Origin of the sequence: Arthrobacter sp. S2(2024) (assembly GCF_036662515.1) — a bacterium.
Taxonomy (GTDB): Bacteria; Actinomycetota; Actinomycetes; order Actinomycetales; family Micrococcaceae; genus Arthrobacter.
Genome location: NZ_JAYKZI010000005.1, coordinates 1 through 54716, shown reverse-complemented (window position 1 = coordinate 54716; position 54716 = coordinate 1). Strand labels below are relative to the sequence as shown.

At 64.0% G+C, this 54716-nt stretch carries 59 protein-coding genes (1 of these 59 running past the window's edge); 29 read left to right on the top strand and 30 right to left on the bottom strand.

The features are described from left to right. On the top strand, positions 1-113 hold the final stretch of the coding sequence (locus VLA65_RS12470; protein ID WP_332602677.1) for a sensor histidine kinase. Its footprint begins 1519 nt before the window's first position; the window shows 113 of its 1632 coding nt (coding positions 1520-1632); its start codon lies off the left edge, out of view; the stop codon is at positions 111-113. Between the two features lie 260 nt (positions 114-373). On the opposite strand, the gene VLA65_RS12465 is transcribed toward VLA65_RS12470, so the two are convergent. From VLA65_RS12465 to VLA65_RS12455, 3 genes are all read right to left on the bottom strand, one after another. Further along, a complete protein-coding gene (locus VLA65_RS12465) occupies positions 374-547 on the bottom strand; it encodes a hypothetical protein (RefSeq protein WP_172465637.1) in 174 nt (57 codons plus the stop codon). Positions 548-629: 82 nt separating this feature from the next. Beyond that, positions 630-1430, bottom strand: a complete 801-nt coding sequence (locus tag VLA65_RS12460) for a response regulator transcription factor (RefSeq protein ID WP_332602676.1) — start codon at positions 1428-1430, stop codon at positions 630-632. Between the two features lie 172 nt (positions 1431-1602). Beyond that, positions 1603-2253, bottom strand: a complete 651-nt coding sequence (locus tag VLA65_RS12455) for a TetR/AcrR family transcriptional regulator (RefSeq protein ID WP_307054608.1) — start codon at positions 2251-2253, stop codon at positions 1603-1605. A gap of 234 nt (positions 2254-2487) precedes the next feature. Here VLA65_RS12455 and VLA65_RS12450 point away from each other — a divergent pair, with 234 nt between their 5' ends. Continuing rightward, positions 2488-3348, top strand: coding sequence for a DMT family transporter (locus VLA65_RS12450; RefSeq protein WP_284990052.1), 861 nt, complete (start codon positions 2488-2490; stop codon positions 3346-3348). Between the two features lie 28 nt (positions 3349-3376). On the opposite strand, the gene VLA65_RS12445 is transcribed toward VLA65_RS12450, so the two are convergent. After that, positions 3377-3931: a GNAT family N-acetyltransferase gene (locus VLA65_RS12445; RefSeq protein WP_284990053.1), complete on the bottom strand. Its 555-nt coding sequence runs from the start codon at positions 3929-3931 to the stop codon at positions 3377-3379. A gap of 129 nt (positions 3932-4060) precedes the next feature. On the opposite strand from VLA65_RS12445, the gene VLA65_RS12440 reads away from it, so the two are divergent. From VLA65_RS12440 to VLA65_RS12430, 3 genes are read left to right on the top strand one after another with little or no spacing between them, the layout of a single operon-like run. Beyond that, entirely contained in the window at positions 4061-4543 is a 483-nt protein-coding gene (locus VLA65_RS12440; protein ID WP_059389548.1) for a hotdog fold thioesterase, read from the top strand. Between the two features lie 7 nt (positions 4544-4550). Further along, complete coding sequence (paaK, locus tag VLA65_RS12435) at positions 4551-5903, top strand: phenylacetate--CoA ligase PaaK (protein WP_306959145.1); 1353 nt, start codon at positions 4551-4553, stop codon at positions 5901-5903. 53 nt (positions 5904-5956) lie between these two features. After that, positions 5957-6559, top strand: a complete 603-nt coding sequence (locus VLA65_RS12430) for a TetR/AcrR family transcriptional regulator (protein ID WP_078107744.1) — start codon at positions 5957-5959, stop codon at positions 6557-6559. A 179-nt stretch (positions 6560-6738) separates the two neighbouring features. On the opposite strand, the gene VLA65_RS12425 is transcribed toward VLA65_RS12430, so the two are convergent. Next, positions 6739-7146, bottom strand: a complete 408-nt coding sequence (locus VLA65_RS12425; RefSeq protein WP_332602675.1) for a VOC family protein — start codon at positions 7144-7146, stop codon at positions 6739-6741. Positions 7147-7356: 210 nt separating this feature from the next. Between VLA65_RS12425 and VLA65_RS12420 the strand changes: the two genes are divergently transcribed. After that, positions 7357-7677 carry a GYD domain-containing protein gene (locus tag VLA65_RS12420; RefSeq protein ID WP_284753769.1) on the top strand — a complete coding sequence of 107 codons (321 nt, stop codon included), beginning with the start codon at positions 7357-7359 and terminating at the stop codon, positions 7675-7677. A gap of 147 nt (positions 7678-7824) precedes the next feature. On the opposite strand, the gene paaZ is transcribed toward VLA65_RS12420, so the two are convergent. Both paaZ and VLA65_RS12410 read right to left on the bottom strand, forming a co-directional pair. After that, entirely contained in the window at positions 7825-9927 is a 2103-nt protein-coding gene (paaZ, locus tag VLA65_RS12415; RefSeq protein WP_332602674.1) for a phenylacetic acid degradation bifunctional protein PaaZ, read from the bottom strand. 146 nt (positions 9928-10073) lie between these two features. Further along, entirely contained in the window at positions 10074-10799 is a 726-nt protein-coding gene (locus VLA65_RS12410) for a tyrosine-protein phosphatase (RefSeq protein WP_332602673.1), read from the bottom strand. A gap of 254 nt (positions 10800-11053) precedes the next feature. Here VLA65_RS12410 and VLA65_RS12405 point away from each other — a divergent pair, with 254 nt between their 5' ends. The 7 genes from VLA65_RS12405 to VLA65_RS12375 all read left to right on the top strand — a co-directional run bounded on the left by VLA65_RS12405 (position 11054) and on the right by VLA65_RS12375 (position 18403). Further along, positions 11054-12067 (top strand): LacI family DNA-binding transcriptional regulator, encoded by a 1014-nt coding sequence (locus VLA65_RS12405; RefSeq protein ID WP_059389543.1) that lies wholly within the window; start codon positions 11054-11056, stop codon positions 12065-12067. Positions 12068-12226: 159 nt separating this feature from the next. Continuing rightward, positions 12227-13462, top strand: a complete 1236-nt coding sequence (locus tag VLA65_RS12400; RefSeq protein WP_306959157.1) for a sugar ABC transporter substrate-binding protein — start codon at positions 12227-12229, stop codon at positions 13460-13462. A 10-nt stretch (positions 13463-13472) separates the two neighbouring features. After that, positions 13473-14507, top strand: a complete 1035-nt coding sequence (locus VLA65_RS12395) for a carbohydrate ABC transporter permease (protein WP_332602672.1) — start codon at positions 13473-13475, stop codon at positions 14505-14507. Positions 14508-14682: 175 nt separating this feature from the next. Continuing rightward, complete coding sequence (locus tag VLA65_RS12390) at positions 14683-15435, top strand: carbohydrate ABC transporter permease (protein ID WP_253257452.1); 753 nt, start codon at positions 14683-14685, stop codon at positions 15433-15435. 31 nt (positions 15436-15466) lie between these two features. Continuing rightward, on the top strand, positions 15467-16234 hold the full coding sequence (locus VLA65_RS12385; RefSeq protein ID WP_332602671.1) for a ThuA domain-containing protein: 768 nt from the start codon (positions 15467-15469) through the stop codon (positions 16232-16234). Continuing rightward, positions 16231-17364: a Gfo/Idh/MocA family protein gene (locus tag VLA65_RS12380; RefSeq protein WP_332602670.1), complete on the top strand. Its 1134-nt coding sequence runs from the start codon at positions 16231-16233 to the stop codon at positions 17362-17364. Before VLA65_RS12385 ends, VLA65_RS12380 begins: the two co-directional genes overlap by 4 nt. 193 nt (positions 17365-17557) lie before the next feature. Beyond that, the gene (locus VLA65_RS12375) at positions 17558-18403 is read left to right on the top strand and encodes an SGNH/GDSL hydrolase family protein (RefSeq protein WP_332602669.1); all 846 of its coding nucleotides are present in this window, start codon (positions 17558-17560) and stop codon (positions 18401-18403) included. A 48-nt stretch (positions 18404-18451) separates the two neighbouring features. Here the strand turns inward: VLA65_RS12375 and VLA65_RS12370 are convergent, their stop codons facing one another. Continuing rightward, on the bottom strand, positions 18452-19045 hold the full coding sequence (locus VLA65_RS12370) for a GNAT family N-acetyltransferase (RefSeq protein ID WP_332602668.1): 594 nt from the start codon (positions 19043-19045) through the stop codon (positions 18452-18454). Positions 19046-19191: 146 nt separating this feature from the next. On the opposite strand from VLA65_RS12370, the gene VLA65_RS12365 reads away from it, so the two are divergent. Beyond that, entirely contained in the window at positions 19192-20136 is a 945-nt protein-coding gene (locus tag VLA65_RS12365; protein WP_332602667.1) for an endonuclease domain-containing protein, read from the top strand. Positions 20137-20282: 146 nt separating this feature from the next. On the opposite strand, the gene VLA65_RS12360 is transcribed toward VLA65_RS12365, so the two are convergent. From VLA65_RS12360 to VLA65_RS12340, 5 genes are all read right to left on the bottom strand, one after another. Continuing rightward, positions 20283-21146 (bottom strand): 3-hydroxyacyl-CoA dehydrogenase family protein, encoded by an 864-nt coding sequence (locus tag VLA65_RS12360; RefSeq protein ID WP_332602666.1) that lies wholly within the window; start codon positions 21144-21146, stop codon positions 20283-20285. Between the two features lie 2 nt (positions 21147-21148). Continuing rightward, the gene (locus tag VLA65_RS12355; protein ID WP_332602665.1) at positions 21149-21949 is read right to left on the bottom strand and encodes an enoyl-CoA hydratase/isomerase family protein; all 801 of its coding nucleotides are present in this window, start codon (positions 21947-21949) and stop codon (positions 21149-21151) included. Further along, a complete protein-coding gene (locus VLA65_RS12350; protein WP_332602664.1) occupies positions 21949-23172 on the bottom strand; it encodes a thiolase family protein in 1224 nt (407 codons plus the stop codon). Before VLA65_RS12350 ends, VLA65_RS12355 begins: the two co-directional genes overlap by 1 nt. Positions 23173-23302: 130 nt before the next feature. Beyond that, positions 23303-23962, bottom strand: coding sequence for a pentapeptide repeat-containing protein (locus tag VLA65_RS12345; RefSeq protein WP_332602663.1), 660 nt, complete (start codon positions 23960-23962; stop codon positions 23303-23305). Then, complete coding sequence (locus tag VLA65_RS12340) at positions 23962-24420, bottom strand: SRPBCC family protein (protein WP_059389532.1); 459 nt, start codon at positions 24418-24420, stop codon at positions 23962-23964. The genes VLA65_RS12345 and VLA65_RS12340 overlap by 1 nt, the downstream gene beginning before the upstream one ends. Before the next feature lie 73 nt (positions 24421-24493). Here VLA65_RS12340 and VLA65_RS12335 point away from each other — a divergent pair, with 73 nt between their 5' ends. After that, positions 24494-25219 carry a dienelactone hydrolase family protein gene (locus VLA65_RS12335; protein WP_332602662.1) on the top strand — a complete coding sequence of 242 codons (726 nt, stop codon included), beginning with the start codon at positions 24494-24496 and terminating at the stop codon, positions 25217-25219. A gap of 67 nt (positions 25220-25286) precedes the next feature. Here VLA65_RS12335 and VLA65_RS12330 read toward each other — a convergent pair whose 3' ends face one another. Then, complete coding sequence (locus tag VLA65_RS12330; RefSeq protein WP_284990072.1) at positions 25287-26765, bottom strand: amino acid permease; 1479 nt, start codon at positions 26763-26765, stop codon at positions 25287-25289. A 201-nt stretch (positions 26766-26966) separates the two neighbouring features. Here VLA65_RS12330 and VLA65_RS12325 point away from each other — a divergent pair, with 201 nt between their 5' ends. From VLA65_RS12325 to VLA65_RS12305, 5 genes are all read left to right on the top strand, one after another. Next, positions 26967-27695 (top strand): CPBP family intramembrane glutamic endopeptidase, encoded by a 729-nt coding sequence (locus VLA65_RS12325; RefSeq protein ID WP_332602661.1) that lies wholly within the window; start codon positions 26967-26969, stop codon positions 27693-27695. 67 nt (positions 27696-27762) lie between these two features. Continuing rightward, complete coding sequence (locus tag VLA65_RS12320) at positions 27763-28200, top strand: VOC family protein (protein ID WP_059389530.1); 438 nt, start codon at positions 27763-27765, stop codon at positions 28198-28200. A 21-nt stretch (positions 28201-28221) separates the two neighbouring features. Continuing rightward, positions 28222-29175 carry a 1,4-dihydroxy-2-naphthoyl-CoA synthase gene (locus VLA65_RS12315; protein ID WP_059389529.1) on the top strand — a complete coding sequence of 318 codons (954 nt, stop codon included), beginning with the start codon at positions 28222-28224 and terminating at the stop codon, positions 29173-29175. Between the two features lie 9 nt (positions 29176-29184). Further along, on the top strand, positions 29185-30318 hold the full coding sequence (locus VLA65_RS12310; RefSeq protein ID WP_332602660.1) for an AMP-binding protein: 1134 nt from the start codon (positions 29185-29187) through the stop codon (positions 30316-30318). A 61-nt stretch (positions 30319-30379) separates the two neighbouring features. After that, complete coding sequence (locus VLA65_RS12305) at positions 30380-31261, top strand: 1,4-dihydroxy-2-naphthoate polyprenyltransferase (protein WP_306959188.1); 882 nt, start codon at positions 30380-30382, stop codon at positions 31259-31261. Between the two features lie 428 nt (positions 31262-31689). Here the strand turns inward: VLA65_RS12305 and VLA65_RS12300 are convergent, their stop codons facing one another. Further along, positions 31690-31998, bottom strand: coding sequence for a DUF4229 domain-containing protein (locus VLA65_RS12300; protein ID WP_059389528.1), 309 nt, complete (start codon positions 31996-31998; stop codon positions 31690-31692). Positions 31999-32079: 81 nt separating this feature from the next. On the opposite strand from VLA65_RS12300, the gene VLA65_RS12295 reads away from it, so the two are divergent. Next, a complete protein-coding gene (locus VLA65_RS12295) occupies positions 32080-32457 on the top strand; it encodes a PLD nuclease N-terminal domain-containing protein (protein WP_059389527.1) in 378 nt (125 codons plus the stop codon). 152 nt (positions 32458-32609) lie between these two features. Here the strand turns inward: VLA65_RS12295 and ccsB are convergent, their stop codons facing one another. From ccsB to VLA65_RS12270, 5 genes are read right to left on the bottom strand one after another with little or no spacing between them, the layout of a single operon-like run. After that, positions 32610-33674 (bottom strand): c-type cytochrome biogenesis protein CcsB, encoded by a 1065-nt coding sequence (gene ccsB, locus VLA65_RS12290; RefSeq protein WP_332602659.1) that lies wholly within the window; start codon positions 33672-33674, stop codon positions 32610-32612. Further along, complete coding sequence (gene resB, locus VLA65_RS12285; RefSeq protein WP_442880296.1) at positions 33674-35425, bottom strand: cytochrome c biogenesis protein ResB; 1752 nt, start codon at positions 35423-35425, stop codon at positions 33674-33676. The genes ccsB and resB overlap by 1 nt, the downstream gene beginning before the upstream one ends. Further along, positions 35425-36180: a cytochrome c biogenesis CcdA family protein gene (locus VLA65_RS12280; protein WP_332602658.1), complete on the bottom strand. Its 756-nt coding sequence runs from the start codon at positions 36178-36180 to the stop codon at positions 35425-35427. The genes resB and VLA65_RS12280 overlap by 1 nt, the downstream gene beginning before the upstream one ends. Before the next feature lie 14 nt (positions 36181-36194). Beyond that, positions 36195-36845, bottom strand: a complete 651-nt coding sequence (locus VLA65_RS12275; protein WP_113990710.1) for a TlpA family protein disulfide reductase — start codon at positions 36843-36845, stop codon at positions 36195-36197. A gap of 2 nt (positions 36846-36847) precedes the next feature. Further along, positions 36848-37510 (bottom strand): histidine phosphatase family protein, encoded by a 663-nt coding sequence (locus tag VLA65_RS12270; protein WP_332602657.1) that lies wholly within the window; start codon positions 37508-37510, stop codon positions 36848-36850. A 203-nt stretch (positions 37511-37713) separates the two neighbouring features. On the opposite strand from VLA65_RS12270, the gene VLA65_RS12265 reads away from it, so the two are divergent. From VLA65_RS12265 to VLA65_RS12255, 3 genes are all read left to right on the top strand, one after another. Beyond that, positions 37714-38262: a YceI family protein gene (locus VLA65_RS12265; RefSeq protein ID WP_284990081.1), complete on the top strand. Its 549-nt coding sequence runs from the start codon at positions 37714-37716 to the stop codon at positions 38260-38262. 403 nt (positions 38263-38665) lie between these two features. Continuing rightward, the gene (locus VLA65_RS12260; protein ID WP_059389520.1) at positions 38666-39136 is read left to right on the top strand and encodes a hypothetical protein; all 471 of its coding nucleotides are present in this window, start codon (positions 38666-38668) and stop codon (positions 39134-39136) included. Between the two features lie 243 nt (positions 39137-39379). Then, complete coding sequence (locus tag VLA65_RS12255) at positions 39380-40189, top strand: hypothetical protein (protein ID WP_332602656.1); 810 nt, start codon at positions 39380-39382, stop codon at positions 40187-40189. Positions 40190-40235: 46 nt separating this feature from the next. Here VLA65_RS12255 and VLA65_RS12250 read toward each other — a convergent pair whose 3' ends face one another. After that, positions 40236-40943, bottom strand: a complete 708-nt coding sequence (locus VLA65_RS12250) for a redox-sensing transcriptional repressor Rex (protein ID WP_059389518.1) — start codon at positions 40941-40943, stop codon at positions 40236-40238. A 51-nt stretch (positions 40944-40994) separates the two neighbouring features. Further along, a complete protein-coding gene (locus tag VLA65_RS12245; protein ID WP_059389517.1) occupies positions 40995-41249 on the bottom strand; it encodes a glutaredoxin family protein in 255 nt (84 codons plus the stop codon). 77 nt (positions 41250-41326) lie between these two features. Between VLA65_RS12245 and VLA65_RS12240 the strand changes: the two genes are divergently transcribed. Beyond that, a complete protein-coding gene (locus tag VLA65_RS12240; protein WP_284990086.1) occupies positions 41327-42145 on the top strand; it encodes an HAD family hydrolase in 819 nt (272 codons plus the stop codon). Between the two features lie 301 nt (positions 42146-42446). Here the strand turns inward: VLA65_RS12240 and VLA65_RS12235 are convergent, their stop codons facing one another. The 3 genes from VLA65_RS12235 to VLA65_RS12225 all read right to left on the bottom strand — a co-directional run bounded on the left by VLA65_RS12235 (position 42447) and on the right by VLA65_RS12225 (position 44232). Then, positions 42447-42545 carry a 30S ribosomal protein bS22 gene (locus VLA65_RS12235; RefSeq protein WP_003792170.1) on the bottom strand — a complete coding sequence of 33 codons (99 nt, stop codon included), beginning with the start codon at positions 42543-42545 and terminating at the stop codon, positions 42447-42449. Positions 42546-42718: 173 nt separating this feature from the next. Further along, entirely contained in the window at positions 42719-42931 is a 213-nt protein-coding gene (locus VLA65_RS12230) for a helix-turn-helix domain-containing protein (protein ID WP_059389516.1), read from the bottom strand. Between the two features lie 158 nt (positions 42932-43089). After that, positions 43090-44232: a 3-deoxy-7-phosphoheptulonate synthase gene (locus VLA65_RS12225; RefSeq protein ID WP_332602655.1), complete on the bottom strand. Its 1143-nt coding sequence runs from the start codon at positions 44230-44232 to the stop codon at positions 43090-43092. A 325-nt stretch (positions 44233-44557) separates the two neighbouring features. Between VLA65_RS12225 and VLA65_RS12220 the strand changes: the two genes are divergently transcribed. Beyond that, positions 44558-45571: a LacI family DNA-binding transcriptional regulator gene (locus VLA65_RS12220; protein ID WP_284990089.1), complete on the top strand. Its 1014-nt coding sequence runs from the start codon at positions 44558-44560 to the stop codon at positions 45569-45571. On the opposite strand, the gene VLA65_RS12215 is transcribed toward VLA65_RS12220, so the two are convergent. Continuing rightward, positions 45561-46265, bottom strand: coding sequence for a FadR/GntR family transcriptional regulator (locus tag VLA65_RS12215; RefSeq protein ID WP_332602654.1), 705 nt, complete (start codon positions 46263-46265; stop codon positions 45561-45563). The genes VLA65_RS12220 and VLA65_RS12215 overlap by 11 nt on opposite strands. A gap of 79 nt (positions 46266-46344) precedes the next feature. Here VLA65_RS12215 and VLA65_RS12210 point away from each other — a divergent pair, with 79 nt between their 5' ends. Further along, positions 46345-47649, top strand: coding sequence for an alpha-hydroxy acid oxidase (locus tag VLA65_RS12210; RefSeq protein ID WP_332602653.1), 1305 nt, complete (start codon positions 46345-46347; stop codon positions 47647-47649). 41 nt (positions 47650-47690) lie between these two features. Here the strand turns inward: VLA65_RS12210 and gdhA are convergent, their stop codons facing one another. The 3 genes from gdhA to VLA65_RS12195 all read right to left on the bottom strand — a co-directional run bounded on the left by gdhA (position 47691) and on the right by VLA65_RS12195 (position 51293). Beyond that, positions 47691-49028 carry an NADP-specific glutamate dehydrogenase gene (gene gdhA, locus VLA65_RS12205; protein ID WP_332602652.1) on the bottom strand — a complete coding sequence of 446 codons (1338 nt, stop codon included), beginning with the start codon at positions 49026-49028 and terminating at the stop codon, positions 47691-47693. 372 nt (positions 49029-49400) lie between these two features. Then, on the bottom strand, positions 49401-49985 hold the full coding sequence (locus VLA65_RS12200; protein WP_332602651.1) for an ArsR/SmtB family transcription factor: 585 nt from the start codon (positions 49983-49985) through the stop codon (positions 49401-49403). Positions 49986-50081: 96 nt separating this feature from the next. Next, positions 50082-51293: an acetoin utilization protein AcuC gene (locus VLA65_RS12195; RefSeq protein ID WP_306959214.1), complete on the bottom strand. Its 1212-nt coding sequence runs from the start codon at positions 51291-51293 to the stop codon at positions 50082-50084. A 111-nt stretch (positions 51294-51404) separates the two neighbouring features. Between VLA65_RS12195 and VLA65_RS12190 the strand changes: the two genes are divergently transcribed. Beyond that, the gene (locus VLA65_RS12190; protein ID WP_284990362.1) at positions 51405-52838 is read left to right on the top strand and encodes a TrkH family potassium uptake protein; all 1434 of its coding nucleotides are present in this window, start codon (positions 51405-51407) and stop codon (positions 52836-52838) included. 40 nt (positions 52839-52878) lie between these two features. After that, positions 52879-53517, top strand: a complete 639-nt coding sequence (locus tag VLA65_RS12185; protein WP_171983496.1) for a potassium channel family protein — start codon at positions 52879-52881, stop codon at positions 53515-53517. A gap of 15 nt (positions 53518-53532) precedes the next feature. On the opposite strand, the gene proC is transcribed toward VLA65_RS12185, so the two are convergent. Continuing rightward, positions 53533-54363, bottom strand: coding sequence for a pyrroline-5-carboxylate reductase (gene proC / locus VLA65_RS12180; protein WP_332602650.1), 831 nt, complete (start codon positions 54361-54363; stop codon positions 53533-53535). Positions 54364-54716: the final 353 nt, after the last annotated feature.

The following is a 54716-nucleotide window of genomic DNA, read 5'->3' as shown; positions in this document are numbered from 1 at the left end:
TGGCGATTGCCCACGACATTGTGGAACGCCATTCCGGCCGGCTCGACGTCGAGTCCGCCCTGGGCGTAGGAACCACGGTTTCAGTCCGGCTCCCGCTGGATACGGAGAGCTGAGGGGCGGCGTCTCTGGCCCGGGCCGGCGCCTTCCTGACCTTCTTTGAATTGGGAAAGCGCTTACGACACGGCAAGTCGCGTAACTCCGGGCCTCAAACGCGGCAAACAGGGTCAGGAACGGCAGCTCCCGGCGTCGGACAAATAAAACACCGCCCCTGGGCGGTGGCCCGGGGCGGTGCGTGGAGCTTCTTCTTGCCCGTCTACCCAAGTAGCTAGCAGTAGATGCCGTTATGAGGCGCCAAAACGGCATCTAGTGCGAGTCAGTTGGGCCACCAACCGATCTGAGCGTAGTTCACAACAGTGCCGGTGGTAACCGTCGTTACTGTTGTGCCGGTGGTGTCGTGCGTGGTCTTCGGTGCGGCATTGGCAGGGGTGACAAATCCGCCAATAGCCAGCAGGCCCGTCATGAGCAGTGTTGCGGCGAATTTTTTCATGCGATGCTCCTTTGAGCCGTGAAAATCCGAAGTTGACTTTCCCAGCGTAAAGAGCGTTGTTAAAGGTTCGCTTAAGATTGGGTCAGTTTTCCGATGTCTTTGCCGCTAGGCGGTAACCGACGCCACGCACGGTTTCCACCCACCGCGGCGACTGCGCCGAGTCGCCGAGCTTCCGCCGCAGATTGGCGATGTGCACCTGGATCGCGCGCTCTTCGGATTCGCTGACAAAACCTCCCGTTTCGTACTCCCTGGCATGGAGCCAGCGGGCAAGCCCCGTGGTGCTTCGCACAACGCGCCCGGCCTCCATGAGGGCCTGAAGAAGGTCGAACTCGGTGCGGGTCAATTGCACCTCTTCGGTTCCCACCCGGGTGGTCCGCGTGGCTACGTCCAGGAAAAGGCCATTGTGTTCCAGTCCCGACGGCTCAGCCGCCGGCAGCGCAGGTGTGGGTCCGGTTGGCGAGTTCGACGGCGGGGCCGGCGGCAGCTCCGCCGTCGGGCTCCCTCCGGAGCTGCTCAAAAGCTTGCTGCCGCGCGGCCGCCGGAGGAGCGTCTCAACCCGGGCCAGGAGTTCGCGCGGCCGGAAGGGCTTGGTGACGAAGTCGTCGGCGCCGATGGCCAGCCCTTGCAGGGTGTCCACTTCACGTGCCCGGGCGGTGAGCATGATGATGTAGGCGTCACTGAACTCGCGGACGCGGCGGGTTACCTCTATCCCGTCAATGTCGGGCAGGCCAAGGTCCAAAGTGATCACGTCAGGGTTGTGAAGGCGGACCGCATCCACGCCATCGACGCCGTTTCCGGCCGCGTAAACCTCCAGGCCCGATGCCTCGAGGACGGCATGGACTACCTCACGGATGTCATCGTCATCCTCGATTACTACAGCCACGCCCGATGCGCCCACGTCAAGATCCCCATCTCTCTTATGCTCAGCCCACCTTAACACCAGCGGTACCTGCTATTCTCGCGCATGTCGGCGTAAGTCCGCTTCACGAGCGCGTGCGCGGCCCGTGCGGAGATCGCTGCGGGGCTGTTTCCGGCACTCTTCCTGGTCGCACTGCTCACCCGATCTGGAGCTCGCGCCTCACGAACGCGATAAGCAGGTTCCGCGATGTTTCCACCGGAAGGGACGAACCCCGCGCATAGCACTGGACGGCGAGGCCATCCACCATGGCTGCCGTCTCGATGGCGAAACCTTGGGGATCGTCACAGACGAAGGATCCCTCGCTGACGCCGCGCTCGGTGATCTCGCGCAAGGCGCTGCGCCAGCCGTCGTAGTGTTCGCCCATCCAGCGTCCGTAGGCTTCGTCCCTGGCCGCAGCGGACCAGAAATCGAACCAGATCAGCCAGTGCCTGCGGGAATTCGCGTCGGAGCCGAACATCCCCTCGAGGAAATACAGCAGTTCCCTAGTGGGGTCGCCGGATCCTCTGGCGCTCTCCTGCAGCGGAACGTAGAAGTCTGCGGTTTCCGCCTTGACTACTTCCATCAGGACTTCGTCGAGACTCTTGAAATGGTAGGTGATGGTCCCGGGTGACACTCCGCAGGCTTTTGAAATGTCGCGGATCAGGACATTGAACAGTCCTTTGTCCGCGATCAGGTCCCGCGCGGCGTCAACAACCAGCTGGCGCCGCACTTCAGTAGGGTGCCGCTGCCGTTCGCCGGCAGTCTTGGCGCGGGGCCGCTCTTCGTGGTCCTTGGCGGTCGCCGTCATGTCGCTCGTCCTCGTTTCCCCTGCTCAGGCCGATGTCCGACTGATGCGCTTCTCAAAGGTCTCTTCAAAGAATAGTGGCTCTCTATTTCTTCCGCGAACGATCTAATTCATGTACTGTACGAATAAATCGTCCGGGAGAGCAATAGTTCCCTGAATAACCGCCCTGTAGCAAAGGGCCATTTCACCGGGAAGGCCCCAATTTTGACCGGATGGTACCGAAGACCAGATGTGCTGATGGTGCTGTCCTCCGCGCCCACATACGTGGCTACCCGAGAGGCCCTGAAAGTGATGGACCCCCAGGACCTGACGCCGCTGCGCTACTTGGGTGCCGCCGTCGTGCTTGGCTTGGTGCTGCTGATCCGGCGGCAGCGGCTTACGCTGCGGGGTGGTGACATTCCGAGGATGCTTGTCGCGGGATTACTGGGGTATGCGGGCTTCGGCCTGCTCCTGAACCTCGGGCAGACAACCGTTCCGGCCGGAACAGCGAGTCTCCTGCTGAATATCTCGCCCGTCTTCGCGTTCGTCCTCGGTCATCTGATGTTGCGGGAGAGAACGTCGGGCCTGGGCTACTGGGGGATGCTGCTTGCCGTAGCAGGCGTCGTAGCCATTACGCTGGGCGATTCCGCGGCCGTCGGCTTCAACGGCGATGCCTTGTACATCGTGGCAGCCGCACTTCTCCTGTCGGCATTCCTCATTGTCCAGCAGCCCCTGCTGGCACGCGTCCCTCCGCTCGAAGTGGTCTTCTGGGGATCCCTCATCGGCGGAGTGGCAACCCTGCCGACCGCCCGGTTCGCAGCGACGCCGTCCGAGTTCACGTGGAACGCTTGGCTGGCATTGGCCGTGCTCGTGGTGATCTGCACCGTGGTGGGCTACGGTTTCTGGAACGTTTCGCTCTCGCGGACCAGCGTGGCAGAGGGCGGTTCTCTCCTGTACGTCGTGCCGGTGCTGTCCCTGCTGCTCGGGTGGATTTTGCTCGGCGAAGTCCCGGGTGTCGCCTCGCTCCTCGGTGGCGCGGCCGCATTGGCCGGCGTCATCCTTCTCTCCCGGGCAACCGCATCCATCGCACCCGAGAAAGAACTGGAGCCCGCACCATGACCGTCCCCCAAGCAGCTCGCAGCGGGCGCTATTTCCGCGCGCGCCACTCCGAGTCAAGCATCGCGTAGATGACTTCGGTGGACCATTGGCCCTTGTAATGCCAGTTGTCCACGAGCTCGGCTTCGCGGCGCATCCCAAGCCGTTCGCACAATCCCGACGACGAGGTGTTCAGGGCATCCAGCTTGGCCTCGATCCGGTGGAACATGAGGGTTTCAAAACCCAGGCGGAGCACGGCTTCGGCCGCTTCTGCGGCGTAGCCCTGGCCTCGGCTTTCCGGTGCCAAGATCCAGCCGATTTCGGCCTGCCCCGTGCCCGGCAGCCACTTGAGCACCACTTCGCCAAGCAAGCCCGCCGCGTCCGCGCGCTCTATGGCGAGGCACACCCAGTCGCCCTCTTGTTCGAAAGAGAAGTTGGCGTAGCGGCCCAACGCTTCCATGGACTGCGTGAGGGTCAATTCCTGCCGGAGCAGGAAGCGCGCCGTCTCGGGTAGCGACTGGTAGGCGTGGAATCGCTCCAGGTCAGTGGCCTCGAACCTGCGAAGCACGAGCCTCGGGGTCCGGATGGGCAGTTCGATGAGCGGCATGACTCGAGGCTACTACGTCGGGGTTTTGGGGGTCTGGATCCCTCCCGCCGAGCGATCTCCTCTTGACAGTTCAAGCAAACTGGGATTACCTAATGAACATTCGGTAAATAAAGCTGGAGGCAATGACGCATGGTTGAGACCACCCTTTCTGGCGCAGCGCAGCACCAGATTCTCAAGAACGACTACGCCTCCGAGTGGATGGGCCTGGAGGTACTCAAGGTCGACGACGGCCACGCCACCGTCCGCATGAAGCTCCGGCAGGAAATGCTCAACGGCTTCGGAATGGCCCACGGCGGAATGATCTTCGCCTTCGCCGATTCAGCTTTTGCACTGGCATGCAACCCGGCCAACCCCTCGCCGTCGGAAGCCGACACCATAACTGTCGCCGCCGGCGTCGACATCAACTTCCTCAAGCCGGCCTATCAAGGCCAGGTGATCACCGCCGTCGCGAACCGTCGCGCCAACAACGGCCGCAGCGGCCTGTACGACATCCAAATCTTCGCGGCCGACGCAAGCGAACCTTCCGCCGTCGGGTCGCCCGAAGAACCGGGCAGCTACGGCGAGCTCATCGCCGAGTTCCGTGGCCGCAGCCGCACCATCTCCAAGAAGTAGGAAGACAATGACACAGAACACCGTCGCCGCTCCCGACGCACCGCTTAACACTGCACAGCTAGATCGCGAAGAAACCATTTCCCGCGACGAGCTCGAGGCCTTGCAGCTGAGCCGCCTCCAGCACACCGTGGCCTACGCCTACGATCGCGTGCCACTGTACAAGCGCAAGTTCGACGACGCCGGCGTCCACCCTTCCGATCTCCGCGAACTGTCCGATCTAGGCAAGTTCCCGTACACGACCAAGGAAGACCTCCGCCAGGAATACCCCTTCGGCATGTTCGCCGTACCGCAAGACGAAGTAGCCCGCATCCACGCGAGCTCCGGAACCACTGGCCGGCCAACCGTCGTCGGGTACACCAAGAACGACCTCGCCAACTGGGCCACGCTGGTGGCCCGCTCGCTCCGCGCTTCCGGCGTCCGGCCGGGCATGAAGGTCCACAACGCCTACGGCTACGGCCTGTTCACCGGCGGTTTGGGCGCCCACGCCGGTGCCGAAGCGCTCGGCTGCACCGTCATCCCGATGTCCGGCGGCCAGACCGAACGCCAGATCCAGCTGATCCAGGACTTCAAGCCGGACGCGATCCTGGCGACCCCGACTTACCTGCTCACAATCGCCGACGCGATGGCGCACATGGGTGTGGATCCGGCGTCGACCTCGCTCAAGTACGCCGTGCTCGGAGCCGAACCGTGGACCGAGGAAATGCGGCATGAGCTCGAAACCACCATGAACATCAAGGCCTGCGACATCTACGGGCTCTCGGAAGTCATGGGCCCGGGCGTCGCCGGCGAGGCCGTGGAGACCCAGGACGGCTGCCACATCTGGGAAGACCACTTCCGCCCCGAAATCATCGATCCGTTCGATCCCTCCCGCGGGGAAAGTGCCGTGCTGGCCGACGGCGAGCCGGGCGAACTCGTCTTCACTTCGCTCACCAAGGAAGCGCTGCCGATCATCCGGTACCGCACCAAGGACCTCACCCGTCTGCTGCCCGGCACCGCCCGCCCCGCGCACCGCCGCATGGGCCGCATCACCGGACGCAGCGACGACATGATCATCCTGCGCGGCGTGAACCTCTTCCCTTCACAGATCGAGGAGATCGCCCTACGCATCCCCGAGCTCAGCCCGCACTTCCAGCTCGAGCTCACCCGCCCCGAAGGCAAGCGCATGGATTCGCTGACGGTCAAGATTGAGCGCCGCGAGAACGTTTCGGTCGAGGCGGGCACGACGGCGGCACACGCCCTGCGCGAACAGATCAAGATCCACGTGGGTTCTTCGTGCGTGGTGGACGTCGTGGAGCCGGGTTCGCTTGAGCGCTCCAACGGCAAGCTGCGCCGCGTCTACGACATGCGACCCAAGAGGTAACGTGGCCGGGCGCGTGCGCGAATCAACCGACCGTTCATGAGAAAATGGCCAGCATGCCTAGTGAAACAGTAACCAAGCGGGGACGCCCCGGATACGACCAGCAATCAGTGCTGCTCATCGCCGTCGACGTCTTCAACCGCCACGGTTACGACGCCACATCCATGGGCATTCTGGCCGAAAACCTGGGCATCTCAAAATCAGCCATTTACCACCACGTGCCGTCCAAGGGCGACCTCCTGAAGCTCGCCCTCGAGCACGCACTGGGTGGGCTCGAGGCCATCCTGGAACAGCCCGAGGCTGTTACCGGGGCGGCCGATGCACGCCTTGAGTTCGTCCTGCGGCAGACCATCGCCGTGCTGGTGGACCGGCTGCCGTTCGTCACGCTGCTCCTGCGTCTCCGCGGCAACACCGACATTGAGCGCGATGCCCTGGAACGGCGTCGTGCCTTCGACCACAAGGTGGCCGCGTTGATCTCGGCCGCCCGCGAAGAAGGCACGCTGCGCCAGGACATCGACCCCCGCACCGTGACCCGGCTCCTGTTCGGGACCATCAACTCGATCGTGGAGTGGTACAAACCGGGCGGCTCGCTCTCCCCGCAGCGCCTGGCCGACGACGTCATCACCATGGCGTTCGACGGCCTCCACGCCTCGGCGTAGGTCGCCCCTGGCTTCCCCCTGCCCCCTCAGACGCTCGCTCACATATACGGCACTTTCAACCGACGCTCGCTCACATATACGGCCCTTTCAACCGACGCCCGCTCACATATATCCCCAATTGGCAGAACGCTCGCTCACTAAAAAGTGAGCGGGCGTTCTGCGTGGTGCTGTGATGCTTTTCAGAGCTGGTATTCGGCCTGGATACCCAAACTTTCATGGACGCAAAGGACGTTGTTTTCCGTGTCCATGAACCAGGCGCAACGGTCGGCGTCGGTGGTACAAATGTGGTGTTCTGTCTTGAGATCCGGGAGATCGTAATCCCGGAATTCGACGCCGTTCGCCTCCATTTCGTCGACTGTCCGCTCGATGTCGCTGACTTCAAAGGAAAGGGCAGTGTGCGACGAGTGCATGCCGTCCTTGATGGGCATCAACTGCAGCATGGGACCGCCGTCGATGCCGAACAAATCATTTCCATCCCACGTCTTGCCGCGATGAGGGAGGCCGAGTTTCTCCGCGTAGAAGCTGCGGGCTCGGTCCACGTCGTCGACGGGCAAGACGGTTGTGGCTGTCCTGAGTGCTAGGTTCATTTCGCCACCTCCTACGCAAAAAATCTTACGCCGAGCGGGATCGGAAAGACCTTCTGGCCGCGCGTCCGCCTAGACCGTTGTCAGGGCGACAGCCTCGGCCTACTATGTGCACAGCCCCCTCGCAGGGGAACAACTCCGGGACCTTCCCTCAACGGGTGATGGGAGCACCTTAGGAGGCCCGAGTCCTGGACATCACGGGACGGGAAGACAATGACCAAATATCTATTCGAAGCAAACTACGTAGGCGACGGAATCAAGGGGCTGTTGCGCGAGGGTGGCACCAAGCGCCGCGATGCTGTGGTCGATGCACTCAAATCCGTAGACGGATCGCTTGAGAGTTTCTACTACGCTTTCGGGGAGACCGACGTCGTCGGAGTCTTCGAGATCCCGGACGCGGCTAGCGCCGCCGCCCTCTCACTCATGATCAATGCGACAGGCGCTGTGCGCCTGCATTTGAAGCCGCTCATGACGGTGGAGGATCTCGACGAAGCTGCCAAGAAGACCCCGACATACCGCGCCCCCGGGCAATAAAACGAACATCGGTCCGGAACGCTCCCCAGTGAGGGGAGCGTTCCGTATGCAGTACACACGTGAGCGAGCGTCCGGCCAAACACCCACACAAGTGAGCGAGCGTCCGGCCAAACCCCCACATAGGTGAGCGAGCGTCGGTAGGGGAGGCTACTTCTCCACGAGGGTCAGGACGTCGTAGGTGGCTACGATTTCGTCGTTCTGGTTGGTCAGGACGGCGTCCCAGGCTACTTCGCCGTATTCGTCGGTCTCGCGCGGAGTGATCTTCTTGGCCGTAAGCGTGACCCGGATCGAATCCCCGGCGGCAACGGGAGTGATGAAGCGCAGGTTCTCCAGGCCGTAGTTGGCCAGGACGGGGCCCGGTGCCGGCTCCACGAACAGGCCGGCGGCCCAGCTGAGCAGCAGGTACCCGTGCGCCACGATTCCCGGGAAGAACGGATTGGCTTCGGCTGCTTCCTGGTTGGTGTGGGCGTAGAAGGTGTCGCCGGTGGAGTTGGCGAAGGCCGTGATGTCGTCCAGGGTGACCTGCCGCAGTTCGGACCGCACGGCGTCGCCGATCCGCAGGGTTGCCAGCGACTTCCGGAACGGGTGCGTACCTTCGGTCTCCACTGTGAAGTTGCGGTCCGCGCCCGTGTGCCAGACGCCGGTCACGGCAGTGAGCATGTTCGGCGAGCCCTGGATCGCGGTGCGCTGCATGTGGTGCATGACGGAACGGATACCACCGAGTTCCTCGCCACCACCGGCGCGGCCCGGCCCACCGTGAACCAGGTGCGGCACAGGCGAACCATGCCCGGTTGACGAGCGGGCGTCCTCGCGGTTGAGCATCAGGACACGGCCGTGGTGTGCCGCGATTCCCGTCACCAATTCCCGGGCGACAGCAGGATCGTTGGTGCACACGGAGGCCACCAGGGAGCCGCCACCGCGGGCGGCGAGGCGGACGGCGTCGTCGAGGTCCGAATAGCCGATCACGGACGACACCGGACCGAAAGCCTCGAGCGAGTGGACGGCTTCCGAGTCCACGTCGGCCCAGCTCAGGACAACGGGCGACATGAACGCGCCGCCCTCCACGACGCCGATGGTGCCATCCAGCGAGGTGACCGACGGCGAATCCAGCGTCCCGTACGCGAGCTCGCCACCGGCGTCGAGCATTGACTGCACTGCCGCGCGGACGTCGGCGAGCTGCTCGAGCGACGCGAGGGCGCCCATCGTGACGCCCTCTGCCCTGGGGTCGCCGACGACGACGCGCTCGTCCACGCGCGCGCCGATGGCGGAGACGACGTCGGACACCAGCGCCTGGGGCACGATGGTGCGGCGGATCGAGGTGCACTTCTGACCGGCCTTGACCGTCATTTCGGTGACGACCGACTTGATGAAGGCGTCGAACTCGGGGGTGCCGGGCACGGCGTCGGGTCCGAGGATGGCCGCGTTGAGGGAGTCGGTTTCGGAGGTGAAGCGGACGCCGCCCTGGACCACGTTGGCGTGGGACTTGAGCGAGTTGGCGGTGGAGGCGGAACCGGTGAAGGCGAGAATGTCGCGGTAGTCGAGGTGGTCCAGCAGGGTGCGGGCGGATCCCGAGATGAGCTGCAGCGAGCCTTCCGGCAGAATGCCCGACTCGACGATCGCCTTGACCACGACGGCGGCAACGTAACCGGTGGGGGTGGCTGGCTTGACGATGGTGGGGACGCCAGCGATGAATGCAGGCGCGAACTTCTCGAGCATGCCCCACACGGGGAAGTTGAAGGCGTTGATCTGCGCCGCGACGCCCGGGATGCGGGTGTAGATGTGCTCACCGGCGAAGGAACCGTCCCTGGACAGGACTTCCATGGGTCCGTCCACTACAACCTGCGAGTTCGGCAGTTCGCGGCGGCCCTTGGAACCAAAGGTGAAGAGCACGCCGATGCCGCCGTCGATGTCCACCATCGAGTCGATCTTGGTGGCGCCGGTCTTGAAGGACGAGGTGTAGAACTCTTCGCGGCGGCCGTTCAGGTACTGGGCGAGTTCCTTGACCTTGAGGGCGCGCTGGTGGAAGGTGAGCTTGCCGAGCTCGCGCTGGCCCACCGTGCGCCCGTAGTTCACGACGCCGGCAAGGTCCAGTCCGTCGGTGTTGACCGTTGCGAGGATCTCGCCTGTGCTGGCGTCGCGGACGGGGACGCCAGCTGAGGCTTCTGCGCTGGGGGTCCACCACTCGCCCTGGACGAAACTGGGCACGGTTTCAACGGTTGTGGCTTCCGGAGCGACTGCGGTACTGGTCATCGTCGACGGGTCCTTCCAAGGCACGGGCACGAAATGGACTGAACGGCCGCAAATTACTGACCGGCCGTTCGGTAATACAACCCAGAATACATGAGAGGCCCGATCTGCACACTAGATGCCCGCCGGGACGCTGCTTCTACCGCGTTCTACCGCGCCGGAGCGTTGAGTTTCGCTCGGATGGCGGAAATTTCTGCCTTAGAGACGCCGTTCGCTCTCAGGAAGGTAGCTGCGTCCAAGGAATGCGCGAATTCCAACAGGCTCACGCTGCGCGATGCCAGCAAGGCCTCGAGTGCGTCTTCCTCGAGAAAGGGATCGTGGGCGTGCGGGGCGCGGTGGTGGCGGTGGCGCTCGTTGATTCCGCGCATTCCCTGCTGGTAACCGCGCACGATTTCCTCGTCGCCGGCTCCGGACAGGTTCTGCAGCATCACGGCGATGATTCCGCTACGGTCACGCCCGGCAGCGCAATGCACTACAACACCGCCGGGTGCCGCGGCGATGGCCTTGAAAACCGCGGCGAGCCTGTCCGGGAAGAGCCGCACATAGTCGGCGTAGTGGGCAGGGTCTTTCAGGTACGGGCCAAAGCGCTCGGTGAACTCCTTGTCCTCCGGATCTTCGGTGGGGCAATGGACGATCTCGAAGCGAGCAGTCGCATCCGCCGAAACCTCGGGATCAACCTCCCTGGGCTGCTGCTCGCGAAGGGTCCGCAGATCGATCACGGTGCGGATGCCGGCGTCGTACATTTGCTGCCACCCGAGATCGGTGAGCCATTCCCGCCGACCCATCCGGTACAAGCCTCCGGCGATGTGCCAGGCGTTCACCGCACCGTCCCAATGGACGCCCCGCTGCTTGGCGGCGGTTGAGATCCCATCCATACCGGACAGCTAACCACACGCCGGATAGGTGAGCGAGGGTTTGCTCGGAAGGCGGGATATGTGAGCGAGGGTTTGCTCGGAAGGCGGGATATGTGAGCGGGGGTCGGGAGGAAGGGCGGGATATGTGAGCGGGGGTCGGGTCTTGCGGGTCTTACGTGATCCATGTCATACTCTTTCTCGATACGCATCGACGATGCGTATCGACGAACTACGCATCACCAAGACCCACTGAACCCGGCAAGGAGGCCTGGAACGTGCCCACCAGCAAGGATGTCGCCCAGGCTGCCGGCGTAGCCCAAAGCACCGTCTCGTACGTGCTCAGCGGCAAGCGGCCCATTTCCGAGAAGACCCGGAAAAAGGTCGAGGCCGCCATCGAGCAGTTGACTTACCAGCCCAACGCCGGCGCCCGCGCCTTGGCAAGCCGCAAGACCCGGGTCATCGGCCTGGTCATTCCGTTCATCCCGGAGCTGGAAATGGGATCGATCATGGAGTTCGTCTCGGTCATTGCCAGCACGGCCCGGCAATTCGACCACGACATTCTCCTGGTCACCGACGACGAAGGCGCCGCCGGACTGAGCCGCGTGGTCGGGCAGCAGATTTGCGACGGCCTGATCCTCATGCAGGTTGAGGACGAGGACGAGCGTCTCCCGGTGGCCCGCAGCCTGAACGTCCCGGTGGTGCTGATCGGCATCCCCCGCGATCCGTCCGGGCTGGTCTGCATCGACGCCGACTTCGAAATGGCCGGTGAACACTGCGTCCGGGATCTTGCGGCCGCAGGCCACTCCGTGATTTCCGTTATTGATTGGCAGCCCGCAGTGATGGACCGCCACGTGAACTACGTCGACCGGTTCTTGCACGGCACGGACGTCGCGGCCAAAGCACTGGGCGTGACCGTGCTCCACCTTCCCGGCGGGACCGACCGCGCCACCATCTCCGAATCGGTGGACAAGGCCCTCGCCGGCACCACCGGCAAGCCCGCATTCATCGCTCCCGACCGCACCATCCAAGACATTCTGCGCCGCGACTTGAGCAGCCGCGGTTTGACCCTGGGGCTGGACGTTTCTGTTATCGGAAGCGCCTCCCCCACCCTCGCCGAGCTCCAACCCATACCGCTTTCCACCATCGATCTGCGCCCGGCTGAAGTATCCCGCCGGGCAGTCAAAATCATGTGCCAACTCCTCGAAACCGACTCCCACGGACCACACGAATCCCTGGAGTTGGTACCCACGGTCATCACGCACCGTTCAAGCACCCTCCGTCCGCAGTGAATCGCCACCCCTGATCCACCGCGTCAACGCTTTTCATCGCAGGTCGTTACTCCGTTACTCCGTTCGTTTCAGCATCGTCGATACGCATCGATGATTCGATAATCCACTTCCCATCAACAAACGCACCATTCCCTTCCTCCACCAACAAAGGAACAGACAATGAAGTCAGCTATCAGGACACGCCGCCCGCTCGCCCTGGCCGTGGCCGCTCTCGTCGGCCTCCCGCTCGCCATCTCGGGCTGCGGCACCACTACCTCCGCCTCCTCCACGGATGCCGTGAAGGAAATCTCCGTGATGGACTACTACAACAACGAGCCGGACAAGTCCTTCATCGGCGACGCCCTGACCGCCTGCGGCACCAAGGCAGGCGTCACGATCAAACGAGAGACCGTGCCGGGCAAGTCCTTGATCTCCAAGGTGCTCCAGCAGTCCTCTTCGAAGACGCTTCCGGATGTACTCATGCTCGACAATCCGGACCTGCAACAGATTGCCGCTACCGGAGCGCTGGCTCCACTGTCCGATTTCAACATCAGCACCGCCGATTTCGCGCCCGGTGTCCTGAGCGCCGGCACCTACAAGGACAAGGTGTACGGGCTCGCCCCCACCGTGAACACGATCGCGCTCTTCTACAACAAGGACATTCTGGCCAAGGCCGGAGTCACCCCGCCCACCACGTGGGACGAGCTAAAGACGGCGGCCACCAAGCTCACCTCAGGCGAGCAGTATGGCCTGGCCTTCAACGCCAACCCGACCTACGAGGGCACATGGCAGTTCCTTCCTGTCATGTGGTCCAACGGAGGCGACGAGAAGAACATCGACACCCCAGCGACAGCCCAGGCCCTCCAGCTCTGGACCGACCTCGTCAAGGACGGATCCGTGTCCTCCTCGGCGCTGAACTGGACCCAGGCAGACGTCAAGGACCAGTTCATGGCAGGCAAGGCAGCCATGATGGTCAACGGCCCTTGGCAGATCCCGGCGCTCGACAAGAACACCGCGCTGAAATACGGCGTCGTGAAGATTCCGGTCCGTGACGCCAGCCAGACAGCCGTTGCCCCGCTTGGCGGCGAAGTGTGGACCGTTCCGCAGACAGGCAATAAGGCCCATCAGGCCAAGGCCGCGGAAGTGGTGGCCTGCATGAACAGCGACGAAAACCAGCTGGCCATGGCCAAGGTCCGCAACACTATCCCGTCCAAGACCTCGCTGGCCGCAAAGTTCGCCACCGACAACCCCAAGCTCGCCACCTTCACCGACCTCATCAAGACAGCCCGGGCCCGTACCGGCGAACTCGGAGAAGGATGGCCGGCACAGGCGACCAAGATCTACACCGCAATCCAGACCGCGCTGACGGGCAAGGCCTCCCCCGCCGACGCCCTCAAGCAAGCCCAAGGCCAGTAAGCGGCTGGACATGTCCCTCACAACTGATTCGTCGCAACCCAGAGCGCAGGCCAAGTCGCAGGCCAAGTGGCGCGCCAACCAGCAGGCCACAGCGCGCGCAAAGTCCGGCTCGGACAACACCCGGGCCGAGGAGGCAATCCAGTCACCGCGCCGGCGCAGCCGCAAACGCCGCGAGCGCCTCTTCCAGTGGCTGTTCCTGGTCCCTGCCGTGACCTACATGGCGCTGTTCTTCGGCTACCCCGTGGTCAAGAACATCGTGATGAGCTTCCAGGACTACACCACGGCCACGTTCTTCACGGGCGAGGCCCCCTGGGTGGGGTTGGCGAACTACGCGAAGGTGCTGTCGTCGTCGTTGTTTTCAACATCTTTGGTGAATACAGCGCTGTTCACGCTGGGATCCATACTGGGCCAGTTCGTGATCGGGCTGGCGCTGGCGATCTTCTTCCAGCGCAAGTTCCCGCTCAACGGAATCCTGCGTTCGCTGCTCTTGCTCCCCTGGTTGCTGCCGCTCATCGTGTCCAGCGCCGTGTGGAGATGGATCCTGGACAAGGACAGCGGAGCCTTGAACCGCTTCCTCGGAGAGATGCACATCGTGAACACGGGCGTTCCATGGCTCACCAGCACCTCGCTGGCGCTGATCGCCGTGGTGGGGGTGAACATCTGGATCGGCATCCCGTTCAATCTGACCATTCTCTATGGCGGCCTCCAGGAAATACCGGATGAGCTCTACGAGGCCGGCTCCTTGGACGGCGCCACCGGTTGGAAGGCGTTCCGGCACATCACCTGGCCGATGCTGCGTCCGGTGGTGAGCGTGGTCCTGGTGCTCGGCGTCGTCTACACCCTCAAGGTGCTGGACATCATCCTGGGCCTGACCAACGGCGGCCCGGCGAATTCGACCGAGACCATCGCCACCCAGTCCTACGATCTGTCCTTCCACGAGTTCAAATTCGGCGAGGGCGCCGCGCTGGGCAACGTCCTGGTGGTCATTTCGCTGGTCTTCGCGGTCCTGTACTTGCGTGCCAGCCGACGGTCCGTCGATGAGTGAGGAAACCATGACGACGACGAAAATCACCACCCGCCGTTCGGCGCCGGCGAGCGCGCGGAAAACGAACGCCCGGAAAGGGAGCGCGCGCAAAGGCGCCGGACCGGTTCGCTCCGGGACCGGACCCGAGCGCAAAAAGTGGGGCTACACCGTCCTGGCCATCGTCTTCCTGGCCATCATGCTGTTCCCGGTCTACTGGATGGTCAACGCTTCGCTGCAGCCCAACGGCACCACCTTGGAAACCTCGTGGCTGCCGCTCAAGCCGGACTTCACGGGCTACGCCACGGCCATCAGCGAGCAGGGCGGGAACCTGGCCACCAGCCTGGTGATCTCGCTCGGCAGCGTGGTACTCAGCCTGGCCATCGCGGCCCCGGCGGCCTATGCCTTGGCTTATTTCAAGGTCAAGGGCGCTGGCGTGGTGCTCTTCGCGATCTTGATCAGCCAGATGATCCCGGGGATCGTGGTGGCCAACGCGCTGTACACGGCCTACAACGATCTTGGCCTGCTCAATTCCATTCCGGGCCTGATCCTGGCCGACTCCGCGCATGGCATCCCGTTCGCGATCCTCATCATCAGGGCCTTCATGAACGGCATGCCGGCGTCGGTCATCGAGGCGGCCCGAGTAGACGGTGCCGGGCATGTGAGGGCGTTCTGGTCCATCGTGGTGCCACTGAGCAGGAACTCGCTCATCACCGCGGGGCTCTTCACTTTCCTGTTCACCTGGAGCGACTTCCTGTTCGCCCTGACCCTGACCACCACGGAGGCCGTGCGGCCCGTGACGCTGGGAATCTTCCAGTACATCGGCGCCTACGTGAACGACTGGAGCTCCGTCATGGCCACGGCCGTCCTCGCCTCCATCCCGGCCATCATCCTGCTGGTCGCGGCGCAGAAGTACATCGCGGCGGGCACGGCCAGTGGAGCGGTTAAGTAGACCGCCCTTCAACATCAACAAAGGAGAAACCATGTCTGAACCAATCCGCGTCACCGTCTGGAGCGAAAACCAGCACGAAAAGCGCGACGAACTGGTTGCGCGCCTCTACCCGGAAGGCATGCACGGAGCCGTGAAGGCCGGCATCGAGGAGAACCTCGGCGACAAGGCCAGCGTCCGCACCGCCACCCTCGACGAGCCCGAGCACGGCCTTACCGAGGAAGTCCTCGCCACCACGGACGTCCTCACCTGGTGGGGGCATATGTCCCACGGTGATGTGGACGACGAGATCGTCGAGCGCGTGCACCGCCACGTCCTGTCCGGGATGGGCTTGATCGTCCTGCATTCGGGGCACTGGTCCAAGATCTTCACCAAGCTCATGGGCACCTCATGCACGTTGCGCTGGCGCAGTGAGCAGGACCGCGAACTGGTCTGGACTGTGGACCCCACCCACCCCATCGCTAAGGGCGTGCCGCACCCCATCGTGATCGACCAGCAGGAAATGTACGGCGAGTTCTTCGACATCCCCACTCCGGAGGAGCTCGTGTTCATCAGTTCCTTCAGCGGCGGCGAGGTCTTCCGCTCGGGCTGCACGTTCCGCCGCGGCCACGGCAAGATCTTCTTCTTCAGCCCCGGCGACCAGGACTACCCGGTCTACCACCACAAGGACGTCCGCCGGGTCATCTCCAACGCCGTCGAATGGGCAGTCACCGATCGGCCCGAGCGCGCCCACCCCGAGCTGCTGCGCTACGAGACCAACGATTTCTTCAACGGCAAGAGCTACCAGGGAGCCAACGCATGAGTACCCGTTTCGCCACCCTTCCCGACGACGGCACTCCCCTTCGCGTCGTCGTCCTCGGCGCCGGGGGCATGGGCCGCGCGTGGCTCCGGACGGTGCAGGAGTCCCCGCTCGTGGAACTAGCGGGCATCGTCGACCTGGACCTGGACGCCGCCCGCGCCGGCGCGGCGGCGATCGGGCGTCCCGATCTGCCGGTGGGCTCCGGGACCGCACAGTTGGCGTCCGACGTCGGCGCCCAAGCGGTCATCAACGTCACCGTTCCGGTAGCCCACCATCCGGTGACCACGGAGGCGCTTGCGGCAGGGCTGCCCGTGCTCGGCGAAAAGCCCGTGGCTTCCACCGTGGCCCAGGGGCTGTCGCTAGCCGCGGCGTCGGAGCTTAGCGGCCAGTTGTTCATGGTCAGCCAGTCGCGCCGGTACAACAGGCATCTTTTCGAGGCCAAACGGCTTTCTGCTTCTCTAGGCAGCGTGGGGATTGTCTCCGCCGAGTTCTTCAAGGCACCGCATTTCGGCGGATTCCGGGATGCCATGGACCACCCGTTGCTGCTGGACATGGCCATCCATCAGTTCGACATGGCCCGGTTCCTGCTCGACGCGGACCCCGTCTCGGTGTTCTGCGAGGAATACAACCCGGCCTGGAGCTGGTACCGCGGTGACGCAGGCGCCACCGCCATCTTCGAAATGACCGGTGGGGAGCGCTTCGTGTTCACCGGGAGCTGGTGCAGCCCTGGCCAGGAGACCTCGTGGAACGCCGCGTGGCGGATCAGCGGCGAACACGGCACGGTCCTGTGGGACGGCGACAGCGAACCTGTGTCCTCGTTGGGCGCTGATTCGGGCCCCGGCGGCGACGATCCCGGGCAGGAGATCGCCGGTTCGCTGCGTGACTTCGTGACTGCCCTGCGCACAGGGAACACTCCCATGGGTCAGGTCCACCAGAACATCATGAGCCTGGCCATGGTGGAAGCGGCCATGCTCAGCGCATCCACCGGCACCCGCATTTCCGTGGACGCGCTGCTCGAGGAATCGTACTCCCAGGCCGTCCTGACGGAACGCGACCCGGACGTACTGGAGGTCCTCAAGTCCTGGACCTCGGTCCGCACCGCCCTCACCCCTCCAGCCCACCAACCCACCTGACCCCCGCCGTAGCCGACCCAACTAACTCGCAGTTGTTGTCGTTTTGAGCCCTCATAACGACAACAACTGTCAGCTAGTTGGGTTTCCGTAGTCGTGGGCCCGCAGCTCGCGTAGTCTGGCCGCAAGACTGCCGGGCTGGGGTGGCCCGCGCCGCCAAGCGGCACTGCAGATCGACACGAGGGGGATATCAATCATGCAAGCAGCTAATTCGCGACGCCGGTGTGGCCGCCTGGCGGGCGCCGTCGCCGTCGTCGTACTCCTGGTGGGACTCGGAACGGGACCCGCACAGGCGACTACAACGAAACCGGCCGACGTCTATGTCGCCCTGGGCGATTCCTATGCTGCCGGCACGGGCGGCAGCAGTCCGGCTCCGGGCTCGTTCCCGGGCTGCCATCAGAGCCTGGACAGTTACGCCGCCCTTTTGGGCGGGCTGAACCTGGGCTGCTTCGGCGCTACGTCGCTTGCCGTCAAGGCAGGTCTGGACAACCTGTCCCCCGCCGATCCTGTCGCGATCGCCCTGGGGTCCGCTACCGAAGTCTCGGTGACTGTTGGTGGCAACGACGTCGGCACGGGAGTTGTGGCGGTGGCATGCACCAGTGCCGATGCCCTGGCCTGCGCTTCGGCCGTGCAGGGCGTGGCGAACGCCCTGCCCGCGCTACCCGGCAACATCGTGGCTATGGTCCAGTCCATCCGGCAAAAGGCACCCCACGCCGACATTGTGCTGACCGGCTACCCGCGCTTGTTCACCGTCGGCCCCACGATGCCTACCGCCGAGAAACAGTTGGCCACCACCCTGAACGGATTGGCTGACCAATTGAATGCGACCATCGCCGGCGCCGCCTCCGCCGCAGGGGTGGGCTATGTGAGCGTGACGGAACGGTTCACCGGGCACGGCATCGGTTCCAACAATCCGTGGATCCACTACACCCAGCCATCGCCTTTGGATCCGCCCGAGCTCGCGTTGGAGAACTTCCATCCCACCGACGCCGGCTACTCCCAGGGCTACCGTACGGCCGTGAACAGCGCGCTCAAGAAATAGCTGGCGTCAGCCGCGAACGCGCCGGAGCGCGGTCGTTCGGTGCGCGGCTCAGGACCGCTTCGCGAGCCTGAACTCGAGCCCGGTGCGCACCGCGGGCCACTCGTGTTCGAGGATGGAGAACACCACCGTGTCTCGGAGCACTCCGTCCAAAGTCCGCGAATGGTTCCGGAGGACGCCGTCCTGCTTGGCGCCCAACCGTGCGATGGCTTCCCGGGACTGGTGGTTGAGCCAGTGTGTACGGAATTCGACGGCTGGGCAGCCAAGGGTTTCGAAAGCGTGACGCAAGAGCAACAGTTTGGAATCCGGGTTGCTCCCGCTGCCCTGTGCCGAGGCTGCGTTCCACGTGGAACCGATCTCGACACGCGGAGTGGCACCGTCGATGTTCATGTAGGTGGTCATGCCGATGAGCTTGCCGGTCGCCTTCAACCGGGTCGCGAACGGAAGCATGGATCCTTGCTCCTGCAGCCCGAGCCGGCGGTCGATCTCCGCGGCCATGCCCTCCGGCGTCGGGACCGAGGTGTACCAGAGCTTCCACAGCTCGCCGTCTTTCGCGGCATCCACCAAGCCGTCGTGGTGCTCGGGGCTAAGGGGTTCCAAGGTTACGAAGCGACCGTCCAGGGTCACGGGTGCAATGTGAGTCACCCAGCCAGCCTAACCGACCCAACTGGCTCGCATTTGTTGTCGTTTTGGCGGCTGTAAACGACAACAACTGCGAGCTAGTTGGGCTGCCGGGGCAATTGCCTGTGGATAACTAAATATGGCGTTCCAGGATTTGCAACGATAGGGCGATGAGGACCCCGCAACCCTTGCCGGCGCTGCTGGCGTGCGCCCCGTTCACCTTTCAAGAAGCGGTCGACGCCGGTGTGAGCCGACGGCGGTTGCGGCACCGATCGCTCCCCTCGCCAAGCCGGGGCATCCGGATTCCGGACCACGCATTGGTCCCCGGGCAGGCGACGGACGTCGGTTTCGTCCGGCCTTTCACAGCGGTGACCGAGTTCTCGGCCGCGTCGCACACCACGGCCTTCACCCTGTGGTCGTTCCCGGGGTTCCTGCCAGGCAGCGATGATCCGCGCATCCATATTTCGCGTCCAGACACCATGGCCATTCCCCGGCGAACCGGTGTGGTTGGGCATGTGGGGCAGTTCTTCGACGACGAAATCACCAGTCTTGACGGTCTCTTGATCACCACGCGCACCCGGACCTGGCTTGATGTGTCCCGGAAGATGAGTGTGGATGAACTGACGGTCGTTGCCGACCATCTGGTCCGGATCCCTCGGCCCGAGTTTGAGGGCAGGGCAAAGCCGTACGCAACATTGGAACAATTGGCGGACATGCTGGACCGGCACAAAGGCACGCCTGGAATCCGCAAGGCCCGTTTGGCACTCGAACAGGCACGGATCGGCTCGGACTCGGCACCCGAAACCCGGCTCCGGCTGGCCCTCGAAAACACCGGACTGCCCGAACCGCAACTGAACGTAGCCGCCGAGCTAGGCGCCGGCGTCGTACGTCAACCGGACCTGGCCTATCCGGAACACCGTGTAGCGGTCGAATACGACGGCGAGCCGCATTCCGAGCCGGCCCAGATAGTCCGGGACATCGCCCGCGAAGAGGATTTCGCCCGTGCCGGCTGGCACTTGGTGAGGATCTCCAAACGGCACATGGAGAACGACGCACGGTCCGCCGTCGCGAAAGTCCGAGCCGTGCTCCTGGACCGAGGCTGGACACCCAAGTGACGGTTCGCCCCCCAAGTAGCTCGCAGTTGTTGCCGTTATGGGGCCCGAAAACGACATTAAGTGCGTGGGCCCATGCCGCCAGGGTTCCCTGGCCGAGCTTGCGAGGCGAGGGGGGCGGTGGGGACTAGTTGGGAGACACGGAAGCGCTAGTCCGCCCAGTCGAAGAAACCCTTGCCGGTCTTGCGGCCCAGCTCGCCGCGGGCAACCTTGTCGCGCAGGATCTGCGGAGGGGCGAAGCGCTCCCCCAGCGTCGAATGCAGGTACTCGGCGATGCCCAGGCGCACGTCCAGGCCCACGATGTCCGTGGTCTTGAGCGGTCCCGTGGGGTGCTTGTAGCCGAGCACCATGGCCGCATCGATGTCCTCCGCGGAGGCCACGCCTTCCTCCACCATGCGCATCGCCTCGAGTGCGATCGCCACGCCCAGCCGCGAGGACGCAAAGCCTGGCGCGTCATTGACGACGACGGCGGTCTTGCCGAGTGCCTCGGTCCAGCTTTTCGCCGTGGCGGCGAGCTCCGGTGAGGTCTCCTTGGCCAGGACCACTTCGATGAGCGTGGAAGCCGGGACCGGGTTGAAGAAGTGCAGGCCCACGAAATTGCCAGGCCTCCGAAGTTGCGAAGCGAGGCCGGTCACGGAAAGGGACGAGGTGTTGGAGGCCAGGAAGGCGTCAGCGGAGAGGTGCTCCTCCACAGCCTTGAGGGCCGCAACCTTGAGCTCGTAGTCCTCAGGCACGGCTTCGACCACGAGCCCGCAGTGCACGAAGGAGTCGTAGTCGGTTGAGGTGCTGAAGCGGGACAGGGCTTCTTCGGCTGATTCCGTCAGGGTGCCTCGGGCGGCGGACTTGGCCACGGCCTCGGCAACGCGAGCTTGCGCACCGGCGGCGGATTCGTGGTCGCGTTCGACGACGATCACGGTGGCGCCCTTGATCAGGAAGGCGTGGGCGATGCCGGCGCCCATGCGGCCACCGCCGAGGACACCGACAACATGCGGGATAGCGGGCGTTGCTGTCATTTTCAGGTCCTGTCTGGGTTGTCGCTGGACGGGTTGTCGCTGGATTGCTTGGCGCTCTTCTTGTCCAGGAACGCCTGCATGCGGTCGAACTTGGCTTGCGATTCGAAAAGCATGCCTTGGGCCAACGTGTCGATCACGGGGTGTGCCTCGGCCGGAGCGTGGAACACGGACTTGGTGATCCGCACGGCCAGGGGGTCCTGCCGGCCGATCCGGTCGGCAAGGTTGTGGGCCGCTTCCATCAGCACGGGAGCTTCATGGATCTGGGTGACCAGATTGATGCGAAGGGCTTCCTCGGCGCGGAGGACTGACCCGGCAAGGAGGATTTCCTTGGCGATGGGCTCCCCCACGAGTTCCTTCAGGCGCCAGGTTGCACCGGCCGCGGCCATGATGCCCAGTCCGGTTTCCGGGTTGCCGATGCGCAGGCTGGGCGTGCCGATGCGGAAGTCCGCGGCGTAGGCGAGTTCGGCTCCGCCACCCAGGCAATAGCCGTCCAGGGCCGCGATGACGGGCATGGGCAGCTTCGCGATCCGCACGAAGATGGTGGAGTTGATGCCGCGCAGGGCGTCGTCGCGGCGGCGTTCCCTCAACTGGCCGATATCAGCACCCGACGCAAAGACCCCTTCGACGCCGGCAATGATCAGGATTTTGGGCTCTCGCTCGAGGTAGTCGCACACCTGGTGGAGTTCGTCCACCATCTGCTGGTCGATCGCGTTGCGGACCTCCGGTCGGTTCAGCAGCACCGTGACGCGGTCCTCGCGTTCCTCGATGAGCAACGTTCCGAATTCCTCGGGGTTCAACGCCATTACATGCCTTCCAGGAGAATGGCGGCGCCCTGCCCGACGCCGATGCACATCGTCGCGAGGCCGATCTTACGGTCCGCGGTGCCCAGCTCGCGTTCCATGCGGCCCAGCAAGGTGATCGCGATGCGCGAGCCGCTGGAACCGAGCGGGTGCCCCAACGAGATCGCACCGCCGTCGAGGTTCACGATGTCCGGATCCAGGCCCAAGCGCCGCATGCTCGCGAGCGATTGCGTCGCGAAGGCTTCATTGAGTTCGACGGCGCCAAGGTCGCCGACCGTGAGTCCCGAACGGGCCAGGATTTTCTGGGAAGCCGGAACCGGGCCGATGCCCATGATTTCCGGTTCGCAGCCGGCCGAGCCGCCGTCGATGATGCGGGCCCGCGGCGTGAGGCCGAACTTTTCGATGGCGGCCTCGGACGCAACGATGATGGCGGAGGCGCCGTCGTTGAGCGAGGAGGAGTTGCCCGCCGTGACAACGGATCCGCCGGCAACCACTGGACGGAGCCCGGCGAGGACCTCCATGGTGGTTCCCTCGCGTGGGCCTTCGTCCGTGTCCACCACGGTTTCGCCCTTGCGGGTCTTCACGGTGACCGGAACGATCTCTTCCTTGAAGCGGCCCCCGGCGATGGCAGCAAGCGCGCGTTCGTGGGAGCGGACGGCGAAGGCATCGGCGTCTTCCCGGGAGATGCCGTCCACGCGGGCGACTTCCTCGGCAGTTTCCGGCATGGAATACGTCATCTTGCCGCCGCGGGACAGCTCTCCCTTGGTGAAGAGGGGGTTGGCGAAGCGCCAGCCGATGGACGTGTCGAAGATCTGGCCCGGTTTGGCGAAGGCTGTGGTGGGCTTCTCCTGTACCCATGGGGCCCGGCTCATCGATTCGACGCCGCCCGCCACCACGATGTCCGCAGCACCCGCCTTGATCATGTGGCTGGCCATGATGATGGCGCTCATTCCGGAGGCGCACAGGCGGTTGACCGTGATGCCGGGGATATGGAGGGGCAGTCCCGCCAGAAGGGTGGCCATGCGGGCGACGTTGCGGTTTTCCTCGCCGGCGCCGTTGGCGTTGCCTAGGATGACTTCATCGATGGCGTCGGGGTCGACGCCGGCACGGGCCACGGCTTCGCGGACCACGAGGGCTGCCAGGTCATCAGGCCGGACCGCGGAAAGCGCGCCGCCGTAACGGCCTACGGGGGTGCGGGCACCGCCAACAAGAAAAGCCTCGACCATGAGAACATCCTTCGCGAAGGGAGCGGGGCCGGAGAATAATTTACCGACCGTTCGTTCTATAAAGATTACACGGCGCCGCGCGCCGGTCAACCGTCGCGTGGCATACCGTCACCTAGCGGTCAACTGTCACTCAGACCACCCGGATACCCAGGTGTCCGGCCAACAAGGGTGCCAGCAGGCTGAGCTGGTAATCGTCAATGACCACCCCGGACAGGCCGCCGAGTCCATTGATCATCCGGAAGTCCGAGCCCCGCAGGTCCACATCCTTGAGCTTGGCCCCTGAGACATCCAGCGTCCCGATGGTGCAATCCTTCAGCACCATGCGCGTCGCGGTGCAAGACCCGAGGTCGAGCTCGTTGATGATGCAGCCCGTGATTACCACGTCCGTGAGTTTGGATCCACGCAAGTTCAGGAAGTCCAGCTTGCCGCCGTCGATCTTTACCGAATGCCAGGCACCCTCGTACATCTCCGCTGAACCCCACCGCGGGTTGCTGATCTCCACTTCGCGCCACGAGGTGCGTGCGGCCGTGAATACCGGCGCGTAGGGCTCATTCAGGATGCAGTCCCGGAACGTCGCGCCGCGCAGTTGTGCGTCGTTGAAGGAGACCCCGTTGAATTCACACTCGATGAAGTCCGCCCCGCTCAGCTCCGCGCCGTCGGCCACCGCGCGGGTGAGGCGGACGCCGTCGTACCGTTCACCGCGCTGGAAATCCGGGGCGGGATCGTCGCGGAGCTCGTCAAGCCTGATCGGGGAGATGCGGGGCGCCGTCACTTTGGCAGCCGCCGCCATCAGAGGGCCTCCGCTTTCGCCGCGATCTCCGCGAGATCCTTCGCGAGCGCCTTGCGCGTAATGCTCATCCCGAGCTTTCCGAACGCGGCCATCATGACTTTGCTGAAGAACGTCGGCTGGAGGACCTCGGCGCCGAAGAACAACACCAGTTCGGTCCCGCCGTCGCGCTCTTCCAGGGTGAATCGGGTGGTGTAGTCCGCACCGCCCTGCTGGGCTTTGACCGTGGTGCCACGCGGCGGATCGATCTGGGCAACGTGCATTTCCACGGTCTCCTCCCGGCCCATCATGGCGCGGGTTTCCTTCCACCGAGTGCCCTCGCCGTAGGGGCCCTCACTAAGCATTTGAATGGCTTTGACACCGGACAGGGTCTTGGCCGAGCCGGGAATATCCGTGATGACAGCCCAGACTTTCTCGCGGGTGGCATTGACGTGCTGGCTGAGAGTGGTGCTGTGGTCCATGCATCGAGCCTAACGGCGACTGCTGACAAAAACAGCCGACAAAGACGCTTGCGCCGTCTGGCAGGATTGCACCATGGTGCACATCGACTTGAGCGCGGACAGTGCGGCGGCAGGAGGCTCCCGGACCCTGCGGGGGTACCTTGCCGAGCCCGACGGCGAGGGGCCGTTTCCCGGCGTCGTCCTTATCCATGAAGCCTTCGGGCTCGACGACGTGATGAAGCGGCACGCGGAACGGCTCGCCGCGGCCGGTTACTTGACCCTCGCCGTCGACCTCTACAGCGACGGCGGCGCGAGGCGCTGCCTCGTGGCGACCATGCGCTCCCTGGGGTCGGGCACGGGCCGGGCCTTCACGGACGTGTCCACGGCACGGTCCTGGCTCCGCAACGACGCGCGATGCACCGGGAAAGTGGGAGTCATCGGCTTCTGCATGGGAGGCGCCCTCGCCCTGCTCACAGCCCATGACGACTTCGACGCCGCCTCCGTGAACTACGGCCAATTGCCACGGAACCTTGAGCAGGCTTTGGAAGGTGCATGCCCGGTGGTGGGCAACTACGGAGGCAAGGACCGGACGTTGCCGGGAGCGGCCGCAAAGTTGGAGGCCGCGCTGACGAGCCTCGGGATCGAACACGACGTCAAGGAATTCCCGACGGCGGGCCACGCCTTCATGAACGACGTCCCTGTAGGGCCGCGGCCACTGCGGCCGTTGATGCGGGTGATGGGCATCAAACCCGATCCGGCCGCCGCTCCGGAAGCCTGGCAGCGGATCGAGGACCACTTCGCGAAGTACCTGAAGGGCTGAACCAACAACGACGGCGGGCGCCCCCTTGAGAGGAGGCGCCCGCCGTCGTTTGGCTACAAAGCGGGAGTCAGCTAAAAAGCTCGCTCTTCGGTTCGTTGTTCTTGACCTTCTGCCAGCCGAGCCACAGCACCAGGGCGAAGAACGGGATGGTGGCCAGGGTCCAGAGGCCCAGGAGGAACACCTCGCCCGTTGCCTTGTCCGTCATGGTGTCCATGCCGATCAGCACGGTGATGGCCAAGAGTGCGATCAGGCCAACCCAACTGGTCCACGGCGAACCCGGCATGGGGAGGCTGGAGACGTTGCCCTTCTTCTTGCGCAGTGCGATCTGGCTGGCGAAGATGGAGCCCCATGTGAAGATGACCCCGATCGAAGCGGTGTTCAGCGCGAGGTCGAAGGCGTGCGAACCGCCCAACCAGATGTTGAGCAGGATGCCCACGAGGTACACGGCCCCGATTGCCAGGATGGCCGCGTACGGCACGTGGCGGGTGGACATCTTGGTGAGCCACTTGGGGGCGTGTCCATTGTTGGCCATGGTGCGGAAGATGCGGCCGATCGAGTACAGGCCCGAGTTGCACGAGGACAGCGCGGCGGTGATGACGATCATGTTCATGACGTCGCCCATCCACGGCAGGCCCATCTGGCCGAACACCGTGACGAACGGGGAGGTGCCCGCGTGGTACTGGTCGGAGGGCAGGAGCATCGCCAGCAGGGTGACGGAACCGACGTAGAAAACCACAATGCGGATCACGACGGCGCGGATCGCCTTGGGAACTTCGCGTTCCGGGTTCTGCATCTCGCCGGCGGTGATGCCGACCAGTTCGATGGCGTTGTAGGCGAAGATCACGGCGTTGAGGACCAGGATCATCACCAGGCCGCCCTTGGGGAACATGCCGCCGTCGGCAGCGAAGAGGTTCCCGACGGACGCGTGGCCGGTGCCGACCTGCGCGTTGGTGACCACCATGAAGGTGCCCACGGCGAGGAAGATCAGGATCGCGGCGACCTTGAGGCAGGAAGCCCAGAATTCGAACTCGCCGAAGGCCTTGACGCTGAACAGGTTCACGGCCACCAGCAGCACCAGCGCGGCGATGGCGGACAGTTCAACGGGAACGTTCGGGAAGAAGAACTGGAAGTACAGGCCGATGGCAATGAGTTCGGCGATGCCCGTCATGGCCCAGTTGATGAAGTACATCCAACCGGAGAGGAAGGCGCCCTTCTTGCCGAACATTTCACCGGCGTAGCTGACAAAGGAGCCGGAGGTCTGGCGGTACATGATCAGTTCGCCGAGGGCCCGCATCAGCAGGTAGGCGATGACGCCGGCAATGGCGTACGAGAAAATCAAGGCCGGACCGGTGGAGGCGAGGCGTCCGCCCGCGCCCATGAAGAGGCCGACGCCGATCGCGCCACCCATCGCGATCATCGTGACGTGGCGGCGGCTCAGGGTCTTCTGGTAGCCCTCGGCGCTGAGGTTTTCGGAAGTTGTAGCGGTACTGGGCGCAGCCAGGGTTCCCGGCTCACGCTGAAGGTCGGTTGTGGTGTTTTGAGGCACAGCTGTTCCTTGTGGGTTGAGGAGATACCGGCCCTGGCTTCACGCGCATCGGCACAAGCAATTCGAGCTTTCAGCCTGTTGGCAAGTCGAATCAGTGGCGAAAACACGGAAGCGTCGAAGGTAAATCCGGCAAAACCATCTTACCCGGTGATTTCGGCGGAGCGTGACGCGGGCAACAAACAGGGGCGTTACGCTGGACATATGGGCACCATTCCGCCAGCCGGCAGGCTATACCGTTTCACGGGCTTGGACGCTGCGGCTTTCGGACTCTATGTGTCATTGGCGGCTGTCCTCAGCCTCGCCACGGCCCCGGTGACGGCTTTCGTAGAGCACGTCTTCCCCGACCCCGCCACCGCCGTCTTCGCCATCAACCTCGCTTTCTACGCATCGGTGGGCCTGTTCGCGGTTGCGGCTGCGTGGCGCGTCATTGCCCGGGACCTCCTGATCCTGGCCACGCGTCCGTGGTTCACGCTCGCCATGATTCCGCTGTCCATCGTGGCGATGCTCGTGATCACCGCCATCCTGGTGACAGCTACCGGCTCGGCCAAGGAGTCGCAGAACCAACTGGGCCTCCAGTCCCTGGTCCTGCAACTGCCGGCCTGGTTCGTGGTCCCTTTGCTGGTGGTGTTGGGGCCCTTCGTGGAGGAATACCTGTTCCGGCACCTGCTCATCGGCAAGTTGTCCCGCCGCGTCAATATTTGGCTATGTTGCGCGCTGTCCGTGCTTTGTTTCGCGGCCATCCACGTGGTGGGACGAGAGGGCCTGGTACTTCCGGCCCTGGCCCCGTACCTCGGAATGGGCGTCGTGCTGGTGGCCGTCTACGTCTGGACGGGCAAGAACGTGATGTTCTCCTACTTCGTTCACGCCGCCAAGAACCTGTTGGCCGTCGTGCTGATCTACGCGATCCCGCCGCAACTCCTCGGCGGCTAACCAACCCGGACCGGAACTGTCCGCTTGGCACTTCCCCGGCCACGCGCCGTCGTCGTAGGTTCAGTCCATGGCACTGAACTTTCAGGTAGTGATCGACTGCAAGAATCCGCACGTCCTGGCCGATTGGTGGGCCGAGACGCTCGAGTGGATCGTGGAGCCCCAGGACGAGGCGTTCATCCGGTCCATGGTGGATCAAGGCTTCGCCACGGAGGAAGAGACCACCACCCACAACGGCAAGCTCGTGTGGAAGGACGGCGCGGCCATCGGCCCGGAAGAAGACCAGGACAAGGACACCCGCCGCCGCTTCCTGTTCCAGACCGTTCCGGAGGATAAGACCGTCAAGAACCGTGTCCACTGGGACGTTCGCCTCAACGGACAGGACAAGGACGACGTCCGCGCCGCATTGGAAGCGCGGGGCGCGAAATACCTGTGGACGGCAAAGCAAGGGCCGCACGAATGGCACACCATGGCGGATCCCGAAGGCAACGAGTTCTGCATCAGCTGACTGGATTACTAGACTCTGAGGGTGAGCAACGACTTCCCCGCCAAGGTATCCGACGTCTTTGACCCGTCGCGCTGGCGTACCGTGTCCGGTTTCGACGATTTCCAGGACATGACGTACCACCGGCAGGTCGAGCGGGACGCAGACGGAAAGGTGACGAGGGACCTTCCGACGGTCCGGATCGCTTTCAACCGCCCGGAGGTCCGCAATGCCTTCCGCCCCGGCACCGTTGACGAGCTCTACCGCGCCATGGACCACGCCCGGATGACTCCGGATGTCGCCACGGTACTCCTCACCGGGAACGGCCCCTCCCCCAAGGACGGTGGCCACTCCTTCTGTTCCGGCGGGGACCAGCGGATCCGCGGCCGCGACGGTTATCGGTACGCCGACGGTGAGACGCAGGAGAGCATCGACCCCGCGCGGGCCGGCCGCCTGCACATCCTGGAAGTCCAGCGGCTCATGCGGACCATGCCCAAGGTGGTCATCGCCGTCGTGAACGGCTGGGCCGCCGGTGGCGGGCACTCACTGCACGTTGTCTCGGACCTCACCATCGCGTCCCGCGAGCACGGCAAGTTCAAGCAGACCGACGCCACTGTGGGAAGTTTCGACGCCGGTTACGGCTCGGCGCTGCTCGCCCGGCAGATCGGGCAGAAAGCCGCCCGCGAGATCTTCTTCCTCGCCCGTGAGTATTCCGCGGAGGACATGGTCCGCATGGGTGCCGTCAACGAGGCTGTGGACCACGAGCGCCTCGAGGAAGTTGCACTTGAGTACGCCGCGGACATCGCGCGCCAGTCCCCGCAAGCCATCCGCATGCTCAAGTTCGCCTTCAACCTCGCCGACGACGGCTTGGCCGGCCAACAGGTCTTCGCCGGGGAGGCCACGCGCCTGGCCTACATGACGGACGAGGCCGTGGAGGGCAAGGAAGCCTTCCTCGAGAAGCGCGATCCGGACTGGTCCAACTTTCCGTACTACTTCTAGGACTCGCCCGTGAACATCGATCCCGTTCTCAAAGCCCTGGCCGCCGCCCTCCACGATGAGGGACCCGCCGTCGAAATCGTCGTCCCGGAGGACGGCACCCCGGTGGCGATTGCCGTTGAAACGCCCGGTTTCGAGGATGCCGCAGTAGTGGTCCGCACCTCCGGCTCCACCGGCACGCCCAAGGCCACGGTGCTCACGGTCGACCAGCTCGCGGCTTCTTCCATGGCCACCGCCATCGCGCTCCGCGGCGAGGGACAATGGCTCCTGACCCTGCCGCTGCAATACGTTGCAGGGGTCCAGGTGTTGGTCCGCTCGCTCTTCGCCGGCACGCGCCCGTGGGTGATGGACCTCTCGAACGGCTTCACTCCGGAGGCTTTCACCGCCGCCGCCGAAGAGCTGACGGACACGATCCGCTTCACCTCCTTGGTGCCGACGCAACTGCAGCGGCTCCTGGACTCACCATCGCCGCAGACCCTCGCAGTACTTCGCCGTTTCAACGCCATCCTCCTGGGCGGGGCGCCTGCCTCCGCCGCGCTGCTGGACGCCGCCAGGGAGGCCGGACTGAAGGTGGTGACCACCTATGGCTCCGCCGAGACGTGCGGCGGTTGCGTGTACGACGGAAGCCCCATCGACGGGGTCCGGGTCATGCTCGACGACGACGGCCGGGTCCTCCTGGGCGGCGACACCGTGGCGTCCGGTTACCTAGAGGCGCCCGAGGCGACCGCCGAGGCGTTTTTCGAGGAGGACGGCACACGTTGGTACCGCACCAACGATCTCGGCGAGCTCGGCGACGACGGCACGCTCACGGTGCTGGGAAGGGCCGACGACGTCATCATCACCGGCGGCGTGAAAGCCTCCGCGGCGTTCATCCAGGCGGAGCTTGAAAAGTTCGACGGCGTCACGGCGGCTTTCGTGGCCGGGGTGCCTTCCCGTGAGTGGGGCCAGGCGGTGGCGGCCTATGTCGCCGTCGAGGACAGCTCCCCGGAAGCTGTCGCGGCCTACAAGGCCCGCTGCCAAGAATCGCTGGGGACCCTCGCGCCCAAAACAGTGCTGACCACGGATGGCCTCATCATGCTCCCCAACGGAAAGCCGGACCGGCTGGCGATGATCGAGCTTCTCGCCGAGGTGCATCAGGGAGAATAGACACGTCCTCCCTGACCGTCATTTGCCTTCCCCCAACGCGAAACAACACGAGGTACTGAACGTGGCAACAGCTGCACAATGGATTCAAGGCGCCCGCCTGCGCACCCTGCCGGCCGCGATCGCGCCGGTGCTGATCGGCACAGCGGCCGCCTACGAGCTGCAATCTTTCCGGCTCTTGAATGCCATCCTTGCCGCCCTCGTGGCCCTGCTGCTGCAGATCGGCGTGAACTATGCCAACGACTACTCGGACGGCATCCGTGGCACCGACGAGGACCGCGTGGGTCCGCTCAGGTTGGTCGGTTCCGGCGCTGCACGACCGGACCACGTCAAGTGGGCTGCGTTCGGCGCGTTCGGCCTGGCCATGATTTTCGGCCTGGTCCTGGTGATCATTACGCAGAGCTGGTGGCTGATCCTGGTGGGTATTGGCTGTGTCCTTGCCGCCTGGGGATACACCGGCGGCAAGAACCCGTACGGCTACCTGGGCCTGGGCGACCTGTTCGTGTTTGTCTTCTTCGGCCTGGTGGCAACGCTCGGCACCACCTACACGCAGGCCGGGCAGGTGAGCCTTCCGGCCGTCATCGGAGCGATTGGCACGGGATTGATCGCCTGTGCCCTGCTGATGGCCAACAACGTGCGCGATATCCCGACGGACATGGCCGCGGGCAAGCGGACACTGGCCGTGCGTCTGGGCGACCGCCACGCCCGCGAGAGCTACGTCCTGATGTTGGCCGTCGCGATCCTGCTGGTAGTGGTGCTGGCGCCCGCCAAGCCGTGGATGCTGATAGTACTGCTGCTGATCCCCGCTTGCCTCATGCCGGCATGGCTCATGGTCAACGGCCGGAAGCGCAAGAGCCTCATCCCCGTCCTCAAGCAGACCGGAATGATCAACCTTGGCTACAGCGTGCTGTTCTCGCTGGGCCTCATCCTGAGCCACGGCTTCTAACGCCCGCTCACATATAAGCCGGTTTTCGAAAACCCTCGCTCACATGATGTGAGCGAGGGTTGGCCGGAAACCCTATTTATGTGAGCGAGCGTCCTACCCCACAACCCTCGCTCACATATAGGCCGGTTTTCGCCAACCCTCGCTCACATCTCGGCCGGTTTTCGAAAACCCTCGCTCACATGATGTGAGCGAGGGTTGGCCGGAAACCCTATTTATGTGAGCGAGCGTCCTACCCCACAACCCTCGCTCACATATAGGCCGGTTTTCGAAAACCCTCGCTCACATCTAGGCCGGTTTTCGCCAACCCTCGCTCACATATAGGCCGGTTTTCGAAAACCCTCGCTCACATCTAGGCCGGTTTTCGAAAACCCTCGCTCACATCTAGGCCGGTTTTCGCCAACCCTCGCTCACATATGGGCCTTGAGCTTCTAGGCTTCTTTGGGGCGGCGGTCGTTCTCGACCTTTACCGCGGGGTTTTCATCGACCAGCCGGTCCTCGATCGAGGCGTCCTCAATCTCCAACGCTGAGCGGATGGGCTTGGCCCGCCCGGAGAAACGTTCGCGCATGGCGGCAGTCGCGGCGTCGCGCTGCTTCTGGAAAAACAAGTAGCTGATGGCGAACGCGATGAGGCCCGCGAAAATCGCTGCCAGGAACAACCCTGTCTGCAGGAGGGCGAAGAGGACGAAGAGCGGTACGAAGATCGCCAGGCGGATCAGGGAGTATTTGAGGAAAGCCACGGATCAAGTTTAGCGTCACAGCCTGATTGCACCCTGATCGCGCAGCTATCACCGGACCCGACGGCGACTAGACTTGACGGTATGCTCCGCGTTGTTGCAGTTGTCGCCGTCCTGCTCGTGTACGTCTATGGGCTGGTGGACGTCATTCGCACCGACCGCCGCGCCACCCGGGGAATTTCCAAACCCGCTTGGCTCCTTGTCGTGATTTTCCTGCCGATCCTCGGAGCCGCTCTTTGGTTCATTTTGGGCCGCCCCTACAACATCCGGCCCACCCCGCAGCCTGCGAGCCACCCCACCGCTCCCGACGACGACCCCGACTTTCTCCGCAACCTGGAGGTCCGCCGTCGCAACCAGGCCGAAGCCGAACGGCTGAAAAAGCTCAAAGCCGAACTCGAAGCCAAGGAACGCAAGCTCAAAGGCGAATCCAAGGCCGACGACAGCGGCGACGTCAACAGCTGACACCTCGCCCATTGAACCTACGGCACGAGAGGGCGCCCTTCCTGACCTCTTTTGAAACGCGAACGACGGCGACACACCCGCAAGTGCGGAGTGTCGCCGTCGTCGTTAATTCAAAAAGGGTCAGGACGGTAAGGCACCCGTCCTGGGCAGTCCTACTGCGACAGCCCCGAGTAGGAGTGCAGGCCGTTGAAGAACACGTTGACCACCGTGAAGTTGAAGATCACGCACAGGTAGCCTGCAATCGACAACCAGGCTGCGCGGGTTCCCGTCCAGCCGCGGGTGGCGCGCGCGTGCAGGTAGCCGGCGTAGACCACCCAAATCACGAAGGTCCAGACTTCCTTGGTGTCCCAGCCCCAGAAGCGGCCCCAGGCTTTCTCTGCCCAGATGGCGCCGAACATGAGGGTGAAGGTCCAGCCCACGAATCCCACGGTGTTGATGCGGTAGGACAGGTTTTCCAGGCTCAACGCGTTCGGTACGAGCCGCATGAAGCCCAGTTTGTCCACGCCGCCGGCCGCCAGGGTCTTCTGCCGGTGCGATTGCAGCAACTGCAGGGCTGACATGGCGAACGTCAAAGTGAACAGGGACGCGGACATCACGGCGATGGAGACGTGGATGACCAGCCAGTAGCTTTGCAGTGCCGGAACCAAGTGGCCTACCGGGGTCCAGTACGTCACGGACGCAGCCACCATCATGATCACGGCGAGGCCCAGCACGAAGGTGCCCAGGAAGCGCAGGTCACGGCGGATGAGCGAGAGCAGGAAGACCGCAACCACCAGGAAAGCGCCGGTGGTCAGGAACTCGTACATGTTGCCCCACGGCACGCGGCCTGCGCCGATCGCGCGGGTGATGACTCCGGCACCATGGATTGCCACGCCGATGATCGCGACCGCCACCGCCACGCGGGCGGGAATGCGGCGCTCGGCGGCGTACTTCATGTCACCGCCGGCGGTCTGGTTGACGGAGGTGATGGCCGACGTCGGGCGCTCAGTACGGCCGGCCGGTCCGCCGACGTCGTTTCCACCGGCACGCCCGGCGGCGACCGGAACCTTGACCTCGGCTGCCACGGAAGAGGCTGCCTTCAGGTCCACTGCCTTCAGCATCTTGCTGCTCTTGGCGAGGTCCCACGCGAAAGCGATGAACGCCACCGTGTAGGTGCCGGCCGCGAGCAGCATGAAAAGCTCGCTGTATTGGCCCATGGTTTCGTTGATGGGGAGCATTACTGGTCCTTCGAGGTTGAGGAAGAAACGGTGTCGGTGGACTGATCTGTGTGGAGCAGCCATTCTCGTTGCAGCAGTTCGCGGATCGCGGCAGCTTCGCCGGCCAGCCTGTGGTCCTCGCCGCGGGCAAGGAGACCGTACTCCACCATTGTGCGCCCGTCGTCGTGGGTTCCGGTGCGGACCCAGACGCGACGGCGGTTCAGGTAGAGGGAGAGAATCAGTCCGGCGACCGCAAGCAAGGCGAACACGAGCGCGGTGGCCTGGCCCGGATTGTGGTGGATGTCGACGCCGACGTACTTCTTGACGCCGTCGAAAGTGATGCTGCCCTTGCCGTTAGGAAGCGTGTAGGTGCCTCCCGGGGCGAGCGCGATGGCCTTCTCCGCCATGCCGCGGCCATTGAGCGGGGTCAGCTTGGCTACATCGAGCTCGAAGACGTTCTGCGGGGCGCCCTTGTTCAGGCCGAGGTCGCCGTAGTACGAGTTGAGGTTCAACTGCGGGTTGAAGAGTTCGGGATCGCCGCTGTAGGCAACACCCTTGTCCGTCACCATGGCCGTCGGCAGGAAGAACCCCGCGAAGCCGAGCTGATCGGGCTTGGCATCGGGAACCTTGATGACCACCGAGGAGTAGTAGTTGTCACCCTGCAGCTTGGCCACGACAGGCCCTTGCATCGCGACGTTGCCGGCGCCGTCCCGGACCGTGACTACGGGAGCGTAGCCGTTGCCCGTCAGGTAAATGCTCGTATCGCCAAGGGACACGGGATCGTTGACCTTGAGGACCTGCTTCTTGGCGGGCGCGTCCGGGGTGTCCCTGGTGGTGACGTCCGCCGTGAAGTCGATGGGCTGGCCGAAGTGTGCCGACGATTCACGGTCGAACTTGACGTCGAACTTGTTCAGCTGGATGGAGTACGGCTGCAACCAGCTGCTCTGGAAGTTGGTGCCGGGGCTGAATTGGTCGTAGCCCACCAAGGTGTTCACGAACGTGTCGCCTTCCACCAGGATGCGCTGGCCGCTGTAGCCGAACAGCCCGCCGACCGCCACCGAAACCAGCACTCCGATCAGCGAAGCGTGGAACACGAGGTTTCCCACTTCCTTGAGGAAGCCGCGCTCGGCACCCAAGGACGGCATGGCGGCGTCGACGTCGCGCACCTCCACGCGGTAGCCGCGCTTCTTCAGGACCGCAGCGGCGTCCGAGATAGCCTTCGACGCCGGGATCCCGGCGTCGGCGGGCAGCACAAGCGTCCCGTACTCCGGGAGGCGGGAGAGACGCTTCGGGGTCCGCGGCGGCTGGGAGCGCATTGCCTTGTAGTGGGCGATGGCCCGTGGCGTGACACAGCCGATCAGGGAGATGAACAGCAAGATGTAGATCGCCGAGAACCAGGCAGAGGAGTACACGTCGTAGAGCTGCACGGAGTCCAGGAGCTTGCCGTAGTCCGGGTGGTCGCTGATGTACTGCGTCACGATCGAAGGGTTGGCCGGGCGCTGCGGGAACAGCGAGCCAGGAACTGCCGCGACTGCCAGGAGCAGCAGCAGGAACAGCGCCGTACGCATGCTGGTCAGCTGGGTCCAGGCCCAGCGCAGCATGCCTACGATCCCCAGGACCGGCAGTGCCGCCTCGGCCTTGGCCTTGTCGATCGCCTTGCCGGCGGCCTTGCCAGCGGCGTTGTCAGAGGCGTTGCCAGCGGCGTTGTCAGCTTCCGCGGATTCGCTGGCGGACTTGTTGGACTTCGTTTTACCTTGCACGGGCTCGCTCATCAGATCGGCAACTTCACATCGGTTTGGAACCAGTACTGCAGCCCGGTAACCCAGGCGCCCCACACTCCCGTGGCCATCAGGATTCCCAAGAGGATCAGGATGCCCCCGCCCATCCGCTGGATCGCGAGGCGATGCTTGCGGAAGAAGGAAATGACACCCATCCCCCGGCGGACTGCGAGGGCTATCAAAAGGAAGGGAATGCCAAGGCCAAGACTATAGACAAACGCCAGGAGCGCCCCCTTCGCCGCGGACGATCCCCCGGAAAGGCTCAGCAGCTGAACTGCGGAATAGGTAGGGCCAATACAGGGGGCCCAGCCGAGTCCGAACGTGATGCCCAACAAAGGAGCACCCCACAGACCGGCTGGCGGCTTGGCATGGATTTTGGCGTCACGCTGCAACCACCCGAAGCCGCCTAGGAACACAACGCCCATGATGATCACCAGCACGCCCAGCAATTGCGTGATCCACGCGTTCTGCGGGCCGGTGATGAGGGTCCCCAATTGGCCGAACGCGCCACCGAGCAGGACGAAAATCGCGGAGAATCCGAGGACGAACAGGCCGATTCCCGCGAGCATGCGTCCGCGCTTTTGCTTCTGGAGGTCGACGCCGCTCAGCCCGGTCACGTAGCCAAGGTAGCCAGGCACCAGCGGCAGGACGCATGGCGACAGGAAGGACACGAGTCCGGCCAGCAGGGCCACGGGGATGGCCAGCAGCAAGGAACCACTCAGGATGGTCTCGGCGAAAGGGCTGTTCACGCTGTCCGGGCCACCTACTCGGCAACCGCGGTGGTGATGAGGGCCTTGAGGGTGCTCTTCTCGATCTCGCCCAGGACGCGGGCGGCAACCTTGCCTTCTTTGTCCAGGACGAGCGTGGTGGGCACCGCACCCGGGGGCACAATGCCGGAGACAGACAGGAGCACTGCGCCGTCTTTGTCATTGAAGCTGGGGTACGTGAGCTTGAACGTCTGGTCGAAGGCGTCGGCCGTAGCCTTCTCGTCCCGGAGGTTCACACCGTAGAACTGGACACCTTTGCTCTTGAACTCCTGGTGCAGTTCCTCAAGAATCGGCGCTTCAACCCGGCACGGCGCGCACGCGGCGAACCAGAAGTTGAGGACGGTCACCTTGCCGACCAGGTCCTGCGGAGTCACGGCAGTTCCGTCGAACAACGTGCCCTTGATCCCGACGGCGGCCTTACGGTCGGCTTTGGCGAATTCCGTCACCGAGCCGTCCCCGGCGACGTAGTTCTTGTTGTCGCCGGCTTTGGCTTGCTGGGCCAGGGCGTCTTCCTGGGCACAGGCGGACAAGCCCATGGTCAATGCAGAGAGTGCCACACCACCGACAGCGAGGAAGCTGCGGCGTGAGGTCAAGGCTGCGTTGATTTTCTGGCCGCTGGTCTTGCGGCTGGTGGTATCGCGGTCCATGGTCATGCTCCGGGCGTCTTCGCGGCACCGGGCAGCAGCACGGCGGCGGGTTCGCTGTACTCCACCCGCGCAACCTTGCCGCCGTCGAACACCAGGGAAGTCAGCGACGTCAGCGTGCACTCGCGTTTGCGCGGATCGTGCCACAGGGGCCGGCCCTCCGCGCTGAGGCGCGTGGCGTAGATGGGAAGCTGGTGGCTGACGAGGATGGCTTCGGCGCCATCGCCGCCGAGTTCGATTGCCTTCAGCCGGGCGTCCTCGACGGCGGCACGCATCCGGGCGACCTGGTCCTGGTACGACTCGCCCCAGGACGGACGCAAGGGGTTGCGGTACTCACGCCAATGCTTGGGCTTGATGAATTCGGAGAGGTGGGCCTTGAGCCCTTCGAAGTGGTTCTCCGCCTCGATGATCCGCGGTTCCGTGTGGATCTGGAGGTCCAACGCCTGGGAAGTGGGAAGGGCGGTTTCCTGCGCGCGGGTCAACGGCGAGGCGACAAGGTAGACGATGTTCGCCCCCTGCGCGACGCGGGCAGCGAAGTGGTCCGCGAGCATCTTGGCCATCTCGCGGCCGCGTTCGGAGAGGTGAAATTCGGGCAGTCTGCCGTACAGAATGCCGTCGGGATTGTAGACCTCGCCATGGCGGAGCAGATGGACAGTTGCTTGGGGCATGTTTACCAGTTTCTCAAAGAAGGCGGGCGATCTGAAATCTTCTACGTTTCGTAGAACTGAAAGTTTCTTCAGAATGTTCCCTGAAGGTGGAATAAAAGATGCATTTGCATGTTTATACTTGACACAAGGTTCGGTTGACACTTCAACTAAGTACGGCCGAACGACCGATGAAGCTACGATCACACCTTCCCAAGGAGAACCCCATGACTCTTCCCGCAAACGTCACCACCGGCGTCTGGACCCTCGACAACTCGCACAGCGAGATCGGCTTCACCGTCCGCCACGCAGGCATCAGCAAGGTCCGCGGCCAGTTCACCGAGGCAGAAGCCACCCTTGAACTCGGCGGCAGCCTGGCCGACTCCAAGGTCGCCGCAAGCATCCAGACCGCCAGCTTCGACTCCGGCGATGCCAACCGCGACGGCCACGTCAAGGGCGAGGACTTCTTCGATGTGGAGAAGTTCCCGGAAATCACTTTCGTCTCCCGCCACGTCAAGGCCAACGGCGACAGCTTCGACCTCGTGGGCGATCTGACCATCAAGGGCGTCTCCAAAGAGGTCACCATCGAAACCGAGTTCAACGGCGTAGCCGTTGACCCGTTCGGCAACACCCGCGCAGGCGTTTCCGGTGAGACCACCATCAGCCGCAAGGACTTCGGCCTCACCTGGAACGCGGTGCTCGAGGCCGGTGGCGTCCTGGTCAGCGACAAGGTTGTCATCAACCTCGAACTGGCTTTCATCGCACCCGCTGCCTAATCCCCCAGGTTCCCAATCCCCCGGGTTAAAGGGCCGAATGGCGCCTTCGGGGCTGCACACGATCACGTGCGCAGCCCCGGAGGCGCCATTTTTTGCTCGCGGTGTCACCCGCCTATTGTTCGGGTAAAAGCCGATACTTAGCGGCGAATTAGCCAAGAATTTCCTATGAATCCTTAAACCTCAGGTCTAAAGTGATGCCATGAGTAACCCAAACGAAGCTCCTCAGCCTCAGCAGCCCGGAGCCCAGCCACCGCAGCCCGGCAATGTCCCTCCTGCGGGTTACCAGCCTCCGCAGGGATACCAAGCACCTCCTTCTTACCAAGCACCCCCCTCTTACCAGCAGCCCGCCCCCGGATACCAGCAGCAAGGCCAACCCGGACAGGGAGAAGGTTTCCACTTCGAGATGCCTACCGACGGTCCGAAGAACTTCAACGATGTCCTTCCCAAGGGCGGTTTTTCCGGCATGTTCAAAGTGACCGGAATGCCCACAGAGTTGAAGGTCTCCTACTGGATCTGGCTCATTGGCGGACTCCTGGCCCTCTTGGGTGGCCTGCTCGGCCTCTTCGGCTCCATTGTGCTCTTCACGCTCGCGCCGGCAATCGCCGTCGTCGTCCTCCTTCTGGTACTGATAGCGCTGGTTGTGGCGGCCGCCCAAATCGTCTTCGCGATGAAGATGAAGGAAGGCAAGGAGTGGGCCCGCCTCGCACTGACCGTCATTGCGGGAATTTCCCTGATCCTCTCGATCGTGGGCGGAGCGATGGCAAATGGACAGAGCAACAACTGGTTCAGCTTCGTCATCAGCCTCATTGCAACGGTCCTGATGTGGCTGCCCAATTCGCAGGCGTGGTTCAAGTCAGTGAAGGGCGCCGTCTAGCCAACCCGTTACAAGCCGGAATTTCATAGCTGAAGGCCGCGGCCGGTCCCGGAAGGACCCCGCGGCCTTCCGTTTGTCCATGCAGGATTCACGGGAGCTCCGCCGAAGCTTGTTCAGCGAGAATTCTTCCCGTGAATCATCACCAGCGCTGTGCCGTCGGGGTACGGTGGAATTAAGCCGAGCTGGGGGCGGGGCACGTTGCACCCGGCAGCCGTATCTGCAGTCGACACGCAAAGGAATGCCATGAGCACCCCTCCGTACCCGCCGTCCACTCCGGGCGAGAATCCCACCCCTGAGGAGCCGAAATACGGCCAGCAGACACCCCAGCAGGGTCAGCCGCCGCAATACGGCCAACAAGCTCCTCAGTTCGGGCAGCCTTCGGCTCCGCAGTACGGCCAGCAGGCGCCCCAGCAGCCGTCCGCACCCCAGTACGGGCAACAGGCTCCCCAGTACGGGCAGCCGTCCGCACCCCAGTATGGACAACAGGCTCCCCAGTACGGGCAGCAGCCGCAGTACGGGCAGCCTTCCGTCCCGCAGTACGGGCAGGGCGGCCCCGTCACTTGGCCGAGCCAGCAGCCCGCTGCGACGTCCGGAGTCCCGCAGTTGGTCAACATCTCCTTCTGGCTGATGATTGCCGCAGGGGTACTGACCTTGATCGGCATTCCCTTCACTATCGCTACGCTGAACTCGCCGGCAGGCAAGAACATGTTCAACCAGGCCCTGTCGGCGCAAGGAAGCAACGCTTCAGGCATAGACACAAGCACCTTCATCGGCATTGCGATCACGTTCCTGGTTATCTTCTCGGTGATCTTTGCCGGGCTCTACGCATTGGTTGCGTTCAATGTCCGGAAGGGGAAGAACTGGGCCCGCATCCTGGGCACGGTCTTCGCTGGAATTTCCCTGCTGGGCCTGACCCAGATCGGCATGGGCACCATCACCATCCTCTTGGGCATCGCCGCGATCGTGATGCTCTATTTGCCGGCCTCGGCGCCGTACTTCCGGAAAGCCCAGCCGTTCGCGAACCCTTACGGCCAGGCGCCGTACGGCCGCTAGGCGCTAGACGCTAAAACCAAAACAACGGGTGCAGACCCGGTCCGGCCTAAATGGCCTGGCCCGGGGTCTGTGCCCGTTGTGCGTGATACGCCAGGATCTGGAGCTCGGTGGCCATGTCCACTTTGCGCAGATTCACGTACGGAGGAACTTGCAGCAGCACCGGGGCAAAGCTGAGGATGCTGCGGATACCCGCGCTGATCACGCGGTCGCAGACGCCTTGTGCCACCGCGGCCGGGAGGGCCAGGACAACCATGTTGGTTCCGGTCCGCTGAAGGACCGTTTCAAGATTGGCGGCGTCGCTGACCCGCAGCCAGCCGACCTCATTCCCGATAATCATGGGATCGGCGTCGAGGATCGCCACCACGTCGAAACCGCGCGACTCGAAGCCGCCGTACCGTGCCAAGGCCTTGCCCAGGTTGCCGGCGCCCACAATGGCCACTTTCCAGTCGTGGGTCAGGCCGAGCGCCGCCGCGATGTGCCGGCTCAGGTATTGGACCTCGTACCCGACGCCACGCGTTCCGTAGGAGCCGACGTAGGAGAGGTCTTTGCGCAAGGTGGACGAACTGACTCCGGACGCCTCAGCCAACGCCTCGGAGGAAACCCGTTCCACGCCTTCACCGAGCAGGGAGTTCAGAGCGCGCAGGTAAAGCGTCATCCGGGCCACAGCCGCGGGCGGTATCTGCTTCGCGGCAGACTCCTTGTCCCCGGGTACAGCCTCGGCGGACGGTTCCAGCGCAGTCACGTTCTTCTCCATTGCGTCGCTTTGTTTTCCCACTCTATTGCCAACAAAGCTCTGCACGCATGTTCAGGCGGCGATGGCCTTCTTCAGGACCCGCACCAATCGTGCCTCATCGATTTTCCAGAAATCCCGCTGGATTCCGTCCACGAATACCACCGGGATCTCCTCGGCGTAGCGCTCGCGCAGTGCCGGGTCAGTGTCGATTGACTGTTCGGTCCACGTGAGCCCAAGGCTTGAGGTCACGCGTTCAACGGCGTCCCGCGCCGCGGCGCAAAGGTGGCAGTCAGCTTTGGTGAGGAGTACGACGTCGGGATTTGGCATGGTTCAACGGTATCGCTTCAGCGTCGTCACGGCAGTCGCGAACGGCAGGGGGCCGGACGATTGACTAGACTCGAGGCATGCCCGTCGAGAAGAACGCCGTTGTGGCCACCGCGCCGGCTGCAACGCAGCAACACGGCGAAGCCGCATTCTTCGACGTCGACAACACCCTCATGAAGGGTGCCAGCCTCTTCCACGTTGCCCGGAAGATGTATGAACGCAGGGCCTTCACGCTCTCCCAAGCCGCGGGCTTTGCCTGGAAGCAGTTCAAGTTCGTGCTCCGGGGCGAAAAGATGGAGGACGTCCATTCCGTCCGGGATTCCGCGCTGATCCTCGCGGCCGGTATCAAGGTGTCCGATATCAAGGAGCTGGGCGAAGAGGTCTACGACGAGATGATCGAGTCGCGGATCTGGCCCGGTACCAAGGCCCTGGCGGAACAGCACCTGCGTGTTGGCCGGAAGGTCTGGCTCGTGACCGCCACGCCCATCGAAGTTGCCACCGTCATTTCCACGCGGCTCGGCCTGACCGGCGCCCTGGGTACCGTGGGCGAGGTTGAAGATGGCGCTTACACCGGCCGGTTGGTGGGCGAGATCCTCCACGGGCCAGCCAAGGCCGTGGCCGTGCAGCGCGTAGCGGACGAAGAAGGCCTGGACCTGAAGCGCTGCTGGGCGTACAGCGATTCGCATAACGATATCCCGCTGCTCACGTTGGTGGGCCACCCCGTGTGCATCAATCCCGACGCCGGGCTTCGCCGCCACGCGCGGGAGAACAACTGGCCTGTTTACGACTTCCGTTCCGGCCGCCGGGCAGCCACGCTCGGCCTCAAGGCCGCGACCGTCGGAGGCGCCGTCTACGGCTTGTGGCGGGGCTTCTCCAAGTTCCGCAGCCCGAGGGCCTAACCCCGGCAACCCTCGCTCACATATACCCGCCTCCCCGGCAACCCTCGCTCACATGTACCCGCCTCCCCGGCAACCCTCGCTCACATATACCCGCCTCCCCGGCAACCCTCGCTCACATGATGTGACGACCGCAGTTCCGGCATGTACCCACATACGTGAGCGAGCGTTGTCGAAACGGCCGACATACGTGAGCGAGGGTCCGGGGAAAAGCGCTCATATGTGAGCGAGCGTCATCGGGGACGGACGCAAAAATGCCCGCCGCCTTGAGAGGCAACGGGCATTCACGCTGTAGGAAGTATCTCTACTTCTTATTGCGACGCTGGTGGCGGGTCTTGCGAAGCAGTTTGCGGTGCTTCTTCTTGGCCATACGCTTGCGGCGCTTCTTAATAACTGAACCCACGTAAGTTCCTTACCAAACTAGATTGAGATTCTGTCTGCTGGGTGAGGTCCTTGAACTGAGCAACAGACTTTACAACTGACAGATTCTTACAATGACGTAAAACGTTCCTTAACAGGGTACCGCTTATCGGGGGCACCCAATGACCGCTGGCCCTTGAGGGGACCAAGCGGGGCTCAGGCCGTCTCTGAGTGTCCGTCGACGACCGCGCCCTTGAGGTACTGGCTCACGGCATCTTCGGGGACCCGGAATGATCGTCCAAATCGGACGGCCGGCAATTCTCCCGAGTGGACCAGACGGTACACGGTCATTTTGGAAACCCGGAGGACTTCGGCAACTTCAGCCACTGTCATGAAACGCGCGTTCGAGAAGTTAGTCTCTGCGGACATTTCTCCATATTCCTTTGCTCTCAGCGGTTAGCGGCGAACCCCAGCATTCATTACCTGGTGTGCCGATGCTGAGCCATCAAACAACCATGTGCTAGATACTCTAGAGGCTGCTGGTACCAAAGTGAAAGTCTTTCGTCCAAGTGGAGACTAGGTTTCACTTAGTTGGAAGCAGCTATCCGACGCTTTCGGGCCGAGGCCGCCAACTGGTTCAGGACGGACACCGTGACGTCCCATTCCATGCAGGCGTCGGTGACGCTCTGGCCGTACACCAGCTCTTGTTCGCCGGCCGACTGCCGCTCCACATCCAGGTTCTGCGCCCCACCGACAAGGAAGCTCTCCAGCATGACGCCGGCGATCGGCGAAGCAACGTCATCTTCCAACTGCGCGCCGATCTCCAAGGCGACTTCGGCCTGGCGGTGGTGGCTCTTGCCACTGTTGGCATGGCTCGCGTCAACGATGAGCCGCGGGTTCAAGCCCTTTGCCGAGAGCTTCTCCGAGGCAGCGGCAACCTGGTCCGCGGCGTAGTTCGGTCCCTTGCGGCCGCCGCGCAGGATCACATGGGTGTCCGGGTTGCCCGAGGTCGCCACGAGGGCGGCGCGGCCCTCGCCGTCGATCCCCAGGAACGCCTGGGATGCCGCAGAGGCGCCGCAGGCATCGATCGCGACTTGGAGGTCGCCGTCGGTCCCGTTCTTAAAACCGATCGGCATGGACAGTCCGGAGGCGAGCTGGCGGTGGATCTGGCTCTCGGTGGTCCGCGCACCGATGGCGCCCCATGCCACGAGGTCGGCCATGTATTGCGGGCTGATGGGTTCCAGGAACTCGGTGGCCGTCGGCAGGCCCAGGGCCGTGACTTGTTGGAGGAATCCACGGGCGGCACGGAGTCCGGCCGCGATGTCGTGGCTGCCGTCCAAGTGGGGATCGTTGATGAGGCCCTTCCAGCCCACCGTGGTGCGCGGCTTCTCGAAGTAGGCCCGCATGACGATGAGCAGGTCTTCCTTGTGCTTCTCCGCCTGGCTGACCAGCCTGCGCGCGTATTCCAGGCCGGCCTTCGGATCGTGGATGGAGCACGGTCCCACGATCACCAGGAGGCGATCGTCCACGCCGTCCATGATGGCGCGGACTCCGTCGCGTCCGCGCTCGACGACGGCGGAGGCCTTAGCGTCCAGCGGCAGTTCCGCGCTGATTTCCTGCGGCGTGGGGAGCGGCTCGAAGCGGCTGACGCGCAAGTTCGACGTCGACTGCGCGCCGGGATTTTCGACGTCGGCATTTAGTGTGGTGGGCTCTGCGGCGATGCTGGTCATGAAAAGGGGTCCTGTTCCGGAGAGGAGCGGACCCTACTCAGAGCCCGCCTGGAAATGGCGAAGGGCAGAGAATGATCTCTGCCCTGTTGGCTCTGAAGGAAAGTTGGATGCGTGTCAGTTAGACGCGGGCCCCTCCAGAGCCAACGAAAAATACGCATACCAACGCTTAGTCATAGCGAAACCATAGCGGCAGGCTCCGGATTCCCGCAAATCGAAATGCAACGACATCAAGGGAAACCGTTTCCTCACTCACTATAAACTTCACCTCAGAACACACATCGCCGCAGCATTGGAACAGGGCGGCATCAGCTCCAGGAAGGAAAGCATGCCAGGCAGAAGGAACACCCGGCGGGTGGGCATCGCAGATGTGGCATCCATGGCCGGCGTTTCGCATGCCACGGTTTCCCGCGTCATGAACGGAAACACAACCGTGGACGCGGACATTGCCGCCCGCGTGCGCGCAGCCGCTTCCGAGCTGAAGTACAAGCCGAACCCGGTAGGCCGAAGCCTGGCCCTGGGGAAAACGGACACTATCGGAATCGTGGTGCCGGACCTGTCCAACCCCACCTTCCAGGCCATCCTTCGCGGGCTGAGTATTGCCGCCGCCCGCGACGGCTACCGCGTGTTGATCGCCGACTCGTCCGAAGTTTCCAGCGAAGAAGCGATCCTCGCCGGGGAAGCCCGGAGGCGATGCGACGGCGTCGTTCTTTGCGCCCCCCGCATGAGCGACGCCGACCTGGAAGAACTCGCCCCCACGCTCTATCCCCTGGTCCTCATCAACCGCACCACCGAGTCGGTGCCGACTCCCAGCCTCGTAGTGGACTACGGCCAAGGCATCCAGGAGCTTGCCGCCCACTTGGTGGAATTGGGCCACCGCAAACTGGCCTACTTGACGGGACCGGACCGCAGTGCGTCCAACGTGCAGCGTCTCCGTGGGCTCGAGAAGTTTACGGCCGAATTCCCGGATGTCGAACTGCAGTTCATTCCCGGAGGGAACACGTTCGACGCCGGATTCGAGTCGAGCGATGCCGTCGCCGCCTGCGGCGCCACCGGCATCCTTGTCTTCAACGACGTCGCGGCGATGGGCCTCTTGAGCGGACTCAGCGAGCGCGGGATCCGCGTGCCGGAGGACTTGTCCCTCACGGGTTTCGATGACATGCCGTTCGCCCGGTACACCATGCCTCCGCTGACCACTGCGGCTGTACCGATTTCCGACCTCGGGGACCTTGCGTGGCGCCGCATGCGGGAGCAGATCCAGACCAACGACGCCGCCTCCCCCACGAACTACTTCCCGCCCCGGATTGAGCTCAGGGGAAGCACCGGACCCGTCAAGGCCTAGTTTCCTCAGGGGCCTTCCCCAGCCCGGCTTCCCGGTAGTACCCCTCGATGTGCGCGGCCACGAGCGTCGCCGCCCGGCCGCCGTCGCCGTCGTTCACTGCCGCCAAAATGGCGCGGTGCTCGGACCGCAGGCGATCGGCGGTGCGATCCCAATCCGGCAGGTTCGCCGTGAGCGCCGCGGCGTACCCCTCGATCGCTTCACGGAGCGAGCCCATGATGGTGCTCACCACGGCATTTCCTGCGGCTTCCGCCAGCGCCAGGTGGAAGGCGACGTCCAGTGCGAGGAAGTCGTCGACGGCGGCACTCAGGTCCATCTCGTCCAGGAGCCTCGCTGCTTCGTTGAGTTCGGGGGCGTCGGCCTTGGCGCGCGACGCCGCCCATGATTCGAGCAGGACCCGTGTTTCCACGATGTCGGCGACGGGCAAATGCTGTGTGGCCACGTGGAGGCGGAGCGCTGACCCGAGTGCCGTGGCCGGTTCCGCGATAACCACCGTCCCGGCGTCCTTGCCGGAGCCGACTCCCGCCCGCACCAAGCCCATGGCTTCCAGGATCCGGATTGCTTCGCGGACCGAGGTCCGTGAAACTTCCAACTGTTCGGCCAGCGCCCGCTCGGCGGGGAGCCGTCCACCAAGCACCAAATGCCCGTCGGACAATTGCTTTTCGATCCAACTCAGGACGAGCTCGTGCGTTCGCATGGATAAATAGTAGTTGATGTGGTTGGACCACATGGCATAGAGTGTGGTCTAACCACACAAGTCCACGGGAGACAGCATCATGACGCAGACCGTCCAGCCAAGCAACGCCCCTTCCCTTGAGGTGCCCGCGAACGTATCCTCCGCCGTCGGGCGTCCTGCTGCACTCAAGCGGCGGGTTCCCAAGTACTCAGACCTGGCGCCGCTCATGAAGTTCAAGAAGCCCGAGTTCAGCAACGCCGCGAAGCTGCGCCGCGCATCCACCATTTGGGAACTGCGGGACATGGCCAAGCGGCGCACTCCCCAGGCGCCGTTCGACTACACGGACGGTGCAGCGGAGGCGGAGATCACCCTTCGCCGGGCCCGCCAGGCTTTCCAGGACATCGAGTTCCGGCCGGGGATCCTGCGCGACGTCTCCAACATCGATCTCAGGACCGGGATCCTGGGCAAGGAATCCCGGCTTCCGTTCGGCATCGCGCCAACTGGGTTCACCCGCATGATGCAGTCGGAGGGCGAGTATGCGGGCTCGCAGGCGGCCGAAGCGGCTGGTATTCCGTACACCCTCTCCACGATGGGCACGGCTTCCATCGAGGACGTGGCCGCGGCGGCTCCGAAGGGCCGCAACTGGTTTCAGCTCTACCTCTGGACGGACCGCGACCGTTCCCTGGAATTGATCGAGCGCGCCGCCAAGGCCGGAAACGACACCCTGATGGTCACGGTGGACACCGCCGTCGCCGGTGCCCGGCTGCGGGACGTCCGCAACGGCATGACGATTCCGCCGGCGCTCACCGTAAAGACCGTCCTGGATGCTTCGTACAGGCCCGCATGGTGGTTCAACTTCCTCACGCACGAGCCGCTAACCTTCGCCTCGCTCTCCCGCTACACCGGAACCGTGGCCGACCTCATCAACTCCATGTTCGACCCCACCCTGACCTTCGACGATCTCGACTGGCTCCGCGAAACCTGGAAGGGCAAGCTGGTGGTCAAGGGCATCCAGACGGTGGACGATGCCCGCAAGGTGGTGGACCACGGCGCGGACGGCGTCGTGATCTCCAACCACGGCGGCCGCCAACTGGACCGGGCACCGATTCCGCTGCACCTCGTTCCGGAGGTCTCCGCGGCGCTGAAGGCGGACAACAGCGACGCGGCCGTCATCCTGGACACGGGCATCATGAGCGGCGCCGACATCGTGGCGGCCCTGGCCCTCGGTGCCGACTTCACGTTGATCGGCCGCGCCTACCTGTACGGGCTCATGGCAGGCGGGCGCGCAGGCGTGGACCGCACCATCCAGATCCTGGAAAAGGACATGGCCCGCACCATGGCCCTGCTCGGAGTGACGAAGATTTCAGAACTCACCCCGGACCACGTGCGTCTGCTGCAGCACTAGGTCGGGCGGGTGGGCAGGGTGGGTTCGGTGGGCGCGGCGCGCTAGATCAGGCCCTGTGCCAGCATGGCGTCGGCGACCTTCACGAAGCCGCCGATGTTGGCACCCAGGACATAGTTGCCCGGGGCGCCATATTCCTCCGCGGTTGCGGCACAGCGATCGTGGATGCCCACCATGATTTCCGTCAGGCGGGCTTCCGTGTGTTCGAAGGACCAGGAATCGCGGCTGGCGTTCTGCTGCATCTCCAAGGCCGACGTTGCTACGCCACCGGCGTTGGCCGCCTTGCCCGGGGCAAACAGGATGCCTGCGTCCTGGAAAACGGCAACGGCTTCACGGGTGGAGGGCATGTTGGCGCCTTCGGCGACTGCCAGCAGGCCGTTGCTGACGAGCTTGGCCGCTGCGTCGCCGTCGAGCTCGTTTTGAGTCGCGCACGGCAGGGCAACGGTACCGTTGACATCCCAGACCGAGCCACCGGCCACATAACTGGCGCCCCGGCGTCGCTCCGCGTATTCAGTGAGGCGGCCCCGCTCAATCTCCTTGATCTGGCGGAGCAGCGCGACGTCGATGCCGGCCTCGTCAACCACATAGCCCGCGGAGTCGGAACAGGCCACCACGGTGGCGCCAAGGGCCTGGGCTTTGGCGATGGCGTAGATGGCCACGTTTCCCGAACCGGAGACCACGACGCGTTGGCCATCGAAGGACCGGCCCCGGGTCTTGAGCATCTCCTGGGCAAAGATGACCGTGCCGAAACCAGTGGCTTCCGGACGGACCAGGGAGCCGCCCCACGACATTCCCTTGCCAGTCAGCACACCCGACTCATAGCGGTTAGTGATGCGTTTGTACTGGCCGAACAGGTAGCCGATCTCGCGGCCTCCCACACCGATGTCGCCGGCAGGAACGTCCGTGTATTCACCGATGTGGCGGTACAACTCGGTCATGAATGACTGGCAAAAGCGCATGATTTCGGCATCGGAGCGGCCACGGGGATCGAAATCCGAGCCGCCCTTGCCGCCACCGATCGGCATGCCTGTCAGGGCATTCTTGAAGATCTGCTCGAAGCCGAGGAACTTGACGATGCCCAGGTAGACCGAGGGGTGGAAGCGCAGTCCACCCTTGTAGGGGCCCAATGCTGAATTGAACTCGACGCGGAAACCGCGGTTGACGTGAACACGTCCGGCGTCGTCGGTCCACGGGACGCGGAAGATGATTTGGCGCTCCGGTTCGCACAGGCGCTCAAGGACAGCGCCCTCGAGGAATTCCGGGTGCCGGTCATGTACCGGGCCAAGGCTTTCGAAGACCTCGGTGACGGCTTGGTGAAATTCCAGCTCGCCCGGGTTCCGCGCCAAGACGGTGTCCCGGACTGCTTCCAGCCTCGAATCCATGTGACTCCCTACAACTTCTGCGCCGAACGGCGGATCTGAAACGACCCCGCCATGCTCGCATCAGACGCGCGCCAATCTCCATCCGAACCGATTACGACCAAGCAGCACGTCGACCAATTTCCCGGCGAAGTCGGCATCTTTTGCTGTCGAAAAGGACCAATGACCCAGGAACAGATCCTCGCGAAGCCAGCCGTCCCACAACTTCAGAAAGGCGACACTAGATCCGAAGGGCTGCGCCAGCGGGCCTCCGGCCCGGCCCATGACTCTGAAAGTGGCGGGGATCGCGCACGGCCACAAAGGTTGCAGGGACTTCCCTGACCAACATCGGGCAGAAGCCAATCGCGGCGTGAACGGGATCACGCCAACTTGCCGCTACTTCTTTCGCCCGAACTTCGGCAGGTTGGGCAGGTTCGGCAGGTTCGCCAAGAGGTCCGCAGCCTTGGTTGCGGCACGGCCAACCGTGCGGCCGATCTGCTGCGGCCTGGTGTCGTCGATTCCGGCGGCGGCGGCAACAGCTCCGGTGGCGGAAGCGGCTTCAGGCGAGCGCTCGACGTCGGTGCTCGCCGGAGGAGCGACGATCGGCTCGCCGTCGGTCTGGTTCCGCGCGGCACCCGGCTGGCCCGTGGCGCCTTGGCCTGCCGTACGTGGCCGGGGGCTGCGGGCCGGCGTGGCGGCTTCGTCCGCGGGCTTCGCGGGTCCGACGTCGAACGTCTCCAGCCAGCTGGCAACACCGGCGAGCGGCTTCGGGTTCAACGCGTAATAGCGTTTCTGTCCCTGCGCGCGCATGCTGACGAGATCCGCCTCGCGGAGTACCTTCAAATGCTTTGAGATGGTGGGCTGGCTCGCTGCGAGCTCCTCCACCAGTTCCCCCACAGCCTTATCCCCAGAGCGGAGGGAAACCAGAATGTCACGCCGGGTTGCCTCAGCAATGACGGCAAATACGTCGTCAGTCACCATGCCTCCCACCCTAGCGACATATACGCCAAAAGGCATCAACTATTTCGCATATGCGCGCGGCGTTGACCCAGCCTTGCGCGGCCGGCCGAGCAGCTATCAGTCGAACCAGGGATCCAGACCGTAAAGCGGAAAGATTTCTTTGCGGGTGGCGATGATGGTGCGGTCCACGGCGTCAGCCGGGTCATAGCCGACCTCCCACGAACGCCACCAGGTGTCCACGCCGTCGCCCATGAGTTCGGGAACCGTATCCCCGTACTTTTCCCTGACATGGCTCCGGAAAGCCTCCGGAACCGGAGCCGTCAGCTGGACAGGATGTTGGGCCACGATGCCGATCAAATGGCTCCACGTGCGCGGTACGACTCCCGTGATGTCGTACCCCCCTCCCCCGGTGGCGATCCAACGGTTTTCGCAGAACCTGGCGGCGAGGCCCGCGACGGCGTTGGCTGCCTCGCGCTGGCCGTCCACGCTCAGGTTGAGGTGCGTGAGGGGATCGAGTTTGTGGGAGTCGCAGCCGTGCTGGCTCACAATGACTTCAGGTTCAAAGGCCTGCACGAGTTGGGGTACCACGGCATGGAAGGCGCGCAACCACCCTGCGTCCCCCGTCCACGCAGGCAACGCCACGTTGACGGCTGTCCCCTGGGCGTCCCGGCCGCCGATCTCGTTGGCGAATCCCGTTCCCGGGAACAGCGAGAGCCCGCTTTCGTGCAGGGAAATCGTCAGGACCCTGGGGTCGTTCCAGAAGATGCTCTGGGTGCCGTCGCCGTGGTGGGCGTCGACGTCGATGTACGCGACCCGCCGGACACCGCCGTCGAGCAGCCTCTGCACGGCGAGAGCGGCGTCGTTATAGATACAGAAGCCGCTGGCCCGCTCTCGGGAGGCATGGTGAAGGCCGCCGCCGAAGTTGACGGCCCGGACCGCGGTCCCGGACAGGATTGCCTCGGCCGCGAGCAAGGACCCGCCGGCGAGCCGGGCGCTGGCCTCGTGCATCCCTGCAAACGCTGGATCATCCTCGGTGCCGAGCCCGCGTTCCGGGTCCGGCGTCGTCGGATCTTCGCTTGAACGCCGCACCGCGGCGACATATTCGGCGCTGTGCACTGCCAGGAGGTCGACGTCGGACGCGACCTCAGGCGCTTGGACGGACACATGCTCCAGGTCGAAAAGTCCGAGCGCCGCGGCGAGCCTGGCCGTCAGCTCAAGCCGCGCGGGGGCCATCGGGTGCGAGGGACCGAAATTGTATGCGGTCATGGCGGGATCCCACGCCACCGTCGTTGGCAGCGGGGACGGACGGAGGCCTGCCCAGGAAGTCATCAATGACAGGCTACCCGAGCGGCGGAACGCACCTGCCCCGTTACAGCGGGCGATTAGTGGTTTACTACTCAGGAAAGCAGAATCAATCGACCAGAAGCGAACAGCACTGCCATGACTCAAAGCCAGTCGAGGTCCCTAGACCCGGCCAGCTGGCAAACCGTCCAGCCGGAGCGGGGAGGCCTGTGGATTTTCACGGGTATCCGCGACTTCATCGACAACATCGCCAACTCCTCACCGGCCCGATTGGCGCTCACGGCGTACGTCTTCGCGATTCTCTTGTTCACCGGCCTGCTTTCCCTGCCGGCGGCATCGGCCGACGGTGCGGTCACTCCCATCCACCAGGCCCTGTTCACCGCTGTCTCGAGCGTGTGCGTGACCGGTTTGACGGTTGTGTCGACGGCGACGCACTGGACCTTCTTCGGCCAGCTCGTGATTCTCGTCGGCATCTTCGTCGGCGGATTGGGAACCCTGACACTCGCCTCCCTCCTGGCGCTCATGGTCAGCAAACGGCTCGGTGTGAGGGGCAAGCTCATTGCGCAGGAGGCCATGAACAACGCCGGCCGCTTGGGCGAAGTGGGTACATTGTTGCGGATCGTCATCTCGACGTCCGTGACCATCGAGGCCGTCCTGGCCATCGCGATGATTCCCCGGTTCCTGACGCTCGGCGAGGACTTCTGGCAGGCCGTCTGGCACGGAGTCTTCTACTCGATCTCTTCCTTCAACAATGCCGGTTTCACACCCCATTCCGACGGAATCGTGCCGTACGAGACCGATCTGTGGATTCTCGTGCCGCTCATGCTTGGAGTGTTCCTCGGCAGCCTCGGCTTTCCGGTGATGCTGGTGCTCCGGCGGCACGGCCTGAATTGGAGGAAGTGGAGCCTCCACACCAAGCTGACCATCCAGGTTTCCTTGATCCTCCTCATTGCCGGCGCAGTCCTCTGGGCCTTGATGGAGTGGGACAACACCAACACCATCGCCAACATGAGCGTCGGCGACAAGATCACGCATTCCCTTTTCGCCTCGGTCATGACGCGCTCCGGTGGCTTCAACCTGGTCGACCAGGGGCACATGGATTCGACCACGAGGCTGCTGTCGGACGCGCTCATGTTCGCCGGCGGCGGTTCGGCGTCGACGGCCGGCGGCATCAAGGTGACCACCATCGCGGTCATGTTCCTCGCCATCGTCGCTGAGGCCCGGGGCGACGACGACGTGAAGGTCTACGGCCGCACGATCCCCGAGGGCACCATGCGGGTAGCCATCTCGGTGATCGTCGCGGGCGCCACCTTGGTGTGCGTATCCGCATTCCTGCTGTTGGCCATCAGCGGAGCGAGCCTGGACCGGGTGCTCTTCGAAACTATTTCAGCCTTTGCCACCGTGGGACTCAGCACGAACCTCAGCGCGGAACTGCCGCCGGCGGGGGTCTACGTCCTCGCCGCCCTCATGTTCGCCGGCCGCATCGGCACCATAACCCTTGCCTCCGCCCTGGCCCTCCGCCAGCGCAGGCAGCTATTCCATTACCCGGAAGAGAGGCCGATCATTGGCTAATTCAACAGGCGCCCCCAACCGGCCGGCGCACAACGCGCCCGTGCTGGTGATCGGCTTGGGCCGATTCGGTGCAGCCACCGCCGAGCAACTCGTCAAGCAGGGACGCGAAGTCCTGGCCATCGAGCGGGACCGCACGCTCGTCCAGAATTGGGCTTCCGTGCTGACCCATGTCGTTGAGGCGGACGCCACCAACATCGATGCCCTCCGCCAGCTCGGCGCGCAGGAATTCAGCTCCGCCGTAGTGGGTGTGGGAACCTCGATCGAGTCCTCGGTGCTCATCACGGTGAACCTCGTGGATCTGGGCATCGAACACCTCTGGGTGAAAGCGATCACGGCCTCACACGGCAAGATCCTCACGCGCATCGGCGCCAACCATGTCATCTACCCCGAGGCCGACGCCGGAGTGCGCGCAGCACACCTGGTCTCGGGGCGCATGCTGGACTTCATCGAGTTCGACGACGATTTCGCCATCGTGAAAATGTACCCGCCCAAGGAAACCGTGGGCTTCACGCTGGATGAGTCCAAGGTCCGTTCCAAGTACGGCGTGACCATTGTCGGCGTGAAATCCCCGGGCGAAGACTTCACCTACGCCCGGCCGGACACGAAGGTCTCCGGCCGCGACATGCTGATTGTGTCAGGGCACGTGGACCTGCTGGAACGGTTCGCTGCGCGGCCGTAGCTGCGGTGGGAGGAACTAAGCCAGCTGCTGTGTGATCTCCGCGGCCCGGGCCGCTGCGGCGCGGGCTCCGTCGGCGATGATCGCCGGTATCCCGCCGTCGTTGAACGCCGCGATGGCGCGTTCGGTGGTGCCGTTGGGGCTGGTCACGGCAATGCGCAGGGCCGTGGGGTCTGCTCCCGGCTCAGCGAGCATGAAACCGGCACCGGCCACAGTCTCGCGGGAAATCATGAGCGAGAGTTCGGGATCCAGGCCAAGTTCGACGCCGGCGGCAGCCATCGCCTCAGCCAGGTAGAAGGCGTACGCGGGGCCCGAGCCGCTGATGGCGGACAGGGCATCCACCTGGTCCTCGGGGATTTCCACGACCGTGCCCGCGGCAGCGAGGATGTCCTTGGCCTGCTGGAGCTGCTCGGGGGTGCAGTTGGTCCCGGGCGAAACGGAAACCACCCCGCGTCCGAGCTTGGCGGGCGTGTTGGGCATCGTGCGGATGACGGGCTGGCCCGCGGGCAGGGCTGCTTCCAACTGGGCGATGGACACGGCGGCGGCAACGCTGATCACGATGGTGTTCTTGGCCAGCGACGGTGAGATTTCGCGGGCGAGATCGGCAATGCCCACAGGCTTGACACCCAGGATGACAACCGAAGCGCCCTTCGTGGCCAGCTTGTTGTTATCTGGTTCCTCGGCCCCGGCGATGGTCATGACATGGTGGCGCTCGGCCAGTTCGGCGGCGCGTTCTGCGCGGCGTACGGTGGCGACGACGTCCGAGGGATCCGTTCCGGCAGCCAACAGGCCCCCCAGAATGGCCTCGTTCATGGACCCACAGCCAAGGAATGCGATTCGGTTGCTCATGGCTCCATGATGCCAGTTCAGCTGCTCCGCTGCAGAACCAATGCAGGACCGTCCAGGGGCGCCGAGGATTCCCAGCTAGTTCCCAAGATTATTGCAGGCTGCACCCAATATCGCTCCGTAACTTAGTAGTTACCTCATTGAGGGTGCGAGTGATGAGGCGGGCATGGGGATGTCCGCCACAAGCACCGGTGGTCGAACGGGTTTCCCCCCATTTTCCCGTATCGACCGCCGGTGCTTTCGGGTTATAGGACAAAACGTGTGTAAATCCCGCGCGTGTCACGTGCGTCCTGCCCAACCTTTGCGGGCCCAGAGGCCTTCCTCTGCGGTGGCTGTGTTGCCGTATTCCTCGGGTC

Excerpts from the sequence above, each read along its gene's own strand:
- VLA65_RS12410 (WP_332602673.1), bottom strand. The coding sequence starts at position 10,799 with ATGGATGGGATCTCAACCGCCGCCAAGCAGCGGGGCGTCCATTGGGAC.
- VLA65_RS12390 (WP_253257452.1), top strand. The coding sequence starts at position 14,683 with ATGCTGTTCCCGGTCTACTGGATGGTCAACGCTTCGCTGCAGCCCAAC.
- VLA65_RS12325 (WP_332602661.1), top strand. The coding sequence starts at position 26,967 with ATGGGCACCATTCCGCCAGCCGGCAGGCTATACCGTTTCACGGGCTTG.
- VLA65_RS12210 (WP_332602653.1), top strand. The coding sequence starts at position 46,345 with ATGACGCAGACCGTCCAGCCAAGCAACGCCCCTTCCCTTGAGGTGCCC.
- VLA65_RS12260 (WP_059389520.1), top strand. The coding sequence starts at position 38,666 with ATGCCTACCGACGGTCCGAAGAACTTCAACGATGTCCTTCCCAAGGGC.
- paaZ (WP_332602674.1), bottom strand. The coding sequence starts at position 9,927 with ATGACCAGTACCGCAGTCGCTCCGGAAGCCACAACCGTTGAAACCGTG.
- VLA65_RS12275 (WP_113990710.1), bottom strand. The coding sequence starts at position 36,845 with ATGGACCGCGATACCACCAGCCGCAAGACCAGCGGCCAGAAAATCAAC.
- VLA65_RS12375 (WP_332602669.1), top strand. The coding sequence starts at position 17,558 with ATGCAAGCAGCTAATTCGCGACGCCGGTGTGGCCGCCTGGCGGGCGCC.
- VLA65_RS12195 (WP_306959214.1), bottom strand. The coding sequence starts at position 51,293 with ATGACTTCCTGGGCAGGCCTCCGTCCGTCCCCGCTGCCAACGACGGTG.
- VLA65_RS12420 (WP_284753769.1), top strand. The coding sequence starts at position 7,357 with ATGACCAAATATCTATTCGAAGCAAACTACGTAGGCGACGGAATCAAG.
- VLA65_RS12255 (WP_332602656.1), top strand. The coding sequence starts at position 39,380 with ATGAGCACCCCTCCGTACCCGCCGTCCACTCCGGGCGAGAATCCCACC.
- VLA65_RS12400 (WP_306959157.1), top strand. The coding sequence starts at position 12,227 with ATGAAGTCAGCTATCAGGACACGCCGCCCGCTCGCCCTGGCCGTGGCC.
- VLA65_RS12225 (WP_332602655.1), bottom strand. The coding sequence starts at position 44,232 with ATGACCAGCATCGCCGCAGAGCCCACCACACTAAATGCCGACGTCGAA.
- VLA65_RS12455 (WP_307054608.1), bottom strand. The coding sequence starts at position 2,253 with ATGACGGCGACCGCCAAGGACCACGAAGAGCGGCCCCGCGCCAAGACT.
- VLA65_RS12395 (WP_332602672.1), top strand. The coding sequence starts at position 13,473 with ATGTCCCTCACAACTGATTCGTCGCAACCCAGAGCGCAGGCCAAGTCG.
- VLA65_RS12440 (WP_059389548.1), top strand. The coding sequence starts at position 4,061 with ATGGTTGAGACCACCCTTTCTGGCGCAGCGCAGCACCAGATTCTCAAG.
- VLA65_RS12365 (WP_332602667.1), top strand. The coding sequence starts at position 19,192 with ATGAGGACCCCGCAACCCTTGCCGGCGCTGCTGGCGTGCGCCCCGTTC.
- VLA65_RS12215 (WP_332602654.1), bottom strand. The coding sequence starts at position 46,265 with ATGCGAACGCACGAGCTCGTCCTGAGTTGGATCGAAAAGCAATTGTCC.
- VLA65_RS12245 (WP_059389517.1), bottom strand. The coding sequence starts at position 41,249 with ATGCCAAATCCCGACGTCGTACTCCTCACCAAAGCTGACTGCCACCTT.
- resB (WP_442880296.1), bottom strand. The coding sequence starts at position 35,425 with ATGAGCGAGCCCGTGCAAGGTAAAACGAAGTCCAACAAGTCCGCCAGC.
- VLA65_RS12350 (WP_332602664.1), bottom strand. The coding sequence starts at position 23,172 with ATGGTCGAGGCTTTTCTTGTTGGCGGTGCCCGCACCCCCGTAGGCCGT.
- VLA65_RS12385 (WP_332602671.1), top strand. The coding sequence starts at position 15,467 with ATGTCTGAACCAATCCGCGTCACCGTCTGGAGCGAAAACCAGCACGAA.
- VLA65_RS12295 (WP_059389527.1), top strand. The coding sequence starts at position 32,080 with ATGCTCCGCGTTGTTGCAGTTGTCGCCGTCCTGCTCGTGTACGTCTAT.
- ccsB (WP_332602659.1), bottom strand. The coding sequence starts at position 33,674 with ATGCTCCCCATCAACGAAACCATGGGCCAATACAGCGAGCTTTTCATG.
- VLA65_RS12200 (WP_332602651.1), bottom strand. The coding sequence starts at position 49,985 with ATGGTGACTGACGACGTATTTGCCGTCATTGCTGAGGCAACCCGGCGT.
- VLA65_RS12250 (WP_059389518.1), bottom strand. The coding sequence starts at position 40,943 with ATGGAGAAGAACGTGACTGCGCTGGAACCGTCCGCCGAGGCTGTACCC.
- VLA65_RS12270 (WP_332602657.1), bottom strand. The coding sequence starts at position 37,510 with ATGCCCCAAGCAACTGTCCATCTGCTCCGCCATGGCGAGGTCTACAAT.
- gdhA (WP_332602652.1), bottom strand. The coding sequence starts at position 49,028 with ATGGATTCGAGGCTGGAAGCAGTCCGGGACACCGTCTTGGCGCGGAAC.
- VLA65_RS12240 (WP_284990086.1), top strand. The coding sequence starts at position 41,327 with ATGCCCGTCGAGAAGAACGCCGTTGTGGCCACCGCGCCGGCTGCAACG.
- proC (WP_332602650.1), bottom strand. The coding sequence starts at position 54,363 with ATGAGCAACCGAATCGCATTCCTTGGCTGTGGGTCCATGAACGAGGCC.
- VLA65_RS12335 (WP_332602662.1), top strand. The coding sequence starts at position 24,494 with ATGGTGCACATCGACTTGAGCGCGGACAGTGCGGCGGCAGGAGGCTCC.
- VLA65_RS12320 (WP_059389530.1), top strand. The coding sequence starts at position 27,763 with ATGGCACTGAACTTTCAGGTAGTGATCGACTGCAAGAATCCGCACGTC.
- VLA65_RS12380 (WP_332602670.1), top strand. The coding sequence starts at position 16,231 with ATGAGTACCCGTTTCGCCACCCTTCCCGACGACGGCACTCCCCTTCGC.
- VLA65_RS12425 (WP_332602675.1), bottom strand. The coding sequence starts at position 7,146 with ATGAACCTAGCACTCAGGACAGCCACAACCGTCTTGCCCGTCGACGAC.
- paaK (WP_306959145.1), top strand. The coding sequence starts at position 4,551 with ATGACACAGAACACCGTCGCCGCTCCCGACGCACCGCTTAACACTGCA.
- VLA65_RS12345 (WP_332602663.1), bottom strand. The coding sequence starts at position 23,962 with ATGGCGGCGGCTGCCAAAGTGACGGCGCCCCGCATCTCCCCGATCAGG.
- VLA65_RS12430 (WP_078107744.1), top strand. The coding sequence starts at position 5,957 with ATGCCTAGTGAAACAGTAACCAAGCGGGGACGCCCCGGATACGACCAG.
- VLA65_RS12465 (WP_172465637.1), bottom strand. The coding sequence starts at position 547 with ATGAAAAAATTCGCCGCAACACTGCTCATGACGGGCCTGCTGGCTATT.
- VLA65_RS12355 (WP_332602665.1), bottom strand. The coding sequence starts at position 21,949 with ATGGCGTTGAACCCCGAGGAATTCGGAACGTTGCTCATCGAGGAACGC.
- VLA65_RS12265 (WP_284990081.1), top strand. The coding sequence starts at position 37,714 with ATGACTCTTCCCGCAAACGTCACCACCGGCGTCTGGACCCTCGACAAC.
- VLA65_RS12450 (WP_284990052.1), top strand. The coding sequence starts at position 2,488 with ATGGTGCTGTCCTCCGCGCCCACATACGTGGCTACCCGAGAGGCCCTG.
- VLA65_RS12445 (WP_284990053.1), bottom strand. The coding sequence starts at position 3,931 with ATGCCGCTCATCGAACTGCCCATCCGGACCCCGAGGCTCGTGCTTCGC.
- VLA65_RS12220 (WP_284990089.1), top strand. The coding sequence starts at position 44,558 with ATGCCAGGCAGAAGGAACACCCGGCGGGTGGGCATCGCAGATGTGGCA.
- VLA65_RS12360 (WP_332602666.1), bottom strand. The coding sequence starts at position 21,146 with ATGACAGCAACGCCCGCTATCCCGCATGTTGTCGGTGTCCTCGGCGGT.
- VLA65_RS12230 (WP_059389516.1), bottom strand. The coding sequence starts at position 42,931 with ATGTCCGCAGAGACTAACTTCTCGAACGCGCGTTTCATGACAGTGGCT.
- VLA65_RS12190 (WP_284990362.1), top strand. The coding sequence starts at position 51,405 with ATGACTCAAAGCCAGTCGAGGTCCCTAGACCCGGCCAGCTGGCAAACC.
- VLA65_RS12340 (WP_059389532.1), bottom strand. The coding sequence starts at position 24,420 with ATGGACCACAGCACCACTCTCAGCCAGCACGTCAATGCCACCCGCGAG.